21 protein-coding genes and 2 pseudogenes (1 of these 23 running past the window's edge) are annotated in these 57,671 nt (G+C 71.3%); 9 read left to right on the plus strand and 14 right to left on the minus strand.

The window, feature by feature from the left end; genetic code table 11:
- Positions 1 to 184: 184 nt before the first annotated feature.
- The 4 genes and pseudogenes from RR1_RS23120 to RR1_RS12550 form a co-directional block, all read left to right on the plus strand.
- Positions 185 to 379 (plus strand): annotated as a pseudogene (locus RR1_RS23120) (ATP-binding cassette domain-containing protein); the annotation flags it as partial.
- Between the two features lie 25 nt (positions 380 to 404).
- Positions 405 to 860, plus strand: a complete 456-nt coding sequence (locus tag RR1_RS22895) for an ATP-binding cassette domain-containing protein (RefSeq protein WP_255312193.1) — start codon at positions 405 to 407, stop codon at positions 858 to 860.
- A gap of 15 nt (positions 861 to 875) precedes the next feature.
- A complete protein-coding gene (locus RR1_RS23125; RefSeq protein WP_371836787.1) occupies positions 876 to 1,643 on the plus strand; it encodes an FtsX-like permease family protein in 768 nt (255 codons plus the stop codon).
- A 344-nt stretch (positions 1,644 to 1,987) separates the two neighbouring features.
- A complete protein-coding gene (locus tag RR1_RS12550; RefSeq protein ID WP_143153823.1) occupies positions 1,988 to 2,707 on the plus strand; it encodes a hypothetical protein in 720 nt (239 codons plus the stop codon).
- A gap of 16 nt (positions 2,708 to 2,723) precedes the next feature.
- On the opposite strand, the gene RR1_RS12555 is transcribed toward RR1_RS12550, so the two are convergent.
- Together RR1_RS12555 and RR1_RS12560 are read right to left on the minus strand one after the other, a co-directional pair.
- Positions 2,724 to 3,641 (minus strand): esterase/lipase family protein, encoded by a 918-nt coding sequence (locus tag RR1_RS12555; RefSeq protein WP_169847043.1) that lies wholly within the window; start codon positions 3,639 to 3,641, stop codon positions 2,724 to 2,726.
- Positions 3,642 to 3,707: 66 nt separating this feature from the next.
- Entirely contained in the window at positions 3,708 to 37,493 is a 33,786-nt protein-coding gene (locus RR1_RS12560; RefSeq protein WP_010838340.1) for a non-ribosomal peptide synthetase, read from the minus strand.
- A 475-nt stretch (positions 37,494 to 37,968) separates the two neighbouring features.
- Between RR1_RS12560 and RR1_RS12565 the strand changes: the two genes are divergently transcribed.
- From RR1_RS12565 to RR1_RS12580, 4 genes are read left to right on the plus strand one after another with little or no spacing between them, the layout of a single operon-like run.
- Positions 37,969 to 38,292: a chorismate mutase gene (locus tag RR1_RS12565; protein WP_010838343.1), complete on the plus strand. Its 324-nt coding sequence runs from the start codon at positions 37,969 to 37,971 to the stop codon at positions 38,290 to 38,292.
- Position 38,293: 1 nt separating this feature from the next.
- Complete coding sequence (gene pabB / locus RR1_RS12570) at positions 38,294 to 40,486, plus strand: aminodeoxychorismate synthase component I (protein WP_010838344.1); 2,193 nt, start codon at positions 38,294 to 38,296, stop codon at positions 40,484 to 40,486.
- Positions 40,483 to 41,379 carry a prephenate dehydrogenase/arogenate dehydrogenase family protein gene (locus RR1_RS12575; RefSeq protein WP_010838345.1) on the plus strand — a complete coding sequence of 299 codons (897 nt, stop codon included), beginning with the start codon at positions 40,483 to 40,485 and terminating at the stop codon, positions 41,377 to 41,379. Before pabB ends, RR1_RS12575 begins: the two co-directional genes overlap by 4 nt.
- The gene (locus RR1_RS12580; protein WP_307718146.1) at positions 41,376 to 42,347 is read left to right on the plus strand and encodes a diiron oxygenase; all 972 of its coding nucleotides are present in this window, start codon (positions 41,376 to 41,378) and stop codon (positions 42,345 to 42,347) included. The genes RR1_RS12575 and RR1_RS12580 overlap by 4 nt, the downstream gene beginning before the upstream one ends.
- Here RR1_RS12580 and RR1_RS12585 read toward each other — a convergent pair.
- Genes RR1_RS12585 through RR1_RS12610 form a run of 6 tightly spaced genes read right to left on the minus strand, consistent with a single transcriptional unit; the run spans position 42,319 to position 50,533 of the window.
- A complete protein-coding gene (locus tag RR1_RS12585; RefSeq protein WP_010838347.1) occupies positions 42,319 to 44,331 on the minus strand; it encodes an acetoacetate--CoA ligase in 2,013 nt (670 codons plus the stop codon). The genes RR1_RS12580 and RR1_RS12585 overlap by 29 nt on opposite strands.
- Positions 44,328 to 45,155 carry an HpcH/HpaI aldolase/citrate lyase family protein gene (locus RR1_RS12590; RefSeq protein WP_010838348.1) on the minus strand — a complete coding sequence of 276 codons (828 nt, stop codon included), beginning with the start codon at positions 45,153 to 45,155 and terminating at the stop codon, positions 44,328 to 44,330. Before RR1_RS12590 ends, RR1_RS12585 begins: the two co-directional genes overlap by 4 nt.
- The gene (locus tag RR1_RS12595) at positions 45,152 to 45,637 is read right to left on the minus strand and encodes a MaoC family dehydratase (protein ID WP_072713635.1); all 486 of its coding nucleotides are present in this window, start codon (positions 45,635 to 45,637) and stop codon (positions 45,152 to 45,154) included. Before RR1_RS12595 ends, RR1_RS12590 begins: the two co-directional genes overlap by 4 nt.
- Positions 45,634 to 46,800, minus strand: coding sequence for an acyl-CoA dehydrogenase family protein (locus RR1_RS12600; RefSeq protein ID WP_010837262.1), 1,167 nt, complete (start codon positions 46,798 to 46,800; stop codon positions 45,634 to 45,636). Before RR1_RS12600 ends, RR1_RS12595 begins: the two co-directional genes overlap by 4 nt.
- The gene (locus tag RR1_RS12605; protein ID WP_040772431.1) at positions 46,797 to 48,914 is read right to left on the minus strand and encodes an acetyl/propionyl/methylcrotonyl-CoA carboxylase subunit alpha; all 2,118 of its coding nucleotides are present in this window, start codon (positions 48,912 to 48,914) and stop codon (positions 46,797 to 46,799) included. The genes RR1_RS12600 and RR1_RS12605 overlap by 4 nt, the downstream gene beginning before the upstream one ends.
- 8 nt (positions 48,915 to 48,922) lie before the next feature.
- On the minus strand, positions 48,923 to 50,533 hold the full coding sequence (locus RR1_RS12610; protein WP_010837260.1) for a carboxyl transferase domain-containing protein: 1,611 nt from the start codon (positions 50,531 to 50,533) through the stop codon (positions 48,923 to 48,925).
- Between the two features lie 164 nt (positions 50,534 to 50,697).
- Between RR1_RS12610 and RR1_RS12615 the strand changes: the two genes are divergently transcribed.
- On the plus strand, positions 50,698 to 51,258 hold the full coding sequence (locus RR1_RS12615) for an SACE_7040 family transcriptional regulator (RefSeq protein WP_051111077.1): 561 nt from the start codon (positions 50,698 to 50,700) through the stop codon (positions 51,256 to 51,258).
- 44 nt (positions 51,259 to 51,302) lie between these two features.
- Here RR1_RS12615 and RR1_RS12620 read toward each other — a convergent pair whose 3' ends face one another.
- From RR1_RS12620 to mftE, 6 genes and pseudogenes are all read right to left on the minus strand, one after another.
- Positions 51,303 to 51,878, minus strand: a complete 576-nt coding sequence (locus RR1_RS12620) for a TetR/AcrR family transcriptional regulator (RefSeq protein ID WP_010837258.1) — start codon at positions 51,876 to 51,878, stop codon at positions 51,303 to 51,305.
- Positions 51,879 to 51,924: 46 nt separating this feature from the next.
- Positions 51,925 to 52,521, minus strand: coding sequence for a hypothetical protein (locus tag RR1_RS12625; RefSeq protein WP_010837257.1), 597 nt, complete (start codon positions 52,519 to 52,521; stop codon positions 51,925 to 51,927).
- Positions 52,522 to 52,643: 122 nt separating this feature from the next.
- Positions 52,644 to 54,212 carry an AMP-binding protein gene (locus RR1_RS12630; RefSeq protein ID WP_040772428.1) on the minus strand — a complete coding sequence of 523 codons (1,569 nt, stop codon included), beginning with the start codon at positions 54,210 to 54,212 and terminating at the stop codon, positions 52,644 to 52,646.
- Between the two features lie 170 nt (positions 54,213 to 54,382).
- Positions 54,383 to 55,900, minus strand: coding sequence for a mycofactocin dehydrogenase MftG (mftG, locus tag RR1_RS12635; RefSeq protein ID WP_238558942.1), 1,518 nt, complete (start codon positions 55,898 to 55,900; stop codon positions 54,383 to 54,385).
- Positions 55,830 to 57,234, minus strand: a pseudogene (mftF, locus tag RR1_RS12640) (mycofactocin biosynthesis glycosyltransferase MftF). Before mftF ends, mftG begins: the two are co-directional and overlap by 71 nt.
- Positions 57,231 to 57,671 carry the 3' portion of a mycofactocin biosynthesis peptidyl-dipeptidase MftE gene (gene mftE / locus RR1_RS12645; protein WP_010837253.1) on the minus strand. 264 nt of this gene lie beyond the right edge of the window, so only the last 441 of its 705 coding nucleotides appear in the window; its start codon lies beyond the right edge, outside the window; it ends in the stop codon at positions 57,231 to 57,233. Before mftE ends, mftF begins: the two are co-directional and overlap by 4 nt.

Here is a 57,671-nt window from a genome sequence, read left to right on the forward strand (position 1 = left end):
GTTAGCGTCTCGAATCACAGGCAGTACGGCACATTCGGATCGATACTCGTGCGGCGTCGAACACGGGTCGTCTGCGCCGTCGGATTCCGAGTGTCGTATCGACCCGGGGGGAAATCTTACGAATGATGTGGTCGAACGCGAGCGAACTCGGGGCTCTGCAGTCGTCCGTGGGGTGAACTACAGCGTGGGTGGCCGGCGCGGCAGGAAGCAACTCCTGCGCACGATCGACATGCGCGCGGCACAAGGCGAGTTCGTGGCGCTGGTCGGACACTCCGGGTCCGGCAAGAGCACGATCCTGTCGATTCTCGGGGGCTTGATCGAACCCGACGGCGGCACGGTCGAAGTGTGCGGCCACACCCTGACCGGGATGTCCGACGCACGACGAGCGAGGTTCAGGGCGAACACTGCCCTACATCCATCAAGACCTCAACCTGATCGAGAATCTGACCGCTCACCAAAATCTCGAGGTCTCACAACTGCTCCGCCGGCGACGAATCGACCAGAGGGTCGCCGCGAGGGTCCCGGAATCCGTCGGCCTCCGGGAACTTCGCGGCCGCTTTCCCGGCGATCTCTCCGGAGGAGAGGCACAACGTCTCGCGATCGCGCGGGGCGTGCTCTCCGAAGCGCGGATCGTTCTAGCCGACGAACCGATCGCGGCGCTGGACCGCGAGAACTCGGACAATGTCGTCGACCTTCTGGCGCAGCACGCCAGGAGCGGAACGACTGTGGTCGTGGCTACTCACGACCCGCTCGTCGCTGCTGCCGCCGACCGGGTCTATGCACTGAGCTCGGGCGCGATCGTGCGGGAACTGTCGAGCCCGTCACGGGCTGAACTCGGGTCGGTCATGATGCCTGGTTGAGCGGTGCGGTGGATCATGTTCGCGGCCTCTGGCAACCGCCGCATCTTTTCGCTGGTACTTGCTGCGGGGTTCGTCTCCGCAACGCTGCTCTCGAACGGGTTCGGCCTTCTGGCGGCGTCGGTCGACCGATCCAATCTCAGCGGTTTCGGATCTGTCAACGAACACGCGCGGGCTCTCACAGAGGCAGGCGCCCTCACCTCGTTCTCGCTGTTGTTCAGTATCGTCACTGCCGTCTCGGTTGCATTGGTGACGAAAGCCTTGATCGGGTCCATCGTCGAATCGCGGTTCCCGTCGTACTTCGCCTACTTCCGGCTCGGCATGTCACGACGACGCGTCGGTGGGGTTTTTCTGTCCGAAGCGCTGTTCTTCGCAGGAGTGGGAGCCGTCGCGGGTGCCGCGGTCGGAGGCTCGTCGGTGCGAAGCACCCACTCGTGGCTGGTCGAGCTGGACCTCTCGTCGCAGTTCCTCCGGCCCGTCATATCCCCCGTGATGACACTATCGTCCGTCGTTGTTGTTCTTGTCGCTGTGCTGGCCGGGTGCTACTCGGGCTACCGCGACGTCGTACGGAGACTGGAAGGATCGAGGACCGAGGACTTCGCCACGAGGGCCCCTGGCGTCTCGCCCTCCCCGGCACCGCGATGGTCTCGGGCAGCGCGCTGCTCGCACTGCGCTCGCCCGTCGAGGAGGATGCCATCAACTGGGTCCCTTTCCTGGTCGCACTTCTCGCGACCGTGGGCGCTGCCACCGTCGCGCCGTTGGTCGTGTTCGGCCTGTCCTTCGTAGTGGAACGGACTGTCGAGTCGAGTCCGCCCCGCCCGTGGGCGTCGGCCGTCGTCGCTGCGACCGGCTTCTCTCGCCATGGGTCCGCTCGAGCGACCCGCATCGCGGTACCTGTCCTTCTCGGTGTGTGTGTCGTCGGGGTCGTCTTCTCCCTCGCCCAAACCGGCCGCAGCGCCGACCGATACGACAAACTGTCCTCGGTTTCGGCACAGTACGTTCACTCCGACGACGAGGCGACACCCGAAGCCTGGCGGAGCCTCTTCGGTGAGGGACGGCTCGGCCTGCGGTCGGATCAGCGGTGGTCCACCGGACCTGGGGAGAGTCCGAGCGTGGTTCCCGTCATCCGAGTGTCCGACCCGAGCCGAGTCGGTGAGTTCTTCCACGGCGATGCGCACCTTCCCGACTTCGCGGGCTCGTCGGTGATTTCCACGAACCCGAGAGACGAAGTGGGCGATACCCTCGACTGGATCTCACCGGAAGGTGGCCCCGTAACAGTTCGCGTGGCCGGGGTGTGGACGACGAACAAGTACGTCGCCCACCAGTATCTGGTCGACGACAGCAGTTTTCCCAGCCCACCGCCGTACCCTGGAATCCTGCTGGCGCGGGACGCCGCCAGCGCTCCTCCTGATTCGGTCACCTGGGACGCGTGGACGACCGCGCAGCTTCGCAGCGGCCTGACGGCACAGATAGTCGGGCTGGCAGCGATCGCAGTCCCTCCGCTGTTGATCGCAGCAATCGCGCTCACAGGGCTCGTCCTCAACTTCGCCGCGGGTGCCAGACGGGGTGTTTCGTCGCTCTACGCCCTCGGGCAGACTCGGCTCCAAGCCGTGTCGACGTTGTCGATCTCGACAGGTACCGCGATCGTCGGTGCCGGGCTTCTCTGTTCGGTCCCGCTGCTGCTGGTACGACTGGCCGAATCCAGGATCATTCGGGGATCCGGCTATGCAATCGATGTCGACTTCCCGCTGACGATGATTCTGATCGTGTACTGCGCGCTCACGATCATTGCGATAGGCGGAACGATCCTCGTCTCGTCGCAGCGACGCTTTCTCGATCCATCGGCGTGACCCCCCACTGCCGGATCTAGCGGCGCAGTGCGTCGGTCACGATGCCGACGGTGCAGGGGTCGGTCGTGAGCATCGCGTGGTCGACGTAGGCGCCGGGGCATTCGTCCTGCACCCACACGTTGCGGACGGTGGCGTCGGGATTCGGCGCGAGGAAGCCGCGCTCGGGCGGTGAGGCGACTCGGTCGTCGCGGCTCGCGACGACGGTGTAGTCGACACCCGCTTCGGTGTCGCCGCCGGCGTTGAGCTCGTTCAGGAACGGCGAGCCGCTCATCTGCTGGATGTACGACGGCCCGACGACGGCCGCGGCGGCGGGTACGACGGGTGCGCCGAGCAATTCGGCGATCGCGCCGAGTACCTGGACGTCGCCGAACGAGGTTCCGTGATGCGGGGTTCCGAGCGTCACGAGACGGCGCACCGCGGTGTTCTCGGGATGGACGGGGTCGGCGCCACCCTCGAATCGGAGGTACGCACGGGCGACGAGACCGCCCTGCGAGTGCCCGACGACGTCGACCTGCTCGCTGCCCGTCCGTGCGCGCACGTCGTCGACGAAGGCGGCGAAGTCGGCGGCCGACCTACGGATGTCGGCGCCACCGGGCAGGCCGAGCATGTTGGTCGTGCCGGTGCGCGCGTCGCCGAACTCGAAGGAGTACACGCACAGTCCGGCATCGTCGAGCGCCTGCGTCATCGCCGGCCACGTCGCCTCCGCCGTGGCCCACGTGCCGTGGACGAGGACGACGGGCGTCGGATGTTCGGCCGTGGGCACGCACTCCCCCTGGGCCGCAGAATTCACGGCGGCAGGGGGATTCGCGGCGGCAGCGGGGGCGCTCACGAGCGAAACAGCCACGGCGAACACCGCGGCGAGGATGCCTGCGCCGCGACGAGAGAGATGGCCACTCCACTTGCGGCGCACGGGATTCGGCACTGAATCTGTCACCAGCCGAGCGTAGTCGACGATCCGGAAAGTCTCCACCTAACATCGAGACTTTCCGGATCGTCCGCGCTACTGCTCGGTGACGTCGCGCAGCGCCGCGACCCAGTGCTCGCCGAACTCGGCCACCTCGTCGGCGGTGAGGACGTCCGGCGGGTACGAGACGTGCGCGGTGAGCACCGACTCGCCGTCCACGACGCGCACGACCGACTGGATGTCGAGCACCGCCTGCACCGGCATGCGGTTCGTCTCGAAACCACCCGAGATCCGGCTGTCGAAGTCCGGAAGCCACGGCGATCCGCGCAGTTCCTCCGGGACGTCGTTCTCGCCGACCGAACCGATGTAGTTGAACACGATCTGCGGTTCGGGGAACCCGCCGAGGACGCGGCGGCCCTCGTCCGTCAGGTACCGCACCATGCCGTAGCCGATACCGCGATCGGGAATCGCGTCGAGCTGCTCGTGGACCGACCGGACCAGGCTCGCGCCGTCGGCGGCACTCGCGTCGACCCGCACCGGGTACATCGACGTGAACCAGCCGACGGTCCTCGACAGGTCGGCACCGGACACGACGGATTCCTCGCGCCCGTGACCCTCGAGCGTGACGAGCACGCTCGAGTCGTCGTCCGACCGCGCGGCGCGGAACGCACGCACGCCGCGGGCGAGCGCCGCCGTGAGGACGTCGCGCACCCCGGTGCCGTCGGTCCGCGGCGCGAGCACTCGCGCCGTCAGCTCGGCAGGCACTTCGAGCGTCGTGCGCTGCGCCGTCGCCACCAGATCGACCTCGGTGTCGACGCGGCGGCGCCCCAGCAGCGGGTCGGGGCCGTCGACCATCGACCGCCACAGCTCCAGCTCGCCGGTCCGGCGCTGCGCGGCGTCGCGCTGGCCGATCGCCCACTGCCGCCACGACGTTCCCGCATCCGGGAGCCGCACAGGCTCACCCGCCGCGACGGCCGCACCCGCGGTGGCGATGTCGGTGACCAGAACCCGCCACGACGTCGCGTCCACGACGGTGTGGTGCGGCACCACCAGCAGCCGGCCCTCGGCGTCGGGGCCGCCGTCGAACCACACGAACCGGATCATCACGCCGTCGTGCGGACGCAGCGCCGCGACCGCCGCCGCGAACGTCTCGCCACCGATCCGGTCGAACTCGTCGCTGCCGGGCGGGGTGCCCTCGACGTCGACGCGCGTCACCAGATCGGCGACCGTGATCGAATCCGCGGGCAGCACTTCGACGTACGAGTCCGTGAGGATGGACCGCAGGATCGGGTGCGTCCCGAAGACCGGGGAGAGCACCGCGACGATGGTCGCGAGGTCCGCCCCCGCGGGCAGCGTGAGCAGCATCGGCATCACGAAGCCGCGGTGGTCCCCACCGCGCTCGACGGTCTTCGCGATGACCGGGGTGAGCGGTGCGGTCCCGATCGCGTCGTCGGGCGCGGGCGCCACGGCGTCGACCGCGGCGTCGGCGATCCGGGCGAGTGCCGCGATCGTGCGCTGCTCGAAGACGTCGCGCGCCGTGAAGCGGACGCCCGCGGCTCGGGCTCGCGACACGAGCGACATCGACGCGATGCTGTCGCCACCGAGAGCGAAGAAGTCGTCCTCGGCCCCGACGTCGCTGCGGCCGGTGATCTCCGCGACGAGCGACGCGACGATCCGCTCGGTGCCGGTCTCGGGAGCCCGCGTGCTCGCGGTCCTGGTCTCCGGCGCGGGCAGCGCGTTGCGGTCGATCTTGCCGTTCGGCGTCGTGGGCAACTGTGCGAGCACGACGACGACGTCGGGAACCATGTAGCGCGGCAGCAGCTCGCCGAGGGCGTCGCGCACGGCCACCGGTTCGGTGCCCGCGTCGGCCGCGACGTACCCGACGAGCGTCGCTCCGCCCGCCTCCTCGCGGACGACGGCGACGGCGCGTGACACCGGGTCCACCCGCTCGAGCGCCGCCTCGACCTCGCCGAGTTCGATGCGCTGGCCGCGGATCTTGACCTGGAAGTCGGTGCGGCCGACGAATTCGAGCACGCCCGCATCGGTCCACCGCACGAGGTCGCCCGTGCGGTACATCCGCGCGCCCGCACCGCGGTACAGGTCGGCGACGAACCGCTCGGCGGTGCGCGCGGGATCCCCCGCGTAGCCCCGCGCGAGCTGGACGCCGTCGAGGTACAGCTCGCCGACTGCACCGACGGGCACCGGATGCAGCGCGTCGTCGAGCACCCAGGCGCGGGTGTTCCACGCGGGCGAGCCGATCGGGGCGATGCCTCGCTCGTGGTCCCGTAGCTCACCCTCCGGACGGGGGACGGTCTGCGCGACGGCGTCGATCGTGACCTCGGTGGGCCCGTACAGATTCACCAGGTCGGCACCGGCGGGAAGCCGGCGCGCGAGATCGGCGGGGAGCGCCTCGCCGCCCGCGAAGACCCGGCGCAGTGCACGAACGTCCTTGCCCTGCATCGCGTCCAGAAGCGGACCGAGTACCGACGGCACCACCTGGACGGCGGTCACGTCGTGATCGGCGATCAGCTCGGCCATACGCTCGGCGTCGCGATGCGCATCCGCGTCCCCGACGACGAGCCGCGCACCGATCGTCCGCGGCAGCAGGATCTCCCACACCGACGCGTCGAACGTGTACGGCGTCTTGAACAGCAGCGCGTCGTCGCTCGTGAAGCCGTATTCGTCTCGCAGCCAGGTCAACTGGTGCGCGAGAGCACGATGCGACACGGCGACACCCTTGGGGGTGCCCGTCGATCCCGACGTGAACAGCACGTACGCGAGGTTCTCGCCGCGCACCGGTCCGCTCCGCTCGGCGGGATCGATCGGGTCGGTGGCCTCACCGTCGACGAGGTCCGCGACCGTCACACCGCCGTGCTCACCGCCGTCGGTGATCGTGAGCACCGGCCGGGCCGCCGCGAGCACCGCGGCCGCGCGGTCCGCGGGGCCGTCGGGATCGAGCGGCACCCACGCGCCGCCCGCCTCGAGCACGGCGTGCACCGCGATCACCATGTCCGCGCTGCGGCGCATCGCGATCGCGACGACGGCGTCGGGCCCGACGCCGCGCCGCACGAGACCACGCGCTGCCGCCGCCACCGCGGCGTCGACGTCCGCGGCGGTGGTGGTCGTGACGTCGTCCACGAGCGCCGCAGCCGCGCCGTCTCCCTCGCTCCGCGCGCGGGCGAGCAGGTCGAGCACGGTCTCGTCGCCGACCTCCCGGTCGGGGCCGTTCCACTCGATCATCGTGCGCGCGCGATCCGCCGCCGACGCGGGAGCGAACTCCCGCACCCGGCGGACCGGGCCGTCGGCGACGAACGCGAGCGCCGCCACGAACTGCTCCGCGAGCCGCGTGATCGCGGCGTCGCCGAACACCGAGGGCAGGTACTCGAGGACGATGTCGAGATCCGGGTTCTGCTGCGCGAGGATCGTCAGCGGATAGTGCGACGCGTCGCTGACGTCGGCGCCCTCGATCCGCATGCCCGCGAGATCGCCGCGGCCACGCACCGCGCTGTCGACGGGATAGGACTCGAAGACCGCGAGCGTGTCGAAGAGTCCGCCGCCGCCCGCGAGCTGCTGGATCGTCGCGAGCCCGACGTGATGGTGGCCGAGCAGCGCCGACTGCTCCCGCTGGATGCGGTCGACGAGATCGCGCACCGTCTCGGCGGGATCGAGCGTCACCCGCACCGGGACGGTGTTGATGAACAGACCGACCATCGACTCGATGCCGTCGATCTCGGGCGGGCGGCCCGAGACCGTCGTGCCGAAGACGACGTCGGCCGAGCCCGTCGCGCGGGCGAGGAGCAGACCCCACGCCGCCTGCACGACGGTGTTCATCGTCGTTCCCCGCTCGCGCACGAACGTCGCGAGCCGTCCCGCGACGTCGGCGGGCAGGTCGAGCGCCAGCGTGCTCGGCGCCTCCCGCTGCGTGGCGGGTGCGTGCGGCGCGAGCATCGTCGGCGACGATCCCGCGAGCGCGTCCCGCCAGACGGCGTGCGAGCGCTCGGTGTCCTGCGCGGCGAGCCACGCGAGGAACTCGCGGTAGCTGCGGACGCGCGGGAGATGGGTGGCGTCGCCGTCGGTGACGTAGAGCGTGAACAGCTCGCGCAGCATCAGCGGACCGGACCACCCGTCGAGCAGGATGTGGTGGTTCGTGATGGCGAACCGGTACTCGCCGGGCGCCGTCCGCACGAGCAGGAACCGCAGCAGCGGCGGGCTCGCGAGATCGAACGGCGCACTGTGGTGCTCGCGCAGCAGCCGCGCGAGTTCCGTGTCGCGCTCGGCTTCGGGGAGCTCCGTGAGGTCGCGTTCCTCCCACGGCGCGGTGACGTCGTCGACGACGACCTGCACCGGCGTTCCCGTGTCGGTCTGGACGAACGCCGCCCGCAGGTTCTCGTGCCGGCCGAGCAGTGCCGCGACCGCACGCCGCAGCCGCGCCGCGTCGACGGTGCCGCCGAGCCGCAGCACGAGTTGCGCAGTGTAGACGTCGAGCCCGCCCGTCGCGAGTGCGGCATGGAAATACATGCCGTTCTGCAGTGGGCTCAGCGACCAGAGATCCCGGACCGGCCACCGCGCCTCGACGGCGTCGATCGCGGCCTGGTCGACTCCGGCGAGCGGGACGTCGGACGGCGTGAGCGCCCGGCGCGACGTGCTCGTCGCGTAGTGCGCGAGCGACCTGGCCGCGTCCTGCCACAGCTCGGTGAGTTCGCGCACGTCGTCCTCGCCCAGCACCTCGGAGGCGTACGCGAAGGAGGCGTCGAGCACCGATCCCTCGGCGGAGCGGCCGACGACGGCGTTGACGGCGACGAGCGCCGGTGCCGTCATGTCGTCGTCCGCGGCGCCACCGAACGAGCCGGACGACGAGTCCGGAATCCAGCCGGCGTCGAGGACGTCGTCACCGAGCTCCACTCCCCCGGCGCGGCCGAGGTAGTTGAACGAGATCTGCGGTGCGGGGGCGTCCGCGAGTTCGGGTGCGCCGGCGACATGACGGAGCAGGCCGTAGCCGATTCCGTTGCGTGGCACCGCGAGCATCTGTTCCTTGATGCGCTTGAGCGCACTGCCCGCGGCGGCCGAGTCGGCGATCGCGGGACGAGTGCTGCCGGGGGCGAGCCGCACCGGGAACATCGACGTGAACCACCCGACGGTCCGGCCGATGTCGGCGCCGGGGACGACGTGCTCCTCGCGCCCGTGGCCCTCGAGCGCGACGACGACGGGGGCGTCGCCGTCCGCGATCGCGCGCCGCTCGCGCCACTGGGCGACCGCGAGTGCGAGCGCGGTGAGCAGGCCGTCGTTGACGCCGCCGCCCACTGCCCGGGGAACGTCGGTGAGCAGCGCGTCGGTGAGCCGCTCGTCGAAGCGCACCGAGACGGTCCTGGTGCGGTGCACGACGTCCCGGGCCGGGTCGAGGGCTCGCGCCCCGAGGAGCGGATCCGGGGTCCGGACGACCTCGGTCCAGTGCGCGAGCTCGCCGCGTGTCTCGTCGTCGTGCGCGGCGTCGGCGAGTGCGTGCGCCCACGTCCGGAAGGACGTCGCGACCGGGGTGAGCTCGACACGCTCACCGCGCGCGAGCTGCGATCCCGCGGTCGCGAAGTCCGGCACCAGGATTCGCCACGACACACCGTCGACGGCGAAGTGGTGCACGAGGACGAGGAGGCGGCCACTGCGTGCCGGATCGACCGGCTCGAACCACACGAACCGTGACATGACGCCGGCCGTCGGATCGAGCGTCGCGGCCGCGGCGTTCATCGCGTCCGTCGCGATCCGCTCGAACTCCGCGGTTCCCGGCCGCGCGGCGATCCGCACGACCTCGAACAGCTGCGAGACGGGGGCGCTCTCGTCCGGTGCGGGAACTTCGAGCCGCAGACCACGCAGCGGCGTGGGCGTCTCGTCGTCGTCGCCCGCGTCCACGAGATGGGCGCGGAGCATGTCGTGGTGCTCCAGTACGGCGGCGACGGCGCCCTCGACGACCTCACGGGACGCGCCGACGGGAGTCGTCAGGAGGACGGCCTGCGAGAACTGCTCGAACGATCCGGCCGTCTCGGTGAGCCACCGGACGATCGGGGTCGCGGGCACGGCGCCGATGCCGCCACCCTCGACCTCGTCGAGCCGCTGCTCGGCGGCCTCGCTCGCCCACTGCGCGACGGCCGCGATGCCCGCGACGGTCTTGTGCTCGAACACGTCTCGTGCCGTGAACACGATGCCCGCGTCCTTGGCACGCGCGGTGAGCTGGATCGAGACGATGCTGTCGCCGCCGAGTGCGAAGAACGACTGGTCGACGCCGACCCGCTCGAGCCCGAGCACCTGCGCGAAGACCCGCGCGAGCGCCTCTTCCATCTCCGACGACGGCGCGCGCACCTCGGTGTCGGCGTCGGCGTCCTCGCCGAACACCGGCTCCGGGAGCGCCGCGCGGTCGAGCTTGCCTGCCGGCGTGACGGGGAGGTGGCCGAGCACGACGATCGCCGACGGCACCATGTACGCCGGAAGCGACTGCGCGACGAACTCGGTCAGCGCTGCCGAATCGATGTCGCCGCGTCCGTGGACGTAGGAGACGAGCCGCGTCTGCCCCGTGGCCGGGTGCTCGTGCCCGATCGTCGCCGCGAACTCGACGGCCTCGTGCCGTGCGAGTGCCGCGTCGATCTCGCCGAGCTCGATCCGGAAGCCGCGGACCTTCACCTGGAAGTCGCTGCGTCCCTGGTAGTCGAGTGCGAGCGCGCCCTCGGCGTCGCGCACCCAGCGCACGACGTCGCCGGTGCGGTACATCCGGGCACCGGCACGGCCCGACGGGTCGGCGACGAAGCGCGACGCCGTGAGTCCCGCGCGGCCGCGGTAGCCCCGCGCGAGTGCGTCACCCGCGATGTAGAGCTCACCGGAGCTGCCCTCGGGCACGGGCTGCAGGCGGTCGTCGAGGACGACGACGTCGAAGCCCCGGATCGGCGCACCGATGAGGACGGGCTCGCCTGCGCGAACGCGGCCCGCGGTGCCCCAGATCGTCGTCTCGGACGGGCCGTAGCAGTCGTACATCGCGCGGCCCGGCGCCCAGCGTGCAACGGTCTCGGGTGGCACCGCCTCGCCGCCGACGAGCAGCGTCCGCAGCTCGCTCACCTCGGTCGGATCGATCGTCGTGAGCACGGCCGGCGTGATGAACGCGTGCGTGACGTGCTGATCGACCAGGATTCGCACGAGCTCGTCGCCGCCGACGGTTCCGCTCGGCGCCACGACCATCGTCGAGGCGGCCGAAACCGCGAGCAGCAACTCGAAGACGGACGCGTCGAAGCTCGGCGACGCGAAGTGCAGCGTCCGCGACTCCGGCGTCACGCCCACGAGTTCGATGTCGGTCTCGACGAGGCTCGCGAGTGCCGTGTGCGGCACCAGGACGCCCTTGGGCTTGCCGGTCGATCCTGACGTGTAGATGACGTACGCGACGTCGTCGGTCCGGATCGGGCGGACGCGGTCGACATCGGTCGGTGCCGGCGTGTCGCCCTCGATCTCGGCGCGCACGAGCGGCAGCCACTCGATGCCGCCGGGGAGGTCGTCGTCCCGCCCTGGCGACGTGATGCCCACTGCCGCACCGGAGTCCGTGATCATGTGCTCGATGCGATCGCGCGGGTAGGTCGGATCGACCGGAACGAACGCGGCGCCCGTACGGACGACGGCCCATGTCGCCAGGACGGAGTCGAGCGACCGCTCGATCGCGAGCGCGACGGTGTCACCGGGTCCGACGCCGCGGCCGATGAGCGTGTGCGCGAGCTGCGCGGAGAGCCGGTCGAGTTCGCGGTAGTCGAGCCGTTCGTCACCCGTGACGATCGCGTCGCGACCCGGATCCGCTGCCGCCGCGGCGTCGAGGATCTCCGCGAAGGTCCGCGGCGTCGCGGCGGGGAGGCCGCGCACCGGGGCGAGCTCGGCGGTCTCCGCCGGCGTGAGCACGCCGACATCGCCGACGGCACGCTCCGGTGCGTCGGCGAGGTCGCCGAGCAGCCCGACGAACCGGTCGCCGAGCCTCGTCGCGGTGAGCTGCTCGAACAGATCCGTCGCGTACGTGAGGGCGAAGTACAGCCCGCCGTCCTCGGCGTCCGCGAGGGTGAACTGCAGATCGAACTTCGCGACGTCGGGCCCGCGGCCGAAGGGCTCGGCGACGAGACCCGGAATCTCGAACCGCGCGCGCTCCATGTTCTGGAACGCGAGGGCGACCTGATAGAGCGGGGTGTGCGAGGTCGAGCGCTCGGGGGCGAGCAGTTCGACCAGCCGCTCGAACGGCACCTCGGTGTGCGTGAACGCATCGAGGTCGGCGCGGCGCGTCCGCGCGAGGAGATCCTCGAACGTCTCGCCGCGGTCGATCTCGGTGCGCAGCACGAGAGTTCCCACGAACATCCCGACCTGATCGTCGAGCGCGGCGTCGCCGCGTCCCGCGGTCGCGGTGCCGACGGCGATGTCGTCGGTCCCGGACACCCGCGCGAGCAGAACGGCGAGCGCGGCGTGCACGACCATGAACAGCGACGCGCCACTGCGGCGCGCGAGCGCGTCGAGCCGGTCCCGCAGCTCTGCGGGGATCGTGAACTCGGCGGTCGCGCCGTTGCCGGTCCGCACCGCGGGCCGCGGCCGGTCCGAGGGCAGCGGCAACGCGTCGGGAAGCCCGGCGAGCGTGGTCGTCCAGTGCTCGATCTGGCGCGCGACGAGCGAGTCCGGATCGGACTCCTCGCCGAGCAGATCGCGCTGCCACAGCGCGAAATCGGCGTACTGCACGGGCAGCGGCTCCCACGGGGGCGCCTCGCCGCCGACCCGCGCGCCGTACGCGATCATGATGTCGCGGGCGAGCGGCGCCATCGACGCGCCGTCCGCTGCGATGTGATGCACGGCGAGCACGAGGACGTGCCGCTCGGGCGAGACCTGGAGCAGGACGACGCGCACGGGCGGCGTCGCCGTGACATCGAAGCCCGCCGTCACGACGGCCGTGACGCGCTGCGCGAGTTCGTCTTCCGCGATCGTCTCGACCTCGAGGGCGACGCCCGCCGTCTCGGCGGGATGCACGAGCGCGCGGGGGCCCGCGCCGTCGTCGGGGTACGACGTCCGCAGGCTCTCGTGCCGCTCGACGACGTCGCCGACGGCGGCGCGCACGGCGTCGGCGTCGAGCGTGCCGCGCAGTTCGAGCGCGAGCGGAATCGTGTAGGCCGCGGAGTCGGTGTCGAACTGGTTGACGAACCACATCCGGGTCTGCGCGGGCGAGAGCGGGATCCGCTCGGGACGCGGCCCGGCGACGAGCGCGGGGCGGCCTGCGCGGCGCCGCTCGTGCGCGAGCGCCGCGAGGGCGCGCGTCGTGGGCGCCTCGAACAGATCGCGGACCCCGAACTCCGTGTCGAGCGCGGTGTTCACTCGCGCCACGGCACGGGTCGCGAGCAACGAGTTGCCGCCGAGATCGAAGAACGTGTCGTCGATCCCGACGCGCGGGGCGCCGAGCAGATCCGCGAACACTCCGGCGACGACCTCCTCGACGGGGCCGCGCGGGGCGACGTAGTCGGCGGAGAGGTCGATCTCCGGTTCGGGCAGCGCCCTGCGATCGAGCTTGCCGTTGAGGTTCAGCGGAAGCGCGTCGAGCGTCACGTAGGCCGACGGGATCATGTACCCGGGCAGGACTGCGCCCAGCGTCTCGCGCAGCGCCGCCGTGTCGAGCGTTCCCGTCGCCGGGACGACGTAGGCGACGAGCCGGTCGCCCGTCTCGGCCGCACTGTGCACGTCGACGACTGCGGCCTCGACCGCGGGATCGGCGAGCAGCGCGCGTTCGATCTCGCCGAGCTCGATGCGGAAACCACGGACCTTCACCTGGAAGTCGCTGCGCCCCACGTACTCGAGCGCGCCGTCGCGGTTCCACCGCACGACGTCGCCGGTGCGGTACATCCGCGTGCCGGCGGCGTGCGCAGGTGCGTACGGATCGGCGACGAAGCGGTCCGCCGTGAGGTCGGGGCGGTCGTGGTACGCCCGTGCGAGCTGGGCGCCCGACAGATAGAGCTCACCCGCGACACCCGCCGGAACGGGGTGCAGGCGCTCGTCGAGCACATGGACCCGGGTGTTCCATTCGGGCACGCCGATCGGCGTGACGGCGCCCTGCGGTGCGGCGTCGCCGCGCTCGGGCCGGTGCCACGTGACGCTCACCGCGGCCTCGGTCGGGCCGTAGAGGTTCACGACGTCGGCGCTCGTGCGCGCGTGGGCTCCGGCGAGGGTCGCCGTCGGCAGTGCCTCACCGATGCACAGGATGCGCGCCAGGCCGGTCAGCTGGTCGTCGCGAGCCGCGCCGAGGAAGGCCGCGAGCAGCGACGGCACGAAGTGGACGTCGGTGACTCCCGCCCGCGCGACGAGGTCGGCGAGGTACGCCGGATCGGCGTGCCCGTCCGGCGTCGCGACGACGAGCCGGGCGCCGGAGACCGTGGCCCACCAGTACTCCCACACCGACAGGTCGAACGTCGCGGCCGTGCGCAGGAGCACGGCGCGATCCTCGTCCAGCGCGAAAGTGTGCTGCTTCCACAGCAACTGGTTGACGATCGCCTCGTGCGACACGACGACACCCTTGGGCCTGCCCGTCGAGCCGGACGTGTAGATCACGTACGCGGCATGGCCCGGCAGGAGTGCCGAGCGACGTTCACCGTCGGTGAGCGGACCGGTGGTGACGTCGGGGCAGGCGAGTTCTGCCGCGCGCAGGACGAGAGCGTCGGTCGGCCACTGCGTCTCGTCGTCGTTCGCCACCAGCACGAGCGCGGGTGCCGCGCTGCCTAGCACGTACTCGATGCGCTCGGCGGGATGATCGGGGTCGACGGGGACGTACGCGCCGCCCGCGGCCGCGACCGCGTACATCGCGATCACCTGATCGAGCGAACGGCGCATCGCGAGTGCGACCCGCACGTCGGGGCCGACACCGCGGTCGACGAGAACCCGTGCCGCCCGGTGGACCCGTTCGCCGAGTTCGCGGTAGGTCACCCGCTCCCCGCTCGCGTCGTCGTCGAGCGCGATCGCGTCGGGGTTCGCCGCGATCGCACGATCGAGCAGGTCGGCGAGCGTGAGCTGCGGCAGTTCCGTCTCGGTGTCGTTGGCCGCGGTGAGGGCGCGCATGCCCGTCTCGCCCAGCATCGGCAGATCACCCACGGCCGCACCGGGGTCGGACACCGCGGCCGTCAGCAGCCGGACGAACGCGTCCGCGATCTCGCGGACCGTGTCGGCGTCGAACAGATCCGTCGCGTAGGTGAAGACGGCGTTCGTGTCCGCCGCCGCGTCGGAGCCGGCCGTCGTGTCGCTGAGGATCAGGTGCAGATCGAACTGCGCCGTCTCGCCCTCGGGCTCGACGGGAGCGACCGTGAGGTCGGGCAGCTCGAGCGTTGCGCGCGTGATGTTCTGGAACGAGTAACCCACCTGGAAGATCGGGTGGTGGGCGGTCGACCGCGTCGGGTTGAGCACCTCGACGAGCCGCTCGAACGGAACGTCCGAGTGCGAGAACGCGTCGAGATCCACCGCACGCGCGCGGTCGACGAGGGCGTCGAACGACTCGGCGCCGTCGATGCCGAGCCGCAACGCGAGCGTGTTGACGAACATGCCGACGACCGGATCGAGTTCGGCCTCACCACGTCCCGCGGTCGGGGTGCCGACGACGATGTCGTCGCTCGCCGCGAGCCGTGCGAGCAGTACGGCGAACGCCGAGTGCACGACCATGAAGGCACTCGCGTTGTGACGGCGCGCGAGGGCGTCGACGGCACGGCGCACCTGTGCGGGCACGACGAAGTCGACGCGGCCGCCGCGCAGCGTCTGCACGGGGGGCCGGGGCCGGTCCACCGGCAGTTCGAGCAGATCCGGGACGCCGGCGAGCTGCCCGCGCCAGTAGCGGATCTGTTCCGCCACAGCACTCGTGGGATCGGACTCCTCACCGAGCACCTCGCGCTGCCACAGCGCGTAGTCCGCGTAGTCGACCGCGAGCGGGACGAACGTCGGCCTGCGCCGCGCGGACCGCGCGGCGTACGCCGTCATGAGGTCGCGCACGAACGGAGCGGTGGATTCGCCGTCGGTCGCGATGTGATGGACCACGACGGCGAGGACGTGATCGTTCTCGCCCAGTTCGTACAGCGCGATCCGGATCGGCGGGACGTCGGCGGTGACGTCGAATCCGCGGGTCACGAACTCGGTCAGCTCGCGGCGGACGTCGGCCTCGTCGAGACGACGCGGCTCCACCGTGGCGGGCACGCGCTCGACCGGGAGGACCACCTGATGCGGGCCGTCGGCCGAGTCCGGGTAGACGGTGCGCAGCGTCTCGTGCCGCTGGGCGACGTCGAGGATCGCGTCGCCGAGCGCCTCGAGATCGAGGGCACCAGTGAGCCGGACTGCGAGCGGGACGTTGTACGCGGACGAGTCGGGATCGAAGCGATTGATGAACCACATCCGCGACTGCGCGAGCGAGAGCGGGATGCGCTCGGGACGCTCGCGGCGGGTGAGCCGCGGCCGGGCGCGCTCACCCGTCGCCGCGGCGACGCGTGCCGCGAGTTCGGCGGCCGACGGCGCCTCGAACAGTTCCCGCACCCGCAGGTCGGTGTCGAAGGCCTGGGCCACACGCGCGACGACGCGGGTCGCGCTGAGCGAGTTGCCGCCGAGCTCGAAGAAGCTGTCGTCGACACTCACCGTCTCGACACCGAGCACCTCGGCGAACACCTCGGCGACGATGCGTTCCTCGTCGGTCGCCGGGAGCCGGAACTCGGTCTCGGCGTTGACGGGATCGGGCAGTCTCGTCCGGTCGAGCTTGCCGATCGGAGTCAACGGCAGTTCGTCGATCGTCACGATCGCCGCGGGAACCATGTATGCCGGGAGCCGGTCGCCGATCAGGTCGCGCAGCCCCTCGGTGTCGAGGTCCGCGCCGCCGCGCGGCAGCACGTAGGACACGAGGACGGTGTCTCCCGTGGGGCTCGTGCGTCCCACGGTGACGGCGAACTCGATGTCGGGCACTCCGCCGAGGACGGCGTCGATCTCACCGAGCTCGACACGGAAGCCGCGCACCTTGATCTGGTGATCGGTGCGGCCGACGTACGAGATGCGCCGGCTGTCGACGCGCCGGACGACGTCGCCGGTGCGGTACATGCGGGAACCGTCGGGGCCGTACGGATTCGCGACGAACCGCGCGGCCGTCGTGCCGGGCCGGTCGTGGTATCCCCGCGTGACGGCGGGGCCCGCGATGTAGAGCTCGCCGGGAACCCCGACGGGTACCGGCCGGAGCCTGTCGTCGAGCACGAGCGATTCGACGCCGCGCAGCGGTGCGCCGATCGTGACGGGCTCACCGGCCACGAGGGCGTCGGAGATCGTGACGATGACGGTCGTCTCGGTCGGCCCGTACGCGTTGCGCATCGTGCGGCCGGGTGCCCACCGGGCGACCAGCTCGGGCGGGCAGACGTCTCCCCCGACGACGACGGTGCGCACACAGTCGAGTCCCGTGGGATCGACGGTCATGAGCGCGGTCGGCGTCATCACCATGGTGTTGACGTGCTCCTCGCGCACGAGCTCCGCGAGCTCGTGACCGCCGAAGACGTCGGGCGGCGCCACGACGAGGGTCGCACCCGCGGTGAAGGCCGCGAGCAGCTCGCCCACCGAGGTGTCGAAGCTCGGCGACGCGACGTGCAGCACGCGCGACGCAGCGGAGACGCCGTACTTCTCGCGGGCGTCGTGTGCGAGATTCGCGAGTCCGCGATGCGGGACGACGACGCCCTTGGGGCGGCCCGTCGAACCCGACGTGTAGATGATGTACGCCGGGTGGTCGGGGTTCAGGGGCACGAGCCGCTCGTGATCACCGACCGGCTCGGTGCTTCGCGTCGCGAGTTCGACGACGGTCTCGTCGGAGTCGAGCACGATCCAGTGCACGCCCGGGTGCTCGGCACCGGCTCGCTCCGCGGCGCGCACCGTGACGCCGAGGCTCACGCCGGCGTCCGAGAGCATGTGGTCGACGCGATCGCTCGGGAGCGTCGGGTCGATCGGGAGATACGCAGCTCCGGTCTTCGCGATCGCCCAGATCGCGACGATCGACTCGACCGAACGCGAGACGAGCAGTGCGACATACCGTTCCGGGGCAGCACCGGACTCGAGGAGAACGCGGGCGAGCGCAGTGGAACGGGCGTCGAGCTCCCGGTAGGTGAGTGCGCTGCCGCCGCACGTGACGGCGACGGTGTCGGGCGAATGCGCGACACCGAGCGCCAGCAGGTCGGGCAGCGTCCGCTCCGCCACCGGCACGGCTCCCCGTACCGGCGCGAGCAGCGTCCGCTCGTCGTCCGACAGGATCTCGATGTCGCCGACGACGGCGCTCTCGTCGAGCGCGACGGCGTCGAGGATCCGCAGGAAGCGCTGCGCGAGGCGGTCGATCGCGGGACCGTCGAACAGATCCGTCGCGTAGGTGAGGCGGCACGCGAACGCTGCGGAGCCGTCCTCGCCCGTCCGCTCACCGACGCTGAGCTGCAGGTCGAACTTGGCGATCTCGAACGGCGCGTCGACAGCCTGGATGTCGAAGCCGGGCAACGACATCGCGACGGGCTCGTTGTTGTCGAACGACAGCGCGACCTGGAACACCGGCTGGTGTCCCGTGGAGCGCGGCAGATCGAGCGTGTCGACGAGCATCTCGAACGGCACGGCCGCGTGATCGAACGCGTCGAGATCGATGCTGCGGACCCGCGCGAGCAGGTCGGCGAACGACTCGTCCGGGTCGATCGGCGTCCGCAGGGCGAGCGTGTTGACGAACATGCCGACGAGACGATCGAGGTCGGCGTGATCGCGGCCCGCGATCGGCGTGCCGATCACGACGTCGCGCTGGGACGACAGCCGCTCGAGCAGCACGGCGAAGGCCGTGTGGATCACCATGAACGGCGTCGCGGCACCGCTGCGGCCGATCTCGGCGAGCCGGGCGGTCGTGGCCGGATCGATCGTGAAGTCGACGCTGCCACCGCGCATCGACGCGACGGCGGGCCGCTGATGCACGGTCGGGAGTTCGAGCAGTTCCGGGATCCCCGCGAGCGTGCGCTGCCAGTAGCCGAGCTGCGCGGCGGCGTCCGAATCGGGATCGTTCTCGTCGCCGAGCCGGGCGCGCTGCCACACCGTGTAGTCGGCGTACTGCACGGGAAGCGGCGTCCATTGCGGCGGCGCACCCGCGCTGCGTGCGGCGTACGCGGTCACGAGGTCGTCGAACAGCGGCGCGAGCGACGCGCCGTCGGCACTGATGTGGTGAACGACCAACAGCAGCACGACGTCTCGTTCGGTGTCCGGGACGTCCTGCTCCGCGGCCGGCAGCCGCAGGCACGCGACGCGCACCGGGCGCTCGCGCGTGACGTCGAATCCGGTTCCCGCGATCTCGCGCAGGTGGGCGACGAGTTCGTCCTCGGACACGACGTCGCGCACGATCGGCGCGGAATCCTCACTGTCGGCGTCCAGCACGAGCTGATGCGCGTCGTCGCCCGAGGCGGGGAAGACGGTTCGCAGGGTCTCGTGACGTTCGAGGACGTCGCGCCACGCGTCGGCCAGCACCGCCGTGTCGATGCCGCCGTTCACCCGCACCGCGAGCGGCAGGTTGTAGGCGGGTGATCCGGTGTCGAACTGGTTGACGAACCACATCCGCCGCTGAGCGAGCGAGAGCGGGATGCGCTCGCCGCGCGGCTGCGGTGCGAGCACCGGGCCGGTGCCTGCACTGCCCGCGGCGCCCTCCAGGTGATGCGCGAGTTCGCTCACGACGGGCCGCTCGAAGAACTCGCGGACCGACAGGTCGGCGCCGGTCCTGCGGCGCAGCGCCGTCGTGACACGGGTCGCGGTGATGGAGTTGCCACCGAGGTCGAAGAACGAGTCGGTCGCGCCGACGCGCTCGACACCGAGCGCCTCGGCGAACGCACCGGCGACGGCGCGCTCGAGCGACGTGCGCGGCGCGACGTACTCCGCCGCGGACGACGCGAACTCGGGCGCGGGAAGCGCTGCGCGATCGAGCTTTCCGTTCGTCGTCATCGGCATCGCGTCGATCACCACGACGGCGTCCGGGATCATGTACGACGTCAGGAACTCGCCGAGGCGTGACCGGACCGCGTCGCGGTCGAGCGGGCGCTGCTGCTCGGGCACCACGTAGGCCACGAGCGCGTCGGCGCCGGACGGCCCGGGAACGACGAGGCACGCGGCGGCGGCGATGTCGTCCGAGCGCACGAGCGCCGACTCGATCTCGCCGAGCTCGATCCGGAAGCCACGCAACTGGACCTGATGATCCGAGCGGCCGAGGTATTCGAGCTCGCCGTGCCGGTTCCAGCGGCCGACGTCGCCCGTGCGGTAGAGCCGGGCGCCGGGTTCGCCGTACGGGTCGGCGACGAACCGCGTCGACGTGAGGTCGGGACGCGCGAGGTAGCCGCGGGTGAGCTGGCCGCCCGAGACGTACAGTTCGCCCTGGACGCCCGCGGGCACGGGACGCAGCCGCGCGTCGAGGACGTGCACGCGCAGACCGTCGATCGGGCGCCCGATCACCGATGCCGAACGGGCCGCGGCGAAATCGCGGCCGAGCGGCTGCTCCGTGACGTGCACCGTCGTCTCGGTGATGCCGTACATGTTCACGAGCTGTGGCCGGGTCTCGTCGTGGCGTTCGTACCACTTCGCGAGCTGTGCGAGTTCGAGCGCCTCGCCGCCGAAGATCACGTACCGCAGCGCCAGATCGTCGCTGTCGGCACCGCGATCGGCGGCGGAGAGCTGATAGAACGCGGACGGAGTCTGGTTGAGGACGGTCACGCCCTCGCGTGCGAGCAGCGCGCGGAACTCGTCGGGGGCACGCGAGGTCGCGTGATCGACGACGACGAGCCGTCCGCCCGTCAGCAGCGCGCCCCAGATCTCCCACACCGAGAAGTCGAACGCGTACGAGTGGAAGAGGGTCCACACGTCGGCCGGCCCGAAGTCGAAATCGGTCCGGTCGAGCAGGGTCACGACGGCGCCGTGCGGCACCATGACACCCTTGGGCCGCCCCGTCGAGCCGGACGTGTAGATGACGTACGCGAGATTCGCTGCACTCGGCCGTGCGCGCAGCGCGTCCAGCGCGCCGGGGTCTGCCTCGGCGACTTCGCGCTGCACCTCGGGATCGTCCGTGTCGACCACGGCCGCAGCGAGATCGCCGAGATCCGGCAGCGCCTCGGCCGACTCGCGGTCGGTGACGAGCGCGACGGGACTCGCGTCGCCGAGCACGAACCGGATCCGCTCGGCGGGGTACGTGACGTCGATCGGCAGGTATCCCGCACCCGAGCGCAGGACCGCCGTGAGCGCGACGACGAGGTCGACCGTGCGGCCGAGACCGACCGCGACGAGCGCGTCGGGGCCCGCGCCGCGGGCGATCAGGACGCTCGCGAGCCGCGCAGACGCGTCGTCGAGTTCGGCGTACGTGAGCGACCGCGTTCCGTCGGTGACGGCGACGGCATCGGGTGTCTGCGCCGCCTGCGCCTCGAAACGCCGTGTGAGAGTGCGGTTGCCGTCGCTGCGTGCGCCGGCCTGGGAGGCATCGGCGATCATCGACGCGAGCAGCGACGCCAGCGTCTGTGCGAAGCCGTCACCCTCGGACTCGAGGAGGCCCGGCAGCAGCGACGAGATCGCGACGGTCACCGCGGCGTCGGGTCCGACGCCGACAGCACCGAGCGTGCGGGCGAGCTCGCCCGCCTTCTCGTCGAGCTGCGCGTACGTGACCTCGGCGGTCCCGTGCGCGAGCGCGACGCCCGTCGGATCGAGTTCCGCGGCGGTGCGCAGCAGCTCCGAGAGCGGCCGCTCCAGCAGCTCCTGTTCCGCGAGTTCCTGTTCGGGGGCATCCGGTTCGGTGCCGGATTCGCTGGAACCGGTGCCGTGCTCGTCGTCGGTGAGCAGGTCGACATCGCCGATGGCCGCCGTCGGATCCGCGAGGACGCGGCCGAGGAAGGCGACGAAACGCTGCGCGATCGAGTGCGCCGTCTCCTCGTCGAACACGTCGACGGCGTAGGACAGCCGGCCCGCCACATCCGTGTCGGGAGCGGCGGCGCCGCGGTCCTCGAGCGCGAACGCGAGTTCCGCCTTCGTCGTCGCGAGGTCGGTCTCGAGGGCCTCGACCCGGAGCCCGGGCAACTCGACGTGCGGCCGCTTGAGGTTCTGGAAGGAGAACATCACCTGCGCGAAGGTCGGCACGGCCGCGGACCGCTTCGGTGCCGCGGCGTCCACGACCTGCTCGAACGGGACGTCGGCGTGCGAGAACGCGTCGAGATCGCCGGTGCGGGCGCGCTCGACGGCGGTGTCGAAGCTCGCCGCGGCGTCGAGCCGCGTGCGGAGCGCGAGCGTGTTGACGAACATCCCCACGAGGTCGTCGAGTGCGCGGTCGCCGCGTCCCGCGACGGGCGTCGCGACGACGACGTCGTAGCCACCGGTGAGCCGTGCGATCAGCGCCGCGAGCGCGGCGTGGGCGACCATGAACGGCGTCGCACCCTGTGTCCGCGCGTACTCCTCGAGCCGCGTCCAGACGTCGGCGGGAACCGTGAACGGCACCCTGCCGCCGACGCCGTCGCGCACCGTCGGCCGCGGTCGGTCGACGGGCAGCTCGAGCACCTCGGGCGCCTCCGCGAGCGTCTCGCGCCAGTACGCGATCTGCTGCGCGGCAGCCGAACCCGGCGTGTCCACCCGGCCGAGGATGCGGCGCTGCCACAGCGCGTAGTCGGCGTACTGGACGGGCAGCGGAGTCCATCCCGGTGCATCGCCCGCCGCACGAGCGCCGTACGCGCCCACCAGATCCCGTGCGAGCGGTGCGAGCGAGGAACCGTCGGTGGCGATGTGGTGGATCGCGACGACGAGCACGTGCTCGTCTCCCCTGCCCGCGTCGCCGGTCGCGACGTCGAGCACGGCAGCACGGATCGGGACATCGGTGGTGACATCGAAGCCGCCCGAGACGATGTCACGGATCGCGGCCTCGAGCTCACCGGCCGCGACCGTCTCGCGCCGCACCGACACGTCGACGTCGGCCACGTCGCGGATCTCCTGCGAGGGACCGCTGCCGTCGTCCGGGTAGACCGTCCGCAGCGTCTCGTGCCGCGCGACGACATCGCGCAGTGCCGCGGCGAGCGCGTCGTGATCGAGCCGGCCGGTGAGCCGCAGCGCGAACGGGACGGTGTAGCGCGCCGATTCGGGGTCGAACCGGTTCGCGTACCACATCCGCGACTGCGCGAGCGAGAGCGGAACGCGTGCGGGACGCGGTCCCGCCGTCACCGGCGGACGTGCGGCCGCGGGATCGTCGGCGAGGCGCTGCGCGAGGGCGGCGACCGACGGCGCCTCGAAGACGTCGCGCACGGGGACGGCGACGCCGAGCGCGTCGGCGATGCGGGAGACGACACGTGTCGCCGCGAGCGAGTTGCCGCCCAGATCGAAGAACGAGTCCTCGGCCCCGATCGCGTCCGCGGGGATGCCCAGGACGTCCGCGAACGCGTCGGCGACGGCCCGCTCGAGATCGGTGTCCGCGCCGCGCGAGCCACGCTGGGGCGCGGCGAACTCCGGCGCCGGGAGGGCACGCCGATCGAGCTTGCCGACCGGGGTGAGCGGCACGGCGTCGATCACGACGAACACGCTCGGCACCATGTGGTTCGGCAGCGACGCCGCGATGTGGTCGCGCAGGGCAGCCGTGTCGAGATCGGTTCCACGCGTTGCCATCACGTGGGCGACGATCGCGTCGCCAGTGGGGCTCTCGGCGACCGAGGTCGTCACGAAGTCGACATCGGGATGAGAGCCGACGGCTGCGTCGATCTCGCCGAGTTCGATGCGGAACCCACGCACCTTGACCTGCTGATCGGATCGGCCCAGGTACGCGATGGCGGGCACTCCGTCGACGAGCGTCCAGCGCACGAGGTCGCCGGTGCGGTAGAGCCGGCCGCCGGGCTCGAACGGATCCGCGACGAAGCGTGCCGCCGTGAGGGCCGGGCGAGCGTGGTAGCCGCGCGCCAGGCCGGCACCGGCGAGGAAGAGCTCGCCGACGACACCGAACGGGACCGGGTGCAGTCGCCGATCGAGAACGACGGCCCGCGTGTCCGCGATGGGTCCGCCGATCGTGACGGGCCCGCCCGGGGTCAGCGGATCGCTGATGTTCGTCATGATCGTGGTCTCGGTGGGTCCGTAGCCGTTGTGCAGGCGGCGGCCGACGGACCAGCGTGCCGCGAGCTCGGGCGGGCACGCCTCGCCACCGACGACGACGTCACGGAAGTCGGGCAGATCCGAGGGGTCGATCGACGCGAGCACCGACGGCGTGAGGAAGCCGTGCGTCACGCGATGACGACGGAGGAAGGCCTCGAACTCGGGTCCGCCGTAGACGTCGGTCGGCGAGACGACCAGGGTCGCCGACGCCGCGAGCGCGAGCAGCAGTTCGAGGACCGAGGCGTCGAAGCTCGGCGACGCGAAGTGCAGGGCGCGCGAGTTCGCGGTGAGCCCGTACCGGCCGCGCTGTTCGGCCGCGAAGTTCGCGAGGCCGCGGTGCGTGACCGCCACGCCCTTGGGCCGTCCCGTCGTTCCGGACGTGTAGATGAGGTACGCGGTGTTGTCGATGCGCGGGCGGGCGACGAGTTCGTCCTCCGCGATCGGATCCGCCGAGCGGCCGCGACGAGCACGCACGAACGCTGGATCGTCGAGCACGATCCAGTCGACCTCGCTCGGCAGGCCTTCGGCCTCGGCGGCGACCGACAGTCCCACGCGCACACCGGAATCGGTGATCATGTGGGCGATGCGCTCGTCGGGATAGCGCGGATCGACGGGCACGTACGCCGCGCCGGTCTTCGCGACCGCCCAGATGCCGGTCACCGAATCGAGCGACCGCGTCATGCCCAGCGCGACCCGCGTCTCCGGACCGACGCCGCGCGAGATCAGTTCGCGGGCGATCTGATTGGACCGCGCGTCGAGTTCGGCGTAGGTCACCCGGCCGGCAGACGACACGAGCGCCACGCCGTCGGGATTGCGGCGCGCTGCGGTGCGCATCAGTTCCGCGAGCAGCACGGGCTTGGGCCCGGCCTCGCCGCGTGCCGGCACGAGGCCCGCGAGCTCGCCCCGGTCGACCAGGTCCAGGTCACCCGTCGCGGCCGACGGATCTCGCACGATCTCGCCGAGCACACGGACGAAGCGTGCGGCGAGAGCGTCGACCGACGACCGATCGAAGATCTCGGTCGCGAATCCGACGACTCCGGCCGCTCCCCCGGTTTCGTCACCGGGCGCGCTCTCGCGGACGTCGAAGGTGAGGTCGAACTTGCTGTAGCGCACGTCGACTGCGCCCACCTCGGCGTCGAGGCCGCCGAAGCGCGCCGGCGGGAGCCCACCGATCTGATGCGTCAGCGCGACCTGGACGAGCGGCGCGTACGACGTCGAGCGCTGCGGGCGCAGTGCGTCCACGAGCATCTCGAACGGGACGTCCTGATTGTCGAACGCCGCGAGGTCGACGGACCGGACCTGCGCCAGGAGGTCCTCGACGGTCGCGTCGGGGGCGACCTCGGTGCGCAGCACGAGGGTGTTGACGAACATGCCCACGAGCTCGGCGAGTTCGGGACGCGCGCGCCCCGAGACCGCGGTGCCGATCGCGATGTCGGTCGTCCCGCTCGTGCGGGCGAGGACGATCGCGAGCGCGGCGTGCATGACCATGAACGTCGAGACGCCGTGGCGCTGCGCGAGTGCGGTGACGCGCGCGTGCAGATCGGCGTCGATCGTGAAGTCGGTGAACGCGCCGGCCATGGTGCGGTTCTGCGGCCGCGGCCGGTCGAGCGGCAACTCGATCGGTTCGGGCACGCCCGCGAGCGCCCCACGCCAGAACTCGATCTGCCCGTGCGCACGCGACGACGGATCGCTCTCGTCGCCGAGCTGCTCGCGCTGCCGGATCGCGTAGTCGGCGTACTGGACGTCCAGCGCGGGAAGGACGGCAGAGTCGGCCGTGTTCCCGTTCTCTAGACGAATCGAATACGCGGACATGAGATCCCGTGCGAGCGGCACACCCGAGCCGCCGTCGGAGGCGATGTGATGCAGGATCAGCGCGAGGACGTGATCGTCGTCGCCGACCCGCAGCAGGCCGACCCGCACCGGTGCCGTGTCGCGGACGTCGAAGCCGCGAGCGCCGAGGTCGTACAGCGCCGACTCGAGGTCCCGCTCGGCCACGTCGACGACAGTGATCTCGGGCGTCGCGTCGGCGGGATCGAGAATCACCTGGTGCGGGCCCGCTTCCGCCTCGGGGAACACGGTGCGGAGGATCTCGTGGCGGCGCACGACGTCGCCGACGGCGCCCACGAGCGCGTCGACGTCGAGAGGTCCGCGCAGCCGCACGGTGAGCGGCACGTTGTACGCGGGCGAGAGCGGATCGATCCGGTTGAGGACCCACATCCGCTGCTGCGCGGGCGAGAGCGGGATCGGGTCGGGCCGCGGGTGCACCGCGGTCACGGGGTTCACGGCGTGCACGGAGTCCACCGCGGGGCCGCCCTCGCCACCCACGAGTTCGGCGAGCTCGGCGACGGTCGCCGCCTCGAAGAACGAACGCAACGAGATCTCCCGGCCGCCGGCCTCCTCGAGCCGTGCCGCGGCGCGCGCGGCGGACAGCGAGTTGCCGCCGAGCGAGAAGAACGACCGATCGACGCCGATCTCGTCGCGATCGCGGCCGAGAACGTCGGCGAGGACGTTCACGACGAGATGCTCCGCCTCGGTGCGCGGCGGGACGTGATCGACAGGGGTGTCGTCGAATTCGGGCTCGGGCAGCGCACGCCGGTCGACCTTGAGGCTCGACGTGAGCGGCATGTCGGCCAGCACCTGGATCGTGTCGGGCACGAGATGCTCGGGCAGCTCGGCCGCGGCGTGCCGCCGCAGGTCCTCGACGTCGAGCTCGGCGTCGTCGCGCGGCGAGACGTAGGCGACGAGCCGGTCGCCCTGCGGCGTCGCGGCGAGGATCACGGCCGCGTGCAGCACGGCGGGGTGCGCCGCGAGGTGCGCCTCGATCTCGCCGAGTTCGACGCGCATGCCGCGGATCTTGACCTGGAAGTCGGCGCGGCCGACGAACACGAGATCGCCGTCGGTCCTGCGCCGGACGAGATCGCCCGACCGGTACAGCCGGGCCCCCGGCCCGCCCGCGGGATCGGCGACGAAGCGCGACGCGGTCGCCGCCGCCATCGCTCCGTAACCACGCGCGGGGGCCACACCACCGATGTACAGCTCACCCGTGACACCCGAGGGCACGGGGCGCAGGCGGTCGTCGAGAACGCGCAGCGCCACGCCGTCGATCGCGGTACCGAACGGCACCGGCCAGTCCTCGGCGTCCTCCGCCGACAGGTCGACCTCGTACGCCGCGGCCGTCGCCGCCGCTTCGGTCGGGCCGTACGGATTGAGCAGGCGCACATCGGATCCGAAGAGCCGGGCACACGTCGACGGCTGGAGCTGCTCGCCGCCGGCGACGATCACGTCGAGCGTGCGCAGCACACCGGCGTCGTCGAGATCGGCGACGACCTCGAGCGCGCTCGGCGCGAGGTTGACGACGCCGACGTCGTCGCGCGCGGCGATCCGCAGGACCTCGCGCGGATCGAACGCGGGCGGCGCGATGTGCAGGACGCCGCCGTGGCCCAGCGCCACCCACACGTTCTTCTGCGTCTGGTCGAACAGGGGCGACCCCGCGACGACGACACCGAGTCCGTCGCGCATCGCGACGGCGTCCCGGTACCAGCCGTACATGTTCACTATCGAGCGCATCGGCACCAGCACCGGCTTGGGCCTGCCGGTCGAGCCGGACGTCGAGACGACGTACGCGAGCCGATCGCCCGCGGACGCGTCGGCCCACGGGTCGCCCGTGACGGGCTCCGCCGACGCGAGCGCCTCGTCCGTCTCGGGGGTTCCGAGCACGATCGCCGGGACCGGCGAGTCGGCCGCGTCCGCCCAGTCGCGCGTCGCGACGATCGCGGCGAGTCCGGCGTCCGCCGCGATCGAGGCGATCCGCGCGAGCGGCCACTCCGGATCGAGCGGCGCGTACGCGACGCCCGCCTTCCAGCACGCGAGCATTCCGACGATCCACTGCGCCGAGCGCGGAACCACGAGTCCCACGACGCCGTCGTGCCGGGCCCCGGCGCCCCGCAGCAGCCGCGCGAGCCGCCCCGCGCTCTCGTCGAGTTCGCGGCGCGTCCACACCACGCCGTCCGGATCGACGAGTACCGGTGCACCGGGCGCCGCATCGACCGACGCGGACCAGGCCGCGACGTACGACAGCAGCTCCGGCTCGGTGGGTGCCGCGGGCACCGGCGTGTGGCCGTTCGTCCGCGACAGCGCGATCGCGGACTCGAGGAAGCCCGGCGTCTCGTCGTCACGACCGTTCTCCGACGCGAGGGCAGCGGCGTCCGCGATGACGCCGTCGAGCACGGCACCGAAGCCGTCACGGCCGTCGGGCGTCGGTGGCGCCGCGACGATCGTGGGGACGAGCCCCGTCAGGACGACCGACACGATCGCGTCGGCACTCATCCCGCGCTGCGCCATCGGCTCGGCGACCATCCGCAGCCGCTCGTCGAACTCGCGGTAGGTCACCGCGACACCGTCGTGCGAGACCGCGATCGAGTCGGGAGCGATGCGCGCCGCCGATTCGAGGAGACGCGGCAGATCTGCTGCGGTGTGGCGCGGCCGAGGCGCGGAGGAGATGGTCGGCTCCTTGTCTTGGGGGGACGTGTTGTCTTGGGGGGACGTGCGGTCGTCGAGGGAGGCGCTGTCCGTCCGCTTTTCGGCGTCGGTGCGCAGGTCGATGTCGTCGATGCGCCGGTCCGGATCGGCCGTCACGGCTGCGACCAGCAACTGCAGACGCTGCGCGAGCAGCGCCGCGGTGTCGTCGTCGAAGACGTCGGTCGCGTAGCCGAGGCGGATCGTGCGCGAGCCCGACTCGTTCGGATCGTCGAACACCGTCAGGGTGAGGTCGTACTTCGCGCCGGGCGCGAGATCGTCGACGACGCTCACGTCGAGGCCGGGCAACCGCACGTCGCCGAACGGGTTGTTCTGGAACGAGAGCATGACGTCGAACAGCGACGGTCCGCCGAGTTCGTCGGCGACCGTCTCGTAGGGCAGCCCGCCGTGGGCGAGGGCGTCGAGATCGGCCGCGCGCACGGCGTCGATCACCGCGCCGAAGGACGCGGCCCGATCGACCCGGGTACGGAGCACGACGGTGTTGACGAACATGCCGACGAGGTCGTCGAGTTCGGGCGCCTGCCGCGACGCGACCGGAGTGCCGACCACGATGTCGTCGCCCGCGCCGAGCCGCGAGAGCAGCACCGCGAGCGCGGCGTGCATCACCATGAACGGGGTGGCGCCGTGCGGGCCACCGAGCTTGTCGAGCGCACGGGCGGCGGCAGGATCGAGCGAGAAGTCCACCGCACCACCGGCATACGTGCGGCGTGCGGGAACCCGGCGGTCACGGGGCAGCTCGAGCGAACGCGGCGCACCCGCGAGTGCCTCACGCCAGTGCGCGATCTCGCGTGCAGCGAAGGACGCGGGATCGCTCGGGTCGCCGAGCAGCTCGCGCTGCCACAGTGCGTAGTCGGCGTACTGCACCGGCAGCGGCGCGAAGGACGGCGCGGTCCCGGCGGTCCGCGAGGCGTAGGCCGTCACGAGATCGCGCGCGAGCGGCGCCATCGACGCGCCGTCCGCGCTGATGTGGTGGACGACCGCCACGAAGACGTGCTCGTCCGGGCCGATCGCGAACAGACCGAAGCGCACCGGCGGCGCGGCCACGACGTCGAAGGGCTCGGCGACGAACGCGGCGATCTCGGTGTCGGCGTCCGCGGTCTCGCGCACCGCGAGGGCCGTGTCGATCGACGACACGGGCTCGATCACCTGGACGGGACCGTCCGCCCCGGCCGGGAACCGGGTGCGCAGCGCCTCGTGCCGCTCCAGCACGTCCCGGACGGCGTCGCGCATCGCGTCGACGTCGAGTGCGCCGCGGAGGACGACCGGCAACGGGATGTTGTACGCCGCGGACTGCGGGTCGAGCCGGTGGGTGAGCCACATGCTCTGCTGCGCCGTCGCGAGCGGGATGGCCGACGGCCGGTCGCGGCGCACGAGCCCGGGCACGCTCGGAGCCGTGTCGGCCGACACGCTCCTGTCGATGCGCTCGGCGAGCGCCGCGGGTGTCGGAGCCTCGAAGATGTCTCGAACCCCCACGTGCACACCGGTGTCGGCGCTCAGCCGCGCGACGACCTTGGTCGCCGACAGCGAGTTGCCGCCGAGATCGAAGAACGAATCGGTGACGCCGAGGTCGGTCGTGCCGAGGACGTCCGTCACGACGCCGAGGACGATCCGCTCGGTGTCGGTGCGGGCGGCCGCGATGTCCGCGCGCGCCTCGAAGCGCGGTTCGGGCAGCGCCGAGCGGTCGAGCTTGCCGACGGGAGTGAGCGGCACGGCGTCGAGCATCACGACGGCGGCGGGGACCATGTGCGACGGAAGCTCGCGTGCGACGTGCTCGGTGACCTGCGCCGCGTCCACGTGAGCACCCGCCTCGGGCATCACGTACGAGACGAGCAGCGTTCCCCGCGAATCCACCTCGCGCGCGAGGGTCGTCACGAAGTCGACGCCGTCCAGTGCGGCGATCGCGGTGTCGATCTCGCCGAGTTCGACACGGAAACCGCGGACCTTCACCTGGAAGTCCGAGCGTCCCGCGTAGCGCAGCGTGTAGCCGGACGCCTGGCGCGGATCGGCGACCACGCGCGCGAGATCGCCTGTGCGGTACAGCCGGTTGCCGCTGCCCAGCGGGTCCGGGACGAATCGTGCTGCGGTCAGGGCGGGCCTGCGGTGGTAGCCGCGCGCCGTGCCCGAGCCGCCGAGATAGACCTCGCCCACGGCCCCGAACGGTGTGGGGCGCAGATCGCGGCCGAGAACGCGCACCACCGTGCCGCGGATCGGGCCGCCGATGTCGACGGGGACGTCGGGCACGAGCGAGCTCATCGTGCGGACGATCGTGGACTCCGTCGGTGCGTACACGTTGATCATCCGGCGACCGGGGGCCCACCGCGCGACGAGTTCCGGCGAGCACGCCTCACCACCGACCGCGACGACGGCGAGGTCGCCGAGCCCGGTGGGCTCGACGGTCGCGAGCGCCGCGGGCGTGAGGAACATGTGCGTGACGCGTTCGCGTGTGAGGTACGCGTGCAGCTCCGCGCCGCCGTAGACGTCGGCGGGAACGACCACCATCGTCGCGCGTGCGGCCACCGCGAGCAGCAGTTCGAGGATCGAGGCGTCGAAGCTCGGTGACGCGAAATGCGCCGTGCGAGAACCGCTGTCGAGACAGTACAGCTCGATCTGCTCCGCCGCGAGGTCCGCGAGCCCCCGGTGGGTCACGGCGACGCCCTTGGGCACGCCGGTCGTCCCGGAGGTGTAGATCATGTACGCGAGGTTGTCCGGGTCCACCGGAGCGAGCCGCTCGTCGTCCCGGAAGGTCGACCGGTCGGTGTCCGCGACCGCGCCGACGAAGTCGGCGTCGTCGATCACCTGCCACGGCACGTCGTCCGGGAGCGCGCCGCGATGCTCGGTCGTCGTGAATCCCACTGCCGCACCGGAATCGGTGATCATGTGCCGCACTCGTTCCCGCGGGTACCGCGGATCGACGGGGACGAAGGCAGCGCCGGTGCGCGCGACGGCCCACGTCGCGACGACCGAGTCGAGCGACCGGACGATGCCGAGCGCCACGACGTCCTCGGGTCCGATCCCGCGGTCCACGAGCACGCGCGCGAGCGCCGACGACCGGGCGTCGAGTTCCGCGTACGTGAGCGATACGCCGTCCGCGACGACCGCGATCGCCTCCGGATCGGCCGCGGCAGCGTCACCGAGCAGCACCGCGAGCGTGCGCGGCGACTCTCCCGGTTCGCGCTCGAGATCACGCACGACGTCGTGCGGCTCACCGACCCGCGCGAGCGGCGCGTCGGGATCTCCGGTCAGCGAGTGCAGCGCCTCGATCAGGACGTCGAGGATTCGATGGACGGACTCGTCGCCCAGCATCTCCGGCGAGTACTTCGCGGTGACGGTGAACTCGGGCGAGGGCACCGCGACGATCGCGAGCGGGTAGTGCGTCGCGTCGTGGACGCCGATGTCGGCGACGCGCAGTCCGTCGATCGCGCCCATCGCTGCGAGCGCCTCGCGGTCGACGGGGTACGACTCGAACACGACGAGCGTGTCGAAGAGGGTGGGAACGCCCACCGCAGCGGCGATGTCGGCGAGCCCGACGTAGTGATGGTCGAGCAGGGCGGTCCGGCTCGCGTCGACGCGGCTCAGCAGCGACCGCACGGTGTCGGACCGATCGAGCCGGACGCGCACCGGGAGCGTGTTGATGAACAGGCCCAGCATGTCCTCGACCCGCGGTACCTGCGGCGGGCGTCCCGAGACGGTGGTGCCGAAGACGACGTCGCCCGTGTCGGCGATCCGGCCGAGCGTGAGCGCCCATGCGCTCTGCAGCAGTGTGTGCAGCGTGACGCCGTGCTCGCGCGAGGTCCGGGTGAGTGCGTCCAGCAGCCCGTCGGGGACGGCGCGGACGATCTCCGCCGTGCTCGACTCGGATTCGGAGACACCGGGTTCCGGAGCCTCCCAGGACTGTCCGAGGAGCGTCGGCTCGTCGATGCCGTCGAACTCGGCGCGCCACACGTCGAGCGACGCGTCGCGGTCCACCTCGCGCAACCACGCGAGATGATCGCGGAACGGCGCGGCGGGCGGTGCGTCCGCTCCGGCGTACTCGGTGAGCAGATCGCGCACGAGGACCGGGATCGACCAGCCGTCGACGAGGATGTGGTGCACGGTGACGGCGAGCACCGAACGCTCGTCCGTCGTGTTCTCGTCGGTCGTGTTCTCGGGGCCGGTCCGGGCGAGCAGGAACCGCACGAGCGGCGGATCCGCGAGATCGAACCGCTCGTCGCGTTCGGCGGCGAGCAGCGCGTCGACGGCGTCGTCGGCCGTGGTGCGCTCGGTCCAGCGGAGCGGGGCGTCGCGCAGAACGACCTGGATCGGATCGCCCGCCGCTGTCGTCGTGAATCCCGCCCGCAGCGTCGGATGCCGCCGGACGAGCGCCGCGGCGGCGGAGCGCAGCCGCTCCCCGTCGACGTCGCCGGTCAGCTCGAGGACGAGTTGCGTCGTGTAGACGTCCGCCCGCTCGCCCTCGCCCGCGAGCACGCTGTGGAAGTACAGCCCGTGCTGCAGCGGAGTGGGCGGCCACACGTCCTCGACACCGGAGTCGCCGTACCGCTCGTCGAGTGTGTCGACGTCGCTCTGGTCGAGCGAGACCAGACCGAAATCGGCAGTGCTGTGCCCGATCCCGTCCACCGGAAGTGCCGCGAAGGCTGCGAGCGTCTCCTGCCACAGCCGCGCGATCTCGCCGACCTCGGACTCACCGAGCACGCCCAGCGGATGCTCCATCGTGACGACGAGTCCGCCGTCGTTGCCGGCGATCGCGATGACGTCGAGCGCCAGCTGCACCGGGCCGCGCGGCGAGCGGGTCCCCGAGAATCCGGTCGTGGGCTCGGGAAGCCATGCGACGCCGACGAGTTCGTCCGACACGGGCGCGCTGCGGCCGAGGTAGTTGAATCCGATCTGCGGCGAGCGCCGCTCCCCGAGCGAAACACCCGCCTCGGGATCGAGGTAGCGCAGGATGCCGTACCCGACGCCGCCGTCGGGCAACGCAGCGAGCCGATCCTTGACCGACTTGACGACCTCGAGCAGACGTTGCGGGCCGAGGTCGCCGAGGCACTCCTCGGGCACCTCGAATCGCGCCGGATACACCGACGTGAACCAGCCGACGGTGCGCGACAGATCCGCTCCCGGAAGCAGATCCGTCTCACGGCCGTGGCCCTCGAGCTGCAGCAGGACCGACCGCTCTGCGTCGCCCCTGCCATCCCGCCAGCGCGCGAGCGCGATCGCGAGCGCGGCGACGAGGACGCGGTCCGCGCCCGTCCCCAGCGCGTCCGGCAGTGCCGTCAGGACGGGCCGCGCCGTCTCGGGCGCGATCCGCAGCGTCGTGCGTGCGAGCGAGTCCGCGCGATCGTCGGGCCCGAGCGGACGCGCGCCGACGACGGGATCGGGACCGTCCAGGATCTCCTGCCACATCGGCAGTTCGCCGCGCCGCGCACCCGAAGCGCCCAATTCGGCCAGGCCCATCGCCCACGCGCGCACCGACGTCGTCACGGGTGCGAGTTCGATCGTCGCGCCCGAGCGGTACGCGAACCATGCCGCCGTGACGTCCGGGAGCAGGATGCGCCACGACACACCGTCGACGACGAGGTGATGCAGCACGAGCAGGACGTAACGCCGTGCGCCACCCGTCACGAGCACCGCGCGGACGACGGCGCCGGTCGCGGGATCGAGCTCGCCCGCCTCGGCGTCGCGCAGCGCGGCGAAGGGGGCGGTGTCGATCGCGGGGTCGGCGGCCGCGATCTCGGTCTCGCGCACGGCGGCGGTCACGTCACCGGGCGCTGCCGTCACGACGGTGAGTCCGTCGGCGGTCCGCTCCCACCGGGCACGGAGACCGTCGTGCCGTGCCACGACCGCGCCGACGACGGCACGCACGGCATCGAGGTCGACGTCGTCCGGAACCGTGAGCACGACACTCTGGCCGACGCCGTCGACGTCGGCCGGGCGGTCCCCGTTCCGGGCAGCGGACACGTGACCGTCGTGCGCCTGCTCCGCGAGCCACGCCGCCGCGGGTTGTGCAGGTGCGCTGCCGATCCCGCCACCGGGCGGCTCGGTGAGCGTGTGCTCCGGCTCGGCGGACTCCGCGATGCGGGCGATCGCCTCGACGGTGCGCTGCTCGAAGACGTCCTTCGCGCGCAGCCGCAGCCCCGCCTCCCTCGCGCGAGCGACGAGCTGGATCGACGTGATGCTGTCGCCGCCCAGCGCGAAGAACGAATCGGTGGCGCCGACGCGCTCGACGCCGAGCAACCCGGCGACGAGCTCCGCCACGAGGGCTTCCCGCTCGTCCCGCGGCGCGACGTACTCGGTCTCCTCGATCTCGAAGACCGGGTCGGGCAGCGCCCGGCGATCGACCTTTCCGCTCGCGCTCGTCGGCAGCCGATCGAGCATCATGACGGCATCGGGAACCATGTACGCGGGCAACCGCTCTCGCGCATGCCGGCGGATGTCCTCGGCGCTCGGTGCGGTGCCCGCGGCGGGCGCGACGTACGCGACGAGCCGGGTGCTGCCCGCGGCGTCGTGCGCGACGACGGCCACGTGATCGATCGCGTCGTGACCGGCGACGACGGCCTCGATCTCACCGACCTCGACGCGCTGCCCCCGCACCTTGACCTGGAAGTCGGTGCGCCCCACGTAGATCAGGCTGCCCGACGTCGACCAGCGCACGAGATCGCCGGTCCGGTACATCCGCAGTCCGTCGTCGCCGAACGGATCGGCGACGAAACGCTCGGCGCTGAGCCCGGGCCGATCGTGATAACCGTGCGCGACCTGGCCGCCCGCGAGATACAGCTCACCCGCGACACCCGGAGGTACGGGCCGCAGGGCGCCGTCGAGAACGTAGGCGCGGGTGGTGGCGACGGGGTCACCGATCGGGACCGCGCCCTCCGACGACGGATCGACGTGGGCGTGTGTCGCGTGGACGGTGAACTCGGTGGGCCCGTAGAGGTTGTGGATCTCGGCGTCGCACAGCGCCGCGAGCGCGCGCACCGTCGGTGCGGGCAGCGCCTCCCCCGCGACCAGCACGGCGCGCAGCGACACGAGCGCCTCGCGCGGGACGACGCTCGTGAACGCCGCGAGCATCGACGGAACGAACGAGATGTGTGTGACCCGTTCGGTCGCGACGAGGTCGGCGAGGTGATCGGGGTCGCGGTGGCCGCCCGGCTCGGCGACGACGAGACGCGCACCCACGAGCAGCGGCGCACACATCTCCCACAGCGAGACGTCGAACGTGAACGGGGTCTTCTGCAGAACGACGTCGGACGACGAGAGTGCGAATCTCCGTATCATCCAGTCGATCTGGGTCGCGAGTGCCCGCCGCGAGACGACGACGCCCTTCGGCCTGCCCGTCGATCCCGACGTGAAGACGATGTAGGCGGGCGCATCCGCGCGGCGCACGGGAGCGGGGGCATGCTCGTCGGCATTCGTGGCGTCGGCGTCCGCGGGCGTGACGACGGGTGCGTCGCCCGGCGAGTCGACGGTGTCGGACACGACGACGGACGCCCGTGCGGCGCCGAGCAGGTACGCGATGCGGTCCTCGGGATGGTCGGGATCGACCGGGACGTACACGGCGCCGATGTCCAGGATCGCGTGGAACGCGGCGAGCGCGTCGATCGAGCGTCGCAGCATCATCGCGACTCGGTCGCCGGGCGCCACACCGCGGCTGCGCAACGCCGCCGCGAACGCGGCGACGCGGTCCGCGAACCCGCGGTAGTCGAGGTCGGTGTCGCCCTCCGTCAGTGCGCGTGCCTCGCCGTGAGTCGCGACGGCCGCCCAGAGGCGGTCCGAGACGTCCTCCGGTTCGGGAGCGTCCTCGCCGTTCCAGCCGTGCACGAGCTGCGCGTGCTCGTCCGCGTCGACCGCCGGCAGGTGCGCGAGCGTGGTGTCCGGCCCGGCGTCCAGGAAACGCTGCAGGAACCGGGTGAACCGGCCGTGGTGCGCGGCGAGCTCGTCCCGCGGGTAGAGCGTGGGATTCGCTTCGAAGTCGACGTGGACGCGCCGGCCGGAGTTCGACTGATAGATGTTGAGCGAGAGGTCGTCGACCGGCCCGGTCGTGAGGATGTGCTGGGTGCCCACGACGGACCCGAGTTCGACCTCGTTCGAGAACATCATGATGTTCACCGACGGCCCGAACAGTCCACGCCGGCCCGCGCCCAGGCCCTGGTCGCGGCGGATGTCCTCGGTGCGGTACCGCTGGCGGCGCAGGGCACCGGTGAGTTCGAGCTGCGCGGCGTGCACGAGTTCGCCCACCGTGTCGGTGGCGCCCGCGCGCAGCCGCAGCGGCACGACGTTGGAGACCATGCCGCCCGAGCGCCGCAGCACCGCGGTGGTGCGGGCGGAGACGGGAAGGCTCAGCACGACGTCGGTCTGCGCGGTCAGGTCCGCGAGGTAGGCCGCGAAGGCCGCGACGAGCACGGGTGCCGACGCGGAGCCGAGACGTGTGGCCGCGGCGTCGAGCGTGGCGGCATCCCCGAGGAGTCCGGAGGCCACGATCGCCGTGTCGGCGGGGTCCGCCGCGCGACCGGCGAGCGACGGCGGATTCGGGAGCCCGTCGATGCGTTCGAGCCAGTACTCGCGGTCGGCGGCGAAGCGGGCGGATTCGCGGTAGCGATGGTCGTCCTCGACGATCTCGCGGAGTCCCATCGAGCGCGCGGGCGCGGGTTCGCGGCCCGCCTCGAGAGCCGTGTAGATCTCGGCGACACGGTTGATCATGGCCATCGCGCCGAAGCCGTCGAGGGCGATGTGGTGGATCCGGGCGTACCAGAAGTGACGCTGCTCGTCGACGCGGAGCACGTACATCCGGACGAGGCGGTCCTCGAGCAGGTCGAGCGGTTCGCTGCAGTGGCCGCGCATCCACTCGTGCGCTGCGGCCTCCGGGTCCTCGCTGCCGCTCAGGTCGACCGCCGTGATCGAGTCCTGGATCGTGCCGTCGACGGTCTGCATCGGTTCACCGTCGACCTCGACGATGCGCAGGAAGCCGGTACCGAACTCGCGGCCGGACCTGACCGCGGCCTCGGTGAGCAGATCGACGTCGACCGACCCGTGCAACTCGATGTACTGCGCGATCACGAGGGGCGTGGCGCCCAGTGCGTGCTGCGCGAACCACATGCCTCGCTGGCCTGCGGAGAGCGGATACACGTCCACCTCGGCGTGCGCAGTGGAGTCCCCGACGATACCCGACTGCGTCAACGCGCCTCCCGTTCCTCCGATGCCGATCGTGCCGCTGCCGTGAGACCGCATCCGCGCAGCGGCGGACCCGGACCCTTCTCCACGACATCGAGGCATATCGACCCATTCTCGTCATGTGTTACCCGTATTTCCAATACATGCCACAGGGACTGATACACAACGTCTTTCACCTGCGACGACGGTGACCTCACGCGAAAGACGGTGATTCCCGTGACAATTGCGCCATCTTCATCTGGTCGCTCGTCCAAAAATGCGAACAATCAGCAGGTTCCGCGCGAACTCGCAGGTGAGAAGGGATACGATCGCGTCGGAAGAGCGTAGCACATCGACGCCCCACGATCACGCCCTCTTCCCACTCGAATCGCATCCGACCAGCTCCTGTAACATCGGCACTCTTCCCGACGAGGGATTCGGAGTGGGCACGCGACCGGATGGGAAACCACAGCCGTCGAGCCCCGCAGCCGTGGAGCCCCGCAGCCGTGGAGCGCCAGCGAGAGACGGACTCCGTACCGCCGAGAGGGAAGCCATGAATCCGCCCACGCCCCAGAGCGCCGAGGCAGCGGCGGACGTCGCGCTCAACGATCTGCGTGCCGCCCTCGACACCGTCGACCGGCAGCTGCTCGACGCGGTGTCCAGCAGACTCGACATCGCTCGCCGGATCGCCGACGTCAAGGCGCGCTCGGCGTTGTCGGTGTCGCAACCGGGCCGGGCCGCACGTGTCACGGAACGTGCCGAGCGGTACGCGCTCGGCCACGGCATGTCCGCCGAGTTCGCCCGCGCGCTCTACACCCTGCTCATCGCCGAGGCGTCGCGCGTCGAGCGCGAGGCGATCGCCCGCGGGGGGACCTGACGTGCAGTCGCCGGATCGCACGGGCGCGCGCCCGGCGCCCGCGTCACGACGGCCGGTCGCGACGCTCCTCGTCGACAACTACGACTCGTTCACCTACAACCTCTTCACGCTGCTCACCGAGGTCAACGGCGCCGAGCCGACCGTCGTCCGCAACGACCACCCGCCGGAGGAACTCGACCTCGCTCGGTTCGACAACATCGTGGTCTCCCCCGGTCCCGGGGACCCGACGCGCCCGCGCGACATCGGCATCGGGGCCCGGCTGATTCGCGAGACGACGCTGCCGGTCCTCGGAGTGTGTCTCGGCCATCAGGCGATCGCCACTGCGTACGGCGGCCACGTCCGGCTCGCGGACCGCCCGATGCACGGCCGCGTATCGAGCGTCGGCCACGACGGCGCCGGCCTCTTCGCGGGGATCCCGCAGCAGTTTGCCGCCGTGAGATACCACTCGCTCGTCGTCGACGATCTCCCCGACCACCTTCGGACGACGGCGTGGACGACCGAGGGAGATCGCACCGTCGTCATGGGAATCGAGCACCGTGACCTGCCCCGATGGGGCGTGCAGTTCCACCCCGAGTCGATCTCGAGCGGGTACGGCCGCGAGCTGCTCGCGAACTTCCGTGACCTGTCGATACTCACGAACAACCGGCACACGAACAGCCGGCGGACGAGCCCCCGGCGCACGGCACCCTCGCCGGAACCGCCGGTACCCGCTCCTGCACCCCGGCCGCCCCGCGCGGCCACTCCGCTCACCCGGAGCACCGCCGTCGACCTCGATCCCGCGGCCGTCTTCGACGCCCTGTTCGCCGGCGGCACCCACGCGTTCTGGCTCGACCGGGTGGACGCCGCCCCCGGATCACGCGTGTCGATACTCGGCGATACGTCGGGGCCGCGTGCGGAGTTCGTGACGTACGACGTCGCCGATCGCGTCGTGCGCGTCGAACGCGCCGGGCTGCCCGACGAACGCATCCACGCCGATCTCTTCGACTATCTGGCCGGGCAGATCGCCGCCCGTGCCGTCGACCCGCTCCCGGGGCTGCCGTTCGCGCTCGGCTACGTCGGCTGGCTCGGGTACGAACTCAAGGCACTCACGGGCGCGGCAGCGCCGCGCCACCACGCGCCGACGCCGGATGCGGGCCTCGTGTTCGCCGACCGCGTCGTGCTGCTCGACCACGATCGCGGTGTCGCGACGGCGGCGTGTCTGTCGAGCGGCCCGGACGACGCCGACGCGCACGCGTGGCTCGATGCGGTCTCCGCCCGTCTCGCCGGCCTCCCCACCCGCACGACCGAGCCGCCGGCGACCCCGCTCGCGCCCGCGTCCGAGACCGGTGCCGTCGATCACGCCGGTGTCCGGCTCCTGCACGACCGCCCCGCGTATCTCGCGGCCATCCGCGCGGCGCAGGACGCCATCCGGCTCGGCGAGTCGTACGAGGTGTGCCTGACGAACGCCGCACACGTCGAGGGTGCACCGATCGAGCCGTTGCACACGTTCACGCGCCTGCGCGCCCTCAGCCCCGTCCCGTACAGCGCCTATCTCCGGTTCGGCGAGCTGTCGGTCCTGTCGTCGTCCCCCGAGTGCTTCCTGCGGGTCGGCGCCGACGGCACCGTGGAATCGAAGCCCATCAAGGGGACTCGGCCCCGCGGTCGGGATGCGGCCGCGGACGAGGCCCTGCGCGACGAGCTCACGTCGACCGAGAAGGAGATCGCCGAGAACCTCATGATCGTCGATCTCACACGCAACGATCTCTCCCGCGTGTGCGTCCCGAGCTCGGTCCACGTTCCCGCATTGTTCCGGGTGGAGACGTATTCGACGGTGCACCAACTGGTCTCGACGGTGCGGGGCAGGCTCGCAGACGGCGTGTCGACGGTCGACGCCATCCGCGCGGCGTTCCCGGGCGGTTCGATGACCGGCGCTCCGAAGTTGCGCACGATGGAGATCATCGACGAGCTCGAAGCCGGACCGCGCGGAATCTACTCCGGCTCCATCGGTTTCCTCTCACTCGACGGCGCCGCCGATCTGTCCGTCGTCATCCGCACCCTCGTCGTCGACGGCGACGACGTGAGTTTCGGTGTGGGAGGGGCCATCACCGCGCTCTCCGATCCCGACGACGAGTTCGCCGAGACGATCGTGAAGGCGACGAGCGTGGTGGGTGCGCTCGGCGAACAGCTCGCCGCACGTCGGGACGCCCGATCGTGACGGCAGCCGACCCGTTCGCACCACGCCGCGCCGCCGTCTTCGGCGGAGGTGCGGTCGGTGCGTTCGTCGCGCGGCTGTGCGCCGAACGCGGCATCGCGACGACGACGGTGGACGTCGATGCCGTCGCCGTGCAGCCCGGGATCGTCGCGGTCCGCGCCGACGTCTTCTCCGATCCCGCCGCCGAACTCGCGGCGGCCGCCGACGTCGTCGTCCTCGCACTGCCCGAGGCGGTCGCACTGGACGCCGTGGCATCCCTCGCCGACGCACTGCGCCCCGAGACCGTCGTGCTCGACACGCTGTCGGTCAAGGCACCCTACGCCGCGGCACTCACGCGGATGCCCGGTGTGCGTGCGGTGGGGGCGAATCCGATGTTCGCCCCGACGCTCGATCCGCGCGGCCGCGCCGTGGCGGTCGTCCGGTACCGGGACGACGCCGCGGCGCTCGACTGGACCACCGGCCTGTTCTCGGGGGCAGGATCGCGTGCGATCACGGTCGAGCCGCAGCAGCACGACGACCTGTGCGGTGCCCTGCAGGCACTGACGCACGCCACGATCCTGTCGTTCGGCGCCGCGCTGGCCGACCTCGATCTCGACCCCGGCGATCTGCTCGCACTGGCACTGCCGCCGTTCGTCGCACAGAGCGCGCTGCTCGCGCGCGTGACGTCGGCGAATCCGCACGTGTACCGGGACATTCAGCATGCGGGCCCCGCGGCGGCCGCCGCGAGATCGGCGCTGGCCGCGGCGGTGTCGCGACTCGACGCAGCATCGGTGTCCGACGATCCGGACGAGTTCACCGAGTTCGTCCGGTCCGCCGCGCAGGGGCTGGGCGACGCACGCGACCGACTCGCCGAGACCGCGGCGGCGATGCTCACGGATGCGGGGAGGACGCCGTGACGGACGAGCCCGAACGCGCACTCCCGGCCGGTATGCCCCGTCCTCGCCCGGGCGACCCCGTCGAGTCAGCCGTCGCGTCGCGGCTCGCACGGACGTGGGGCAGGCGCGCGACCGTGCGCCGCGCGGAGCGCGACCTCGACCCTGCCGCCGAGGCGTTCGACCCCGAGTTGCAGGACTATCCCGACTCGCTGTTGCCCTTCGGCGCGCATCCTGCGTACCTCGCCTACGACGAGGAACAGCGGCGACGCATCCGCGCGTGGGCCTGGATCTCGTTCAACAAGAATGTCATGGACGTCGAACGCTGCGTCGTCGAACCGGGTTTCGACGTCCTCGCCCAGGATCGGCTCGCGGCAGGCGTGAGCGGCGATCTCGGCATCGCGGTGTACCAGTCGATGGTCGACGAGCAGTACCACACGCTGATGCACCACGGCGGCAGCGAGTTCACCCGCACGCACCGCGGCTGGCCGCTCCCGAACTGGATTCTGCCGCAGGCACAGTCGGCACGACGACGGTCCGTGGCGCTGAGCCGCTGCACCGACGAGCGGGCGGGCTCGATCACCTCTCTCGCCTACACGACGGTCGCGGAGATCTCCATCACGACGTACCTCGACCTGTTCGCGGACGATCCCGTGGTGCAGCCCTTCCACCGCGCGACGGTCCGGTTGCACAACCGCGACGAGTACTGCCACGCCTCGATCACCGCCGACGCCGCGGCGATCGTGTACGACACGCTCACGGCCGACGAGCGCACTCACTTCGAGCACGCGCTCGTCGACGCGATGGATGCGTTCACGAGCAACGACTACACGACCTGGCGGGCGGTCCTGCACACCGAGAGCCTGAACGACGCGATGATCCGCGACGTCGAGACCGACACGGCGACAGGCCGTCTCGTCCAGGACTACAGCGGCATCCGCTCGCTCGCCGACGATCTGGGCATCACCGGTCGTCTCGACTGGGAGTGGTGACCTCCCGGTAGCGGTCGACGAACCAGTCGAGCAGCGCGCCGTCGTCGATCGCGGTGCGGTCCACGACGGCCGCGGGGTCGGCCCCCTGCAGCAGCCGTTTGAGCGGAACCTCGAGCTTCTTGCCCGTCCGCGTGTGCGGAATGCCCGGCGCCACGACGATCTCGTCGGGAACGTGCCTCGGCGAGAGTTCGCTGCGAATCGCCTGCGCGACCGTCTCCCCGAGCGCGTCGGTGTACTCGGCTCCGGGCGCGAGCACGACGAACAGCGGCATCCAGTAGGCGCCGTCGTCGCCCTCGACGCCCAGCACGAGTGCCTCGGCGATCTCGGGGATCGACTCGACCACCTGATAGATGTCGGCGCTGCCCATCCGGATGCCGCCGCGGTTGAGCGTGGCGTCCGAGCGTCCGTGCATCTCGATCGACCCCCGGTCGGTGATCGTGATCCAGTCGCCGTGCCGCCACACGCCGGGATACGCGCCGAAATAGGCGTCGCGATAGCGTGTTCCGTCGGAGTCGTCCCAGAAGCACACGGGCATCGACGGCATCGGCGCCCGGATCACGAGTTCGCCGACCTCGCCGCGAACGGGGGTGCCGTGGGGATCGAACGCATCGAGCGCGACACCCAGGTAGGGGGCCGAGATCTCACCCGCCCACACCGGAACCGTCGGCACTGCGCCCACGAACGCGGACACCACGTCGGTCCCGCCCGAGATCGACGCGATCTGCGCACGCTCCCCGATCGCATGCTGCAGCCATCGCGCCGACGAGGCCGGCAGCGTCGCACCCGTGATGCCGACGGTGCGCAGCACCGCCGGGTCGCCGCCGGCCGCGGCGATGCACTCGGCCGGATCGACCTCGTCCTTGATGCACGCGAGAACGTAGCCGGGGCTCGTGCCGAGCAGCGTTGCCCCGGTACGGCCCGCGAGCGACCACAGCCCGCCGCGGCCCGGATGGAAGGGGCTGCCGTCGTACGTGACGATCGTGGCACCGACCAGCAGGCCCGCCACCTGGAAGTTCCACATCATCCAGCTCGGGCTCGTGTACCAGAGCAGGACGTCGCCCTCCCCCAGATCGCAGTGCAGGGCGAGTGCTTTCACGTGTTCGAGCACGACGCCGCCGTGACCGTGGACGATGCCCTTGGGTTTACCGGTCGTGCCCGACGAGAAGAGCACCCACAACGGGTGATCGAACGGTACGAGTACGGGGTCGAGAGGCTCGTCGCGCGATGTCGCGGCGGTCCAGTCCAGGACGTCCTTGTCCACCCGATCCGGGTCGTCACCGGTGTGCCCGGCGAGCACGACGGTGTGGACGCCGGTGAGCCCGTCCCGCAGCGCCCCTACCTCGGCAGTGCGGTCGTGCCACCTGCCGGCGTAGCGGTAGCCGTCCGCGGCGACGAGGGCGACGGGACGCAGCTGACCGAGCCGATCGAGCGCCGCGGGCGCGGAGTAGTCCTGACCGCACGCCGCCCACACCGCACCGAGCGAGGCCGCCGCGAGGAAGGCGACGACGGCCTCGGGCCCGTTCGGCAGGTAGCCGGCGACCCGATCGCCCGCGCGCACGCCGCGCTCGCGCAGCACCGCGGCGAGCGAGGCGACGCGCCCCTGCAGCTCGCGCCACGTGAGGTGCACGTCGGCGGCGTCCTCGTGTGCCGCGACGAGGGCGACGGCATCGAGGTCGCGGCCCGCGAACACCTGCTCGACGTAGTTGATCGTGGCGCCGGGAAACCACCGCGTGTGGGGCATGTCGTCGTCGGTGAGCACGACGGAGTGCTCACCGTGCAGCCGTATCCCGCACCACTGCGCGAGCAGCCCCCAGAAGCTCGCCGGGTTCTCGACGCTCCACCGCCACAGCGCGGCGTAGTCGTGGGCGGGCTCGGAGGTGGAGGTGGGGGCGCCGAACCGCTCCGCGGCCGCGGCCGCGAACCGTTCGACCGCGGGCGTCCCGCCGGCGGGCGGTGTCCAGAGGAGTTCGGGCTCGGCCGTCACGGCAGGTCCCCTCGCCGGGCCGACCGCAGGATGCGCTCGGCATGCCGCAGCACCGGTGCATCGATCATCGCGCCCTCGAAGCGGAACGCGCCCGGCTGCCCAGCGGCCGCATCGAGAACCTTCTCGGCCCAGTCGATCTCGTCGTCACCGGGCGCGAACGCGCGGCGCACGACGTCGACCTGCCGCGGATGCAGCGACACCTTGACGTCGAAGCCGGTCGCCGCGGCGTCCGCCGCCTCGGCCGCCAGGCTCTCGTCGTTCTCGAGATCGACGTGCACGGCGTCGAGAGCCAGGCGGCCGTGGGCCTTCGCCGCGAGCAGCGTGAGCGAACGGACCGTGCGGGCGACGTCGCGGTAGGTTCCGCTGCGGTCGCGGCTCGCGCTGCCGCCGAGGGACGCGACGAGATCCTCGGCGCCCCACATGACGCCGATCGTGGGCCCCGCTGCGGCGATCTCGCGCACGGCGAGCGCGCCGAGCGGCGTCTCCACGAGCGCGAGCACCTCACGGGGCGCGAGTGCCTCGACGGCAGCCCCGCTCTCGGCCTTGGGCAGCATGATCCGCTCGTAGGGGGTGTCCGCCAGCATCGCGAGATCCACGGTGTGCTCGGGCGAGTCGATGCCGTTGACCCGCACCACGGTGCGTTCGGGATCGAGGTCCGACGCCGCGACCGCCCGCCGCGCGGCATCCTTCGCACCGGGGCCGACGCCGTCCTCAAGGTCGAGGATCACGACGTCCGCGACGGCGGCCGCCTTGCCGAACCGTTCCGGCCGGTCGGCGGGGCAGAACAGCCACGCGGGACCGGGCAGCCACAGCCGGGCCGTCACGACGCGGCCTCCGGTTCCGGAGTCGTGCGCACGAGCGTGGAGCGCTGTGCCGTCGCGACGACGGTGCCGTCCTGATTGCGCCCCGTGTGCGCGAGCGTCACCACTCCCTGCCCCGGTCTGCTGCGCGACGGTCGCTTGTCGACGACGAGCGTCTCGGCGTAGAGGGTGTCGCCGTGGAACAGCGGTGCGGGAAAGGCGATCTCGGAGAACCCGAGATTCGCGACGAGCGTGCCCTGCGTGAGCTGGGCGACCGAGAGCCCGACGAGCGTCGACAGCGTGAACATCGAGTTCACGAGCGGGCGGCCGAACTCCGTCGTCGCCGCGTACGCTGCGTCGAGGTGCAGCGCCTGCGGATTCATCGTGAGGGTCGTGAACAGGACGTTGTCGGCTTCGGTGACTGTGCGGCCCGGCCGGTGCTCGTAGACGGCGCCGACGACGAACTCGTCGAACCATAGTCCCCGCTGCGTGATCCGCTCGGTCACAGCCCCGCCTCCCGCGCGATGAGCATGAGTTGCACCTGCGTGGTTCCCTCGCCGATCTCGAGGATCTTGCTGTCGCGGTAGTGACGGGCGACCGGGTAGTCGTTCATGAATCCGTAGCCACCGTGGATCTGCGTCGCGTCACGTGCGTTGTCCATCGCGGCCTCCGATGCCACGAGTTTCGCGATCGCCGCTGCCTTCTTGAACGGCTTGCCCGACAACATGAGTGCCGCGGCGTCGTAGTAGGCGGCGCGCGCGGTGTGAGCGCGCGCCTCCATCCGGGCGATCTGGAAGGCGATCGCCTGGTTGTCGGCGATCGGGCGGCCGAAGGTCACGCGCTCGCGGGCGTACTTCACCGACTCGTCGACGCAGCCCTGTGCCGCGCCCGTCGCGAGCGCCGCGATCGCGATACGGCCCTCGTCGAGGATGCGCAGGAAGTTCGCGTAGCCGCGGCCGCGTTCGCCGAGCAGATTCGCTTCGGGGACGCGGACGCCGTCGAACGTGAGCGGGTGGGTGTCGGAGGAGTTCCATCCGACCTTGTCGTAGGCGGACTCGACCGTGAATCCCGGTGTGCCGGCGGGGACGAGGATCGTCGAGATCTCCTTGCGGCCGCCGTCCCGCTTCCCCGTGACCGCCGTGACGGTGACGAGCGAGGTGATGTCCGTGCCCGAGTTCGTGATGAACTGCTTCGCGCCGTCGATCACCCACTCCCCGCCGTCGAGGCGTGCCGTCGTCGCCGTCGCCCCCGCGTCGCTGCCCGCACCGGGCTCGGTCAGCCCGAATCCGGCGATGGCGCGTCCCGCCGTGAGCTCGGGCAGCCAGCGCTGCTTCTGCTCCTCGGTCCCGAAGCGGAAGACCGGCATGGCGCCCAACGACACACCCGCTTCGAGCGTGATCGCGGTGGACTGGTCCACCTTGGCGAGCTCCTCGAGTGCGAGACACAGTGCGAAGTAGTCGCCGCCCATCCCGCCGCAGTCCTCCGGGAACGGCAGGCCGAACAGCCCCATCTGTCCCATCCCGGCCACGACCTCGTACGGAAAGGTGTGCTCGGCATAGTGTTTCGCGGCGACCGGTGCGACGACACTGGTCGCGAAGTCCGCGACCGACTTGACCAGCTGCTGGTAGTGGTCCGGCAGCTGACCGGTGCACAGATACGTCTCGCTCATGATGCGATCCCCTCGGGTGTCGTTGTCGCGTTGTCTGGCTCGGTCCCGCTCGCCTCCGGTGCGGGCGGCAGAATGCGCGCGAGAACCTGATCGACCTGCACACGATCGCCGGCCGCGACGAGAATCTCGGCCGTTCCGTCGACGGGTGCCGTGATCGGGTGTTCCATCTTCATCGCCTCGACGACGAGCACGACGTCGCCGGCGCGCACCGGCGCTCCCGCCAGGGCCGGCACCGAGACGACGGTGCCGGGCATCGGGCCGACGAGTTCCGCGTCGCCGCTGTGTGTCTCCTCGCGCAGTGCCCGCTCACGGGCAAGCGGGCGCAGCACCCATGTCGCCCGGGCACCGGTCAGCCAGATCCGGTCGACGTCCGCGACGACGCCCCACTCGGTGCGGTGATCGTCGACGACCAGCGACACGTGCACGCCCGGGCCGCGGGGCGCACTCGTGGCCGAGAGCGTGTGCGACGTGGCCTCCGCCGGATCGTCGTCGGGACCGATCCGGGCTGTCGCGGACGACGGGTTCCCCGTGAGCGCCACCCGCACGGCGCGCTCGCCGCCGGAACCGGTGACCGCGAGGCGATACGTCGTCGCGGCGGGAGCGCCGATCCGCCAGCCGTCCCGCCGATCCCACGGCCCGCCGTCGCGCGCGGCGTCGAAGCCCTCGCACCACGCCGCGACCGCTGCGGCGAGGACACCCGTGGCGGGCGGCTCCTCGCGGCGGTACTCCCCCGCGATCGCATCGAGCAGCGACGTGTCGAGTTCACCCGAGCGCACCCGCGGAGCGGCGAGCAGGTACCGGAGGAAGTCGATGTTCGTCACGACGCCCGCGACGGTCGTCCGCCCGAGGGCGGCGTCGAGTCCGTCGAGCGCCGCGTCACGGTCGTCCGCGTGGGCGACGACCTTCGCGAGCATCGGGTCGTAGTCGCTCGTCACCACCGTCCCGGCGGCGACACCCGAGTCGACGCGAACCCCTCGCTCCGGGTCGCTCGCGAGCGACTCGTCCAGAATCGTTCCGCCCGTGGGAAGAAAGCCCCGTGTGGGGTCCTCGGCATAGACACGAGCCTCGATCGCGTGACCACGCATCACGACGTCGGACTGTGCGATCGCGAGCGGACGGCCCGCCGCGATGTGCAGTTGCTGTTCGACGAGATCGATTCCGGTCACCATCTCGGTGACCGGGTGCTCGACCTGGAGGCGGGTGTTCATCTCCATGAAGAAGAACTCGCCGGGGCGGTCGTCCGACACGATGAACTCGACGGTGCCGGCACCGCGATAGTCGACGCTGCGTGCGGTGTCGCAGGCCGCGGCGCCGATGCGCTCGCGCGTCGCGGCGTCGAGCAGGGGCGACGGCGCCTCCTCGATCACCTTCTGGTGGCGGCGTTGCAGGCTGCACTCGCGTTCGCCGAGGTGCACGACGGCGCCGTGAGCGTCTGCGAGGATCTGCACCTCGATGTGCCGGGGCCGCTGGACGAATCGTTCGAGGAACAACGTGTCGTCGCCGAATGCCGACGCCGCCTCACGACGGGCCGAGATCAGCGCCGGGCGTAGATCCTCGGCACCCGTGACGACGCGCATGCCCTTGCCCCCGCCACCGGCGGACGGCTTCACGAGCACCGGATAGCCGATCTCCTCGGCCGCGGCGATCAGGTCGTCGTCACCGAGTCCGGGGCGCGCGATCCCCGGGACGACGGGGACACCGAAGGCCGACACCGTCGACTTCGCGGTGATCTTGTCGCCCATCACCTCGATCGCCGCGGCCGGCGGTCCGACGAACACGATCCCCGCGTCGGCGCACGCCGCGGCGAACGCGGCGTTCTCGGACAGGAAGCCGTAGCCGGGATGGATCGCCGACGCCCCCGTCCGGCGAGCTGCGCCGAGCACGGCGTCGACGTCGAGATAGCTCTGCCGGGCGGGTACGGGGCCGAGCCGCACTGCTTCGTCGGCCTCGCGCACGTGACGTGCGTCGGCGTCGGCATCGCTGTAGACAGCGATCGACCGAATACCCTTGCGGCGCAAAGTCGAGATGATACGCACCGCGATCTCGCCGCGGTTGGCGACGAGCACCGACTCGAACGGGCGGTCGCCGAAGGTGCGGGGACTGTTCTCCGTCATCGTGTACCTCACATCCGGAAGACGCCGTAGGAGACCGGTTCGAGCGGCGCGTTCGCGCAGGCCGCGAGCGCCAGTCCGAGCACCGTGCGGGTCTCAGCGGGATCGATGATCCCGTCGTCCCACAGCCTCGCCGTCGAGTAGTAGGGATTGCCCTGTCGTTCGTACTGCTCGCGCACCGGCGCCTCGACCGCCTCCGCGTCGGCCTCGCTCCACGGCTCCCCCGCGGCGGCGCGTTGATCGCCCCGCACCGTCGAGAGCACCTTCGCCGCCTGCTCGCCGCCCATCACCGAGATCCGCGCGTTGGACCACATCCACAGGAAGCGCGGCGAATACGCCCTCCCGCACATCGAGTAGTTGCCCGCGCCGTGCGATCCGCCGATCACGACGGTGAGCTTCGGGACGCGCGCGCACGCGACCGCCGTCACCATCTTCGCGCCGTGCTTGGCGATACCGCCCGCCTCGTAGTCGCGGCCGACCATGAACCCCGTGATGTTCTGCAGGAACACGAGCGGCGTCGAGCGGCGATCGCAGAGTTCGATGAAATGCGCTCCCTTGACGGCGGATTCGCCGAACAGCACACCGTTGTTCGCGACGATCCCGACCGGATGCCCGTCGATGTGCGCGAAGCCGGTCACCAGGGTGCGGCCGTACTCGGCCTTGAACTCCTGGAACCTGCCGCCGTCGACGATGCGGTCGATCACCTCGTGCACGTCGAAGGGCGTGCGGGAGTCGACCGGGACCACGTCGTACAGCTCGTGCGGGTCACCGAGGGCCGCGAGCGCGGGTTCGGTGCGCCACGGGACCGGCTCGCGCGGGCCCAGGGTGCGCACGATCTCCCGGACGATGCGCAGCGCGTCGAGGTCGTCGTCGGCGAGATGGTCGGTGACACCGGAGATCCGGGAGTGCAGTTCGCCGCCACCGAGTTCCTCGGCCGTGACGACCTCGCCGGTCGCTGCCTTCACGAGCGGCGGGCCGCCGAGGAAGATCGTGCCCTGCCCGCGCACGATCACGGCCTCGTCGCTCATCGCCGGCACGTACGCGCCGCCGGCGGTGCACGAACCCATGACCGCCGCGATCTGCGCGATCCCCTGCGCACTCATCGTCGCCTGGTTGTAGAAGATGCGGCCGAAGTGGTCGCGGTCGGGGAAGACCTCGTCCTGCCGCGGGAGGAAGGCGCCGCCCGAGTCCACGAGGTAGATGCACGGGAGGCGGTTCTGCAGCGCGATCTCCTGCGCGCGCAGGTGCTTCTTCACCGTCATCGGGTAGTAGGTGCCGCCCTTGACGGTCGCGTCGTTCGCGACGACGACGCACTCGCGCCCCTCGACGCGGCCGATCCCGGTGATGATCCCCGCCCCCGGCGACTCGTCGTCGTACATCCCGTGGGCGGCGAGCGGTGCGATCTCCAGGAAGGGGCTGCCGGGGTCGAGGAGTGCGTCGACGCGCTCGCGCGGGAGCAGCTTGCCGCGCGCGACGTGGCGCTCGCGCGATCGTTCGCTGCCGCCGAGCGCGGCCGCGGCGAGAGCCGTCCGCAGTTTCGCGACGAGTGAGACATGGGCATCACGAGGGGTCTCGGTGTGACGATTCTCGCCGTCGATGCCGCTCTGCACATCGCTTGTCATGCGAACCTCCCGGTTGACGACGAACCCAAAAGAGTTAATGATCGATAACCGAACTCAAGATAACCGCACCACAGTGTGTTGTCCAGCACACGACAGACAGGAGTGTGACCGTGACCACGAAGACGGAGCCGCGGACATCGCCGCCGACGACTCGGCGTGGTCGCATGAAGGCCGATCGCCGGCGTCAGCTGCTCGACGCGGCCGCGCGGCTCATCGCCGAGCGGGGATTCCACGGCGTCCGCCTCGAGGATCTGGGTGCGGCCGTGGGCATCAGCGGCCCCGCCGTCTATCGGCACTTCCCCAATAAGGACGCCGTGCTCGTGGAACTGCTCGTGGGAATCAGTACGCGACTGTTCGACGGCGGCACCGAAGTCACCGAGTCCGGCTCCGACGCCGCGGCGACGCTCGAGGAACTCGTCGACTTCCACGTCGACTTCGCGACGAGCGAGCCCGAACTGATCCGCATCCAGGATCGCGACCTGGACAATCTCCCCGACGACGCGCGGCGCGAGGTCCGCCGCACCCAGCGCCGCTACGTCGAACTGTGGGTCGCGGCGCTGTGCGCACACGACCCGGCGCTCGCGGAGGCCGATGCGCGCGTCGTCGCCCACGGCCTGTTCGGTCTGCTCAACTCGACGCCCTACAGCGCGCGGCGCGGCTCGCTCGCCGACAGCAAGCCGGTGCTCCGCGCCGCGGCGCTCCGGCTGATCGGGATCGCGGCCTGACCGGCACTAGGCATCCGGGACCGAACTACTCACCGGGAACCGAACTACTCACCGGGAACCGCGCGCTCCACCGCGAGCCGGACGAGTTCGGCGGCCCGATCGGCGTCGACGACGCCGGGCAGCGTGAGCCTTTCGAGGATCAGCCAGTTCAGCGCGAGGTGCAGCAGCGTCACCGAGTCGGCGCCCCCGGGCAGCCCGGTGGAGCGATAGTTGTCGACGTTGTACTCCATGTCCGCGCGCACCCGTTCGGTGAGCAGCGCCTGGAGCTCCGGTCGCCGCGTCGCCTCGAGACGTAGTTCGAGGATCGCGAGGTAGCCGGTGCGGAAGCTCGCGACTCGCTCGACGACCTCGGTCATGACGTCGACGAGCGACTCGCGGGTCTGGGGCTCGCGCGCGGCCGCGATGGTCTGCGCATCGGGAGTCAGTCGCTCGTAGTACCGATGCCCGACCTGAACGAACAGGTCGTCGCGGTTCGTGAAGTAGTTCGACGCCGTGCCGACGGGCACTCCCGCTTCCTCGTCGACACCACGAAAGGTCAGGCCGCGCGCACCGCGCTGCGCCAGCACCTCGATGGCCGCGTCGAGCAGTGCCCTGCGGCGCTCCGGATTGGTACGAACCACGTCACTCCCTCGGTCACGCGCACCGTACCACTGCGGACGTAGTGATTCAGGTTCGTGGACCCTCCTCGTTGGCCGCGGCCACGACCGCCGCGAGCCGCCCAGGCCCCGGAGGACGTGCACGGAGCAGTGGCGCCACCGCCGCTGCCGCGACGGCGATCGCGAGTAACACCTCGACGAACACCACCGTCTCCGCGGACACGTCGAGCGCGAACCCGGCCCGGGACTCGACGACGAGCCCGATCACGGCGACCGCAGCGCCGGACACCCACGTGACCCGCTGCTGCGACCGCACTCCGAGGACGACGAAGACGGCACCGAGGAAGACCAGGTAGCCCAGATGGAATGCTGCGACCGGCAAGAGCGCCGGTGCGGCGACGAGCGCGAGCAGCGCGGCGATCCCGTAGCCGGCTCGCCTGCCACCCATGCCGTGACGGGATCGCTCGCGGGCCCGCCACACCAGCAGACCCAGCAACACGAGGGCACAACCGCCCGAGGCGATCCACGAGGCGAACGGCGGACCGTCGTGCAGCACCGTCGCTCCGGCGATCACCAGAATCCCGCAGGCGAGGGCGACGAGCGACGGGGACGCCGGATGCGGTCCGGGCGACGGCGGCGACGAGAGGTCCTGCATCGGTGCGCTCACGCCCTACACTCTGCGGCACGCAGCGAGTGACCGCCACCACCTATGACGAAGGCCATTTCCGCACCGCGCCAGAGTGTTTCCGACGCCGCGGTGCGCCCGCGCGGCTCCTGGTACAGAGCGTCTCACTCGATCAGCGCGAGCGATTCCTCCCGCATCTGCACCTTGCGCACCTTTCCCGTCACCGTCATCGGGAACTCGTCGACGATGTGGACGTAGCGCGGAATCTTGTAGTGCGCCAGCCTTCCCGAGCAGAACGCGCGCAGCGCCTCGGCGTCGAGCACGGCGGCGCCGTCGCGCATCCGGATCCACGCCATGAGTTCTTCGCCGTACCTGCTGTCCGGAACGCCGATCACCTGGGCGTCGAGGATGTCCGGGTGGGTGTAGAGGAACTCCTCGACCTCGCGCGGATAGATGTTCTCGCCGCCGCGGATGACGATGTCCTTGATGCGCCCCGTCACCGCGATGTAGCCGTCGTCGTCCATGACCCCGATGTCGCCGGTGTGCATCCACCCGTCGTCGTCGATCGCCTCGGCCGTCTTCGCAGGATCACGCCAGTACCCGAGCATCACCGAATAGCCGCGCGTGCACAGTTCGCCCGATTCGCCGCGAGGAACGGTCTCGCCCGTCACGGGATCGACGATCTGCACTTCGAGATGTGGCCCGACCCGCCCGACCGTCGAGACGCGCTGCTCGATGGAGTCGTCCGCGCGGGTCTGCGTCGAGACCGGCGACGTCTCGGTCATGCCGTAGCAGATCGACACCTCGGTCATACCCATCCGATCGATCACCTGCTTCATGACCTCGACAGGGCACGGCGAGCCGGCCATGATCCCGGTCCGCAGACTCGAGAGGTCGTACGACGCGAAGTCCGGCAACGCGAGTTCGGCGATGAACATCGTCGGGACGCCGTAGAGCGAGGTGCACCGCTGCTGCTCGACGGCACGGAGCGTCGCGGCGGGATCGAACGACTCGCCCGGAATCACCATCGCTGCACCGTGACTCGTGCACGCGAGGTTGCCGAGGACCATTCCGAAGCAGTGATAGAAGGGCACCGGGATGCACACGCGGTCGACCTCGGTGTACCCACACAGTTCACCGACGAAGAAGCCGTTGCCGAGGATGTTGCGATGGCTCAGCGTCGCACCCTTCGGGAAACCCGTGGTCCCGGAGGTGTACTGGATGTTGACGGCATCGTCGGGCGAGAGCCCGAGCGAGACGGCCGCGACCGTGTCGGGATCGTCCGCGAGAGCCCGCTCCCCCGCCGCGACGAGGTCGCTCCAGCTGTCCGTCCCGATGTACACGACGCTCGTCAGGTCCGGGCACTCGTCGCGCGACTCCTCGATCATCGCGGTGTAGTCCGACGTCTTGAAGGCCGTCGCGGCCACGAGCGTGCCGATCTGCGCCTGGTTCAGGACGTACTGGAGCTCGAACGTCCGGTACGCCGGATTGATCGTCACGAGGACGACGCCGATGCGCGCGGTCGCGTACTGCAGGATCGTCCACTCCGGGCAGTTGGGCGCCCAGATCCCGACCCGATCGCCCGTACGGACGCCCTGCGCGAGCAGCCCGGCCGCGACGACGTCGACGGCGCGGTCGAACTCGCGATACGTCCAGCGCCGCCCCGACGGGACGTCGACCAGGGCGTCGCGGTCGCCGTGACTCGAGACGGTGCGGGCGAGATCGTCACCGATCGTCCCGGCCGGGAGCGGCGTGTCGGTGGGACCGGAATCGCGACTCGGGGCACGGGGCGAACGTCGGTCGCCGTCGTTCTCCCGCAGGTCACCGGTGTCGGACACGGGGACTCCTTCCGCAGTGAAGTCGAACCACCTCGTCGGGTGATGCGTATCACAGTACGGCAGACTCAGGCCCCGGCGCCGAACAGCGACTCCGCGAGACGCGCCGCGACCATCACCACTGTCGCGTGCGGTCCGCGCGACGGAACGACCGGGAGAATGGAGCCGTCGACGACGTGCAGTCCGTCGACGCCGTGGACCTTGCCGGCGGGATCGACGACCGCGTGCGGGTCGCCGGCCTCCCCCATGCGGCACGTGCCGCTCGCATGCTGACTCGTCGCGAGGCGCTCGCGCACCCACGTGTCGTCCACGGGACCCGGCGGTACCCCCAGTCCCGCGCGCCGCAGGATCTCGACGGCGTGCGCCGCGCCCTCACGCAGCCGCTGCCGATCGCGGGCGGAGCGCAGATAGTCGTACTCGATCACCGCGCGGCCGCCGGACGATCGCACGACACCGCGCGCGTCGCTCGCCATGAGCGACACGCCCACACACGCGTCGCCGGGACCCGATCCCGGGATGAACCGATCGAAACCCGCTGTGTACGGTCGCATCTCGTATCCGTGCCACTCGCCGCACACCTCCAGCAGCGCGGTACCGGGCCGCAGTCCGTCCGCCGCGTAGGGCACGAGCACCTCGGGGTGATCCGACAGGCCGCTCCCCACGCCCGGAAGGTCGGTGACGACGGGGAAACCGCTGCCGCGCAGCGTTTCCGGTTCGCCGATGCCCGATCTCGTCAGCGCGAGCGGCGACTCGACCGCACCCGCACACAGGACGACCTCACCCGCCGCGACGACGTACTCTGCCTCGCCGTCACGCACCACGACTCCATGTACCCTGTTGCGCTGGAACAGAATACGATCGACTCGCACCCCGGTGCGGACGGTGAGGTTCGGCCGCCCGGCGACCGGCGCGAGACATGCCGACGACGTGCTCACGCGCACACCGTTCACGGCGTTCATCGGGACGGTACCGACGCCGTCGCGGCCGCCGTCGTTCATGTCGGCGACGTACGGCATCCCGGTGTCCGCCGCGGCGGCGAGGAACCGCGCGCTGACGGGGGCGAGATCGTGCAGTGGCACCCTGCTCACCGGGATCGGGCCCGCATCGCCGTGGCGCGGGCTGCTGACGTCGAGGTCGCGCTCGATTCGCCGGAACCACGGCGCGACGTCGCGCGCGGTCCACGTGGCCGGCCACGCCGCGAAATCGGCGTCGGGCGCACGAACGAAGTAGGCGCCGTTGATCGCACCGGACCCGCCGACTCCGGTGCCGCGCCGCACGACGGTCGGGCTCCGATCGCGCATCAGGCGTGCGGGGTACTCGACGGCACGCGCCGCTCCCGGCCCGACCGGAAGCACTCCGATCTCACCGTCCGAACCGAGCGGCCCGGCGGGTCCCGATTCGAGGAGCAGCACCGTCCGTGCCGGATCGTCGCTCGCGCGTGCCGCAACGAGACACCCCGCGGACCCGGCACCGATCACGACGACATCGGCGCCGGGAATCACGGCGGACTGCAGATCACGAGCGAAGGCGCGGCACCAGCGGCCCGAGGGTTCGCTGCTCGACGGCGCCGCGCCACAATCCGGCACCGTAGGCGAGATCGTCGAGGCGACGAAAGAGGATGTACCGCACGGGATCGAGACCGCCCGAGCCGCGGTGCGAGACCCAGTCGACCGCGCCCTCGGCCACCGCGAGCGCGAGGGCGGCTCGGCGAATCCGCCGCGACAGCAGCACGGCGAGCAGCGTCACGGGCCAGTAGTGCCGACACGCCGCCGACGCGAGCTGCCACAGTCCTGCGACGAATCCCTGTGCCGTGAGCACCGCGGCGATCCGGGTCGGCTGATCGAGCGCCGCGACGGTCCGCCGCAGACGCGTGAAGACGGCCGCGAGTGCGACGAGCGCGCCGAGCAGGCCGACACGGGAGAGGGCCGTGGCCGCGAGACACGCGCCCAGCATCCACGGGGACATCGCGAGCGGCGGCACCTTGTCCTCATGCCGCCGAATCAGCCGCGCCGCGCCCGTACCGTAGAACGAACGCCGAGTCATCCACGAGCCCAGACGAACTCGGTGATCGTGCGCGACACGCGCGACCGGCTCGTAGCGCACCCGCCAGCCTGCGTCGAGAAGCCGCCAGCACAGATCGACGTCCTCCGCGACGTGCATCTCGTCGTCGAACCCGCCGAGTTCGGCGAGGACGTCGCGGCGCGCGACGACCGCGGCGCTGGGAACGTACGACACCGGGCCGCCGGCCACGACGGCCGACTCCTTGCGGCCGAGATCGAGCGACGAGCGCGCGCTCTCGTATCGCGCGAGTGCCGACGTCTGCGGTTCGAGCGCGACGATCCGCGGCGCGACGAGCGCGACGGCCGGGTCGCTGAAGTGACTGAGCAGCGGCTCGATCCAGCCGGTGCGGGGAACGACGTCGGAGTCGAGGAAGGCGACGAACGGCGTTGTCGCCACGCGCATTCCGGTGTTGCGCGCGGCGGCGGGGCCGCGCGGCGAACGATGCCGCAGGACGGTCACGGAGCCGATCGAGCCGCGCGCGGGATCGGGCACCGAGACCGGGACGGACGAGCCGTCGTCGACGACGACGACGTCGAAACTCTGCAGCGATCGCAGCAACCGGATCAGCCCGTCGGGGTTGTCGCGGACCGGGATCACGATCGTGACGTCACGTGGCGACGGGCAGCCGGTGGGGCGCGGGTTCGCGACCCCCGAGTCGAGCAGCCTGCGTGCGACCCCCGCCGACTGCTGATCCGAGACCTCGAGATAGCCGCCGTCGCGGATCATCGGCGGCCGCGCGCGGTGCGAGCCGCACCATGCGTGTCGGCGAGCCGCCGATGAGGACCCGACCCTCGGAGTAGCTGCGCACTCGTGGGTCGATCCGCACACCGAACCCGTCGGGTAGGCGCCCCTGCGTCACTCGAGTCTCCCCTCCGATCCCGGTGTCCAGCGCCGATAACACTCGTGCGCCCGCCGGTGCATGTCCGTCAGCAGGCGCAGGCCGTACTCGGCACTCGCGCGTGTCGGGTCCCCCAGCACACCGCTGCGAGACACGCTGACGATACCGCCCGAACGCAACCGGGACATGAGAGTTGAGACAGGTTCGCTGTTTCCGGCGACGGCCCGGTCGAACCGGACCACCTCCGGGCACAGGTGTAGCAGTATGGACGTTTCGGTGAGCCCGGCATGCGCGTCGCCTGCCACGACGCACGGGAGCCACGCGGCGTCGCGCCCTTCGCTGCGCAACGTGACCACCGCGGCCGCGATCGCGTGGGCGTTTCCGCCGTGACCGTTGACGAACACCACCCTCGATGCCCAGTCGCACACCGATCGGCCGTATTCGAGGATCAGGAGTTC

Source organism: Rhodococcus rhodnii NBRC 100604, assembly GCF_001894925.1.
Taxonomy (GTDB): domain Bacteria; phylum Actinomycetota; class Actinomycetes; order Mycobacteriales; family Mycobacteriaceae; genus Rhodococcus_F; species Rhodococcus_F rhodnii.

Bases quoted from the DNA above. Each gene is read 5' to 3' on its own strand.
- RR1_RS12605 (WP_040772431.1), bottom strand. From the start codon at position 48,914: ATGACGGAGAACAGTCCCCGCACCTTCGGCGACCGCCCGTTCGAGTCG.
- RR1_RS12600 (WP_010837262.1), bottom strand. From the start codon at position 46,800: ATGAGCGAGACGTATCTGTGCACCGGTCAGCTGCCGGACCACTACCAG.
- RR1_RS12560 (WP_010838340.1), bottom strand. From the start codon at position 37,493: ATGCGGTCTCACGGCAGCGGCACGATCGGCATCGGAGGAACGGGAGGC.
- RR1_RS12615 (WP_051111077.1), top strand. From the start codon at position 50,698: ATGAAGGCCGATCGCCGGCGTCAGCTGCTCGACGCGGCCGCGCGGCTC.
- RR1_RS23125 (WP_371836787.1), top strand. From the start codon at position 876: ATGTTCGCGGCCTCTGGCAACCGCCGCATCTTTTCGCTGGTACTTGCT.
- RR1_RS12565 (WP_010838343.1), top strand. From the start codon at position 37,969: ATGAATCCGCCCACGCCCCAGAGCGCCGAGGCAGCGGCGGACGTCGCG.
- RR1_RS12610 (WP_010837260.1), bottom strand. From the start codon at position 50,533: ATGACAAGCGATGTGCAGAGCGGCATCGACGGCGAGAATCGTCACACC.